The organism is Polyangiaceae bacterium (genome assembly GCA_015075635.1).
Lineage (GTDB): Bacteria > Myxococcota_A > Polyangia > Polyangiales > Polyangiaceae > JADJKB01.
Genome location: JABTUA010000003.1, coordinates 2,388,375 through 2,446,045 on the forward strand (window position 1 = coordinate 2,388,375; position 57,671 = coordinate 2,446,045).

The 57,671-nt window shown below is 70.6% G+C and carries 45 protein-coding genes and 1 pseudogene (2 of these 46 cut by a window edge); 31 read left to right on the forward strand and 15 right to left on the reverse strand.

Features of this window, described 5'->3' with window-relative positions:
• The 3 genes in view from HS104_41375 to HS104_41385 are tightly spaced (at most 6 nt apart) and all read right to left on the reverse strand, a layout consistent with a single transcriptional unit that may run on beyond the window.
• Positions 1 to 1,710, reverse strand: partial view of a translocation/assembly module TamB domain-containing protein gene (locus HS104_41375; GenBank protein ID MBE7486410.1) — the 5' portion only. 2,937 nt of this gene lie to the left of the window's left edge; 1,710 of the gene's 4,647 nt are visible here — the first part of the coding sequence; its start codon is at positions 1,708 to 1,710; the stop codon falls past the left edge of the window.
• A complete protein-coding gene (locus HS104_41380) occupies positions 1,710 to 3,809 on the reverse strand; it encodes a BamA/TamA family outer membrane protein (GenBank protein ID MBE7486411.1) in 2,100 nt (699 codons plus the stop codon). The genes HS104_41375 and HS104_41380 overlap by 1 nt, the downstream gene beginning before the upstream one ends.
• Positions 3,810 to 3,815: 6 nt before the next feature.
• Positions 3,816 to 4,535, reverse strand: a complete 720-nt coding sequence (locus HS104_41385; GenBank protein MBE7486412.1) for a hypothetical protein — start codon at positions 4,533 to 4,535, stop codon at positions 3,816 to 3,818.
• Positions 4,536 to 4,684: 149 nt separating this feature from the next.
• Here HS104_41385 and HS104_41390 point away from each other — a divergent pair, with 149 nt between their 5' ends.
• Positions 4,685 to 5,392, forward strand: coding sequence for a serine/threonine protein phosphatase (locus HS104_41390; protein MBE7486413.1), 708 nt, complete (start codon positions 4,685 to 4,687; stop codon positions 5,390 to 5,392).
• A 222-nt stretch (positions 5,393 to 5,614) separates the two neighbouring features.
• Here HS104_41390 and HS104_41395 read toward each other — a convergent pair whose 3' ends face one another.
• Entirely contained in the window at positions 5,615 to 6,853 is a 1,239-nt protein-coding gene (locus HS104_41395; GenBank protein MBE7486414.1) for a hypothetical protein, read from the reverse strand.
• Between the two features lie 96 nt (positions 6,854 to 6,949).
• Here HS104_41395 and HS104_41400 point away from each other — a divergent pair, with 96 nt between their 5' ends.
• From HS104_41400 to HS104_41420, 5 genes are read left to right on the forward strand one after another with little or no spacing between them, the layout of a single operon-like run.
• On the forward strand, positions 6,950 to 8,002 hold the full coding sequence (locus HS104_41400) for a hypothetical protein (GenBank protein MBE7486415.1): 1,053 nt from the start codon (positions 6,950 to 6,952) through the stop codon (positions 8,000 to 8,002).
• Complete coding sequence (locus HS104_41405) at positions 7,969 to 10,506, forward strand: penicillin acylase family protein (GenBank protein ID MBE7486416.1); 2,538 nt, start codon at positions 7,969 to 7,971, stop codon at positions 10,504 to 10,506. Before HS104_41400 ends, HS104_41405 begins: the two co-directional genes overlap by 34 nt.
• The gene (locus tag HS104_41410; GenBank protein ID MBE7486417.1) at positions 10,503 to 11,231 is read left to right on the forward strand and encodes a 16S rRNA (uracil(1498)-N(3))-methyltransferase; all 729 of its coding nucleotides are present in this window, start codon (positions 10,503 to 10,505) and stop codon (positions 11,229 to 11,231) included. The genes HS104_41405 and HS104_41410 overlap by 4 nt, the downstream gene beginning before the upstream one ends.
• A gap of 13 nt (positions 11,232 to 11,244) precedes the next feature.
• Entirely contained in the window at positions 11,245 to 13,377 is a 2,133-nt protein-coding gene (locus HS104_41415; GenBank protein ID MBE7486418.1) for a hypothetical protein, read from the forward strand.
• Positions 13,374 to 13,787 carry a cobalamin B12-binding domain-containing protein gene (locus HS104_41420; GenBank protein MBE7486419.1) on the forward strand — a complete coding sequence of 138 codons (414 nt, stop codon included), beginning with the start codon at positions 13,374 to 13,376 and terminating at the stop codon, positions 13,785 to 13,787. Before HS104_41415 ends, HS104_41420 begins: the two co-directional genes overlap by 4 nt.
• 40 nt (positions 13,788 to 13,827) lie before the next feature.
• On the opposite strand, the gene HS104_41425 is transcribed toward HS104_41420, so the two are convergent.
• Positions 13,828 to 14,031 carry a hypothetical protein gene (locus HS104_41425; GenBank protein ID MBE7486420.1) on the reverse strand — a complete coding sequence of 68 codons (204 nt, stop codon included), beginning with the start codon at positions 14,029 to 14,031 and terminating at the stop codon, positions 13,828 to 13,830.
• Between the two features lie 336 nt (positions 14,032 to 14,367).
• On the opposite strand from HS104_41425, the gene mraZ reads away from it, so the two are divergent.
• From mraZ to ftsZ, 15 genes and pseudogenes are all read left to right on the forward strand, one after another.
• A complete protein-coding gene (gene mraZ, locus HS104_41430) occupies positions 14,368 to 14,817 on the forward strand; it encodes a division/cell wall cluster transcriptional repressor MraZ (protein ID MBE7486421.1) in 450 nt (149 codons plus the stop codon).
• A complete protein-coding gene (gene rsmH / locus HS104_41435; GenBank protein MBE7486422.1) occupies positions 14,814 to 15,737 on the forward strand; it encodes a 16S rRNA (cytosine(1402)-N(4))-methyltransferase RsmH in 924 nt (307 codons plus the stop codon). The genes mraZ and rsmH overlap by 4 nt, the downstream gene beginning before the upstream one ends.
• Complete coding sequence (locus tag HS104_41440; GenBank protein ID MBE7486423.1) at positions 15,734 to 16,204, forward strand: hypothetical protein; 471 nt, start codon at positions 15,734 to 15,736, stop codon at positions 16,202 to 16,204. The genes rsmH and HS104_41440 overlap by 4 nt, the downstream gene beginning before the upstream one ends.
• Before the next feature lie 41 nt (positions 16,205 to 16,245).
• Positions 16,246 to 18,282, forward strand: a complete 2,037-nt coding sequence (locus HS104_41445) for a PASTA domain-containing protein (GenBank protein ID MBE7486424.1) — start codon at positions 16,246 to 16,248, stop codon at positions 18,280 to 18,282.
• Positions 18,279 to 19,805: a UDP-N-acetylmuramoyl-L-alanyl-D-glutamate--2,6-diaminopimelate ligase gene (locus tag HS104_41450; protein MBE7486425.1), complete on the forward strand. Its 1,527-nt coding sequence runs from the start codon at positions 18,279 to 18,281 to the stop codon at positions 19,803 to 19,805. The genes HS104_41445 and HS104_41450 overlap by 4 nt, the downstream gene beginning before the upstream one ends.
• Positions 19,805 to 21,226: a UDP-N-acetylmuramoyl-tripeptide--D-alanyl-D-alanine ligase gene (locus HS104_41455; GenBank protein ID MBE7486426.1), complete on the forward strand. Its 1,422-nt coding sequence runs from the start codon at positions 19,805 to 19,807 to the stop codon at positions 21,224 to 21,226. Before HS104_41450 ends, HS104_41455 begins: the two co-directional genes overlap by 1 nt.
• The gene (locus HS104_41460) at positions 21,223 to 22,353 is read left to right on the forward strand and encodes a phospho-N-acetylmuramoyl-pentapeptide-transferase (protein ID MBE7486427.1); all 1,131 of its coding nucleotides are present in this window, start codon (positions 21,223 to 21,225) and stop codon (positions 22,351 to 22,353) included. Before HS104_41455 ends, HS104_41460 begins: the two co-directional genes overlap by 4 nt.
• A 26-nt stretch (positions 22,354 to 22,379) precedes the next feature.
• A complete protein-coding gene (murD, locus tag HS104_41465; protein MBE7486428.1) occupies positions 22,380 to 23,678 on the forward strand; it encodes a UDP-N-acetylmuramoyl-L-alanine--D-glutamate ligase in 1,299 nt (432 codons plus the stop codon).
• Positions 23,675 to 24,934, forward strand: a complete 1,260-nt coding sequence (ftsW, locus tag HS104_41470) for a putative lipid II flippase FtsW (GenBank protein MBE7486429.1) — start codon at positions 23,675 to 23,677, stop codon at positions 24,932 to 24,934. Before murD ends, ftsW begins: the two co-directional genes overlap by 4 nt.
• 11 nt (positions 24,935 to 24,945) lie before the next feature.
• Positions 24,946 to 26,096 (forward strand): annotated as a pseudogene (gene murG / locus HS104_41475) (undecaprenyldiphospho-muramoylpentapeptide beta-N-acetylglucosaminyltransferase).
• Positions 26,094 to 26,840 carry a hypothetical protein gene (locus HS104_41480; GenBank protein ID MBE7486430.1) on the forward strand — a complete coding sequence of 249 codons (747 nt, stop codon included), beginning with the start codon at positions 26,094 to 26,096 and terminating at the stop codon, positions 26,838 to 26,840. Before murG ends, HS104_41480 begins: the two are co-directional and overlap by 3 nt.
• Positions 26,833 to 28,230: a UDP-N-acetylmuramate--L-alanine ligase gene (locus HS104_41485; GenBank protein MBE7486431.1), complete on the forward strand. Its 1,398-nt coding sequence runs from the start codon at positions 26,833 to 26,835 to the stop codon at positions 28,228 to 28,230. The genes HS104_41480 and HS104_41485 overlap by 8 nt, the downstream gene beginning before the upstream one ends.
• Positions 28,227 to 29,123: an FtsQ-type POTRA domain-containing protein gene (locus tag HS104_41490; GenBank protein MBE7486432.1), complete on the forward strand. Its 897-nt coding sequence runs from the start codon at positions 28,227 to 28,229 to the stop codon at positions 29,121 to 29,123. Before HS104_41485 ends, HS104_41490 begins: the two co-directional genes overlap by 4 nt.
• A gap of 139 nt (positions 29,124 to 29,262) precedes the next feature.
• A complete protein-coding gene (ftsA, locus tag HS104_41495; protein MBE7486433.1) occupies positions 29,263 to 30,528 on the forward strand; it encodes a cell division protein FtsA in 1,266 nt (421 codons plus the stop codon).
• Between the two features lie 138 nt (positions 30,529 to 30,666).
• Positions 30,667 to 31,971 (forward strand): cell division protein FtsZ, encoded by a 1,305-nt coding sequence (ftsZ, locus tag HS104_41500; GenBank protein MBE7486434.1) that lies wholly within the window; start codon positions 30,667 to 30,669, stop codon positions 31,969 to 31,971.
• Positions 31,972 to 32,040: 69 nt separating this feature from the next.
• On the opposite strand, the gene HS104_41505 is transcribed toward ftsZ, so the two are convergent.
• The 8 genes from HS104_41505 to HS104_41540 form a co-directional block, all read right to left on the reverse strand.
• Complete coding sequence (locus tag HS104_41505; protein MBE7486435.1) at positions 32,041 to 33,999, reverse strand: DUF2079 domain-containing protein; 1,959 nt, start codon at positions 33,997 to 33,999, stop codon at positions 32,041 to 32,043.
• Between the two features lie 43 nt (positions 34,000 to 34,042).
• A complete protein-coding gene (locus tag HS104_41510) occupies positions 34,043 to 34,477 on the reverse strand; it encodes a hypothetical protein (GenBank protein MBE7486436.1) in 435 nt (144 codons plus the stop codon).
• A 2-nt stretch (positions 34,478 to 34,479) separates the two neighbouring features.
• A complete protein-coding gene (locus HS104_41515) occupies positions 34,480 to 36,393 on the reverse strand; it encodes a hypothetical protein (GenBank protein ID MBE7486437.1) in 1,914 nt (637 codons plus the stop codon).
• 194 nt (positions 36,394 to 36,587) lie between these two features.
• The gene (locus HS104_41520; protein MBE7486438.1) at positions 36,588 to 37,349 is read right to left on the reverse strand and encodes a hypothetical protein; all 762 of its coding nucleotides are present in this window, start codon (positions 37,347 to 37,349) and stop codon (positions 36,588 to 36,590) included.
• Positions 37,350 to 37,387: 38 nt separating this feature from the next.
• Positions 37,388 to 37,537 (reverse strand): hypothetical protein, encoded by a 150-nt coding sequence (locus HS104_41525; protein ID MBE7486439.1) that lies wholly within the window; start codon positions 37,535 to 37,537, stop codon positions 37,388 to 37,390.
• 155 nt (positions 37,538 to 37,692) lie between these two features.
• Positions 37,693 to 38,016, reverse strand: coding sequence for a hypothetical protein (locus HS104_41530; GenBank protein ID MBE7486440.1), 324 nt, complete (start codon positions 38,014 to 38,016; stop codon positions 37,693 to 37,695).
• A gap of 77 nt (positions 38,017 to 38,093) precedes the next feature.
• Positions 38,094 to 39,929: a hypothetical protein gene (locus HS104_41535; GenBank protein MBE7486441.1), complete on the reverse strand. Its 1,836-nt coding sequence runs from the start codon at positions 39,927 to 39,929 to the stop codon at positions 38,094 to 38,096.
• A 703-nt stretch (positions 39,930 to 40,632) separates the two neighbouring features.
• The gene (locus tag HS104_41540; GenBank protein MBE7486442.1) at positions 40,633 to 41,658 is read right to left on the reverse strand and encodes an IS110 family transposase; all 1,026 of its coding nucleotides are present in this window, start codon (positions 41,656 to 41,658) and stop codon (positions 40,633 to 40,635) included.
• Between the two features lie 476 nt (positions 41,659 to 42,134).
• Between HS104_41540 and HS104_41545 the strand changes: the two genes are divergently transcribed.
• From HS104_41545 to HS104_41555, 3 genes are all read left to right on the forward strand, one after another.
• Positions 42,135 to 43,421 carry a hypothetical protein gene (locus tag HS104_41545; GenBank protein MBE7486443.1) on the forward strand — a complete coding sequence of 429 codons (1,287 nt, stop codon included), beginning with the start codon at positions 42,135 to 42,137 and terminating at the stop codon, positions 43,419 to 43,421.
• Positions 43,422 to 43,549: 128 nt separating this feature from the next.
• Positions 43,550 to 44,116 (forward strand): Uma2 family endonuclease, encoded by a 567-nt coding sequence (locus HS104_41550; GenBank protein MBE7486444.1) that lies wholly within the window; start codon positions 43,550 to 43,552, stop codon positions 44,114 to 44,116.
• A gap of 8 nt (positions 44,117 to 44,124) precedes the next feature.
• Entirely contained in the window at positions 44,125 to 45,090 is a 966-nt protein-coding gene (locus HS104_41555) for a M23 family metallopeptidase (GenBank protein MBE7486445.1), read from the forward strand.
• Between the two features lies 1 nt (position 45,091).
• Here the strand turns inward: HS104_41555 and HS104_41560 are convergent, their stop codons facing one another.
• Positions 45,092 to 46,201: an SCO family protein gene (locus tag HS104_41560; GenBank protein ID MBE7486446.1), complete on the reverse strand. Its 1,110-nt coding sequence runs from the start codon at positions 46,199 to 46,201 to the stop codon at positions 45,092 to 45,094.
• Between the two features lie 64 nt (positions 46,202 to 46,265).
• Between HS104_41560 and HS104_41565 the strand changes: the two genes are divergently transcribed.
• The 3 genes from HS104_41565 to HS104_41575 all read left to right on the forward strand — a co-directional run bounded on the left by HS104_41565 (position 46,266) and on the right by HS104_41575 (position 50,940).
• On the forward strand, positions 46,266 to 47,909 hold the full coding sequence (locus HS104_41565) for a hypothetical protein (GenBank protein MBE7486447.1): 1,644 nt from the start codon (positions 46,266 to 46,268) through the stop codon (positions 47,907 to 47,909).
• Positions 47,910 to 48,031: 122 nt separating this feature from the next.
• The gene (locus tag HS104_41570) at positions 48,032 to 48,721 is read left to right on the forward strand and encodes a hypothetical protein (protein ID MBE7486448.1); all 690 of its coding nucleotides are present in this window, start codon (positions 48,032 to 48,034) and stop codon (positions 48,719 to 48,721) included.
• Positions 48,718 to 50,940 (forward strand): VCBS repeat domain-containing M23 family metallopeptidase, encoded by a 2,223-nt coding sequence (locus HS104_41575; GenBank protein MBE7486449.1) that lies wholly within the window; start codon positions 48,718 to 48,720, stop codon positions 50,938 to 50,940. Before HS104_41570 ends, HS104_41575 begins: the two co-directional genes overlap by 4 nt.
• Positions 50,941 to 50,946: 6 nt before the next feature.
• Here the strand turns inward: HS104_41575 and HS104_41580 are convergent, their stop codons facing one another.
• Entirely contained in the window at positions 50,947 to 51,375 is a 429-nt protein-coding gene (locus HS104_41580) for an MmcQ/YjbR family DNA-binding protein (protein ID MBE7486450.1), read from the reverse strand.
• Positions 51,376 to 51,442: 67 nt separating this feature from the next.
• Here HS104_41580 and HS104_41585 point away from each other — a divergent pair, with 67 nt between their 5' ends.
• The 4 genes in view from HS104_41585 to HS104_41600 are tightly spaced (at most 11 nt apart) and all read left to right on the forward strand, a layout consistent with a single transcriptional unit that may run on beyond the window.
• Entirely contained in the window at positions 51,443 to 52,636 is a 1,194-nt protein-coding gene (locus HS104_41585; GenBank protein ID MBE7486451.1) for a beta-aspartyl-peptidase, read from the forward strand.
• The gene (locus tag HS104_41590; GenBank protein ID MBE7486452.1) at positions 52,633 to 53,460 is read left to right on the forward strand and encodes a cyanophycinase; all 828 of its coding nucleotides are present in this window, start codon (positions 52,633 to 52,635) and stop codon (positions 53,458 to 53,460) included. The genes HS104_41585 and HS104_41590 overlap by 4 nt, the downstream gene beginning before the upstream one ends.
• Before the next feature lie 7 nt (positions 53,461 to 53,467).
• The gene (gene cphA, locus HS104_41595; protein ID MBE7486453.1) at positions 53,468 to 56,287 is read left to right on the forward strand and encodes a cyanophycin synthetase; all 2,820 of its coding nucleotides are present in this window, start codon (positions 53,468 to 53,470) and stop codon (positions 56,285 to 56,287) included.
• Positions 56,288 to 56,298: 11 nt separating this feature from the next.
• On the forward strand, positions 56,299 to 57,671 hold the 5' portion of the coding sequence (locus tag HS104_41600; protein ID MBE7486454.1) for a hypothetical protein. The gene runs 328 nt beyond the window's last position; the window shows 1,373 of its 1,701 coding nt (coding positions 1-1,373); its start codon is at positions 56,299 to 56,301; its stop codon lies off the right edge, out of view.

The following is a 57,671-nucleotide window of genomic DNA, read 5'->3' on the forward strand; positions in this document are numbered from 1 at the left end:
CGCGTTCACCTCCGGCCCGTACTCGTCGCTGAGCTTGGCGGTCAGCGCCGGGCGCAGGACCGGCCCCTTCGCCGTGGCCGTCACCTTGCCGAAGCTCTGGCCCTGGGCGCTCAGGTTCGAGCCCGTCACCTTGGCGTCGATGGAGAGCTTGTCGAGCTCGGTCAGCTTGCCCTTCGCGCGGCCGCTGACGTGTCCGCGCGCGAGCTTCACCTCCCCGAGCGAGAAGCCCGAGACGTCCGCCGCGAGCGTGGCGTCGAGCTGGTTCTTCTCGATGCGCGCCTTGACCTGAGCTTCGGCGCGGCCCTTGGCGGTCGTCAGCTTCTCGACGCGCGGGGCGCGCTCGATCTGGAAAGAGCGCGCGCGGGCATCGAGGTCCACCGCCCCGTCCGGGTGGACCGTGAACGCGACCTTGAGCGGCATGCCGGTCTCGTGGAGCGTGGCCTTGCCTTCGAAGCCCTTCTCGTTCCAGGTGCCGGTCACGTCCATGGGAGGCACCGCCTGACCGAGGAGCGTGGTCGCGGCGGTGGTGCCGTTGACGTCCACCACGAGCCGGCCGCCCTTGTCGAAGACCGCCAGCGAGGTGTCCACGTCCACGTTGGTCGCGGGCGCTTTGGGCCAGAGCGCGCGCAGATCGACGCCGCGCCCCTGCACGTCCAACGCGACGTTCACCCCGCGATCGAAGCGCACCGGTCCGGTCGCGGTGAGCTTGGCGCCGTCGACCTCGAAGCGCGAGTTGGTCTGGAGCTCCGGCAGATCCCCGTTCACCTCGACGTGGCCGGCCACTGCTTCCTTCAGCGGCCAGTCGGAGAAGAGCGCGCGCACGTCCTCGGGCAGCGCCTTGGGCACGTCCACCGTTGCCTTGACGGTCTTGCCCTTCACGTACACCGAGCTCGAGACCGGCAAATTGCCGAAGTAGCCGTTGAACGAGCTCCACACTGCGCCGGGCGCGCGCACGTGGAGCTCGCCGGTCCCGGTGGCGTCCGTGCCGCCGAGGCCGCGCACCGTCATGCCGTAGCGAAACACGTCGATGGCGGCGCCCTTGGGCGTGGCGAGCACCGAGCCGCGCACGCCACCGAGCGCGACCTCCAGGGTGGGCAACCCGGCGACGGTGCCGCGCCCGTAGACCCGACCGAGCTCGATCTGAGGCAGCCACACGCGGAGCGGCTTGCTCGGCGCGCTCGGCTTGCGCGGCTCCTTGGGCGCGCTGGGCACCGGCGTGAGCGCTCGGACCAGCGTGGGCACGCCCGCCGCGTCCGGGACGATGAAGGCGTCGGCTCGGTCGGCGCGGATGTGGCGGATGATGACCGTGATGCGCTCTTCGGCCGTGACGATGTCTCGAATCAAGGTCACGACGTCCGTGCGCACGCGGATGTCTTGCAGCGTGAGCACCGTGGTGCCCGCCTCGTCCTTGACCGTAGCCTCGCTCAGCGTCGCGCCGCGCAGGCCGAGCTCCTGGATTTCCCCCGTGCGGAGCTCGCCGTGGAACGCGCCGGTGAGCGAGCGCGAGAGCAGGGTCGAGGCCACGCGCCGCGACGCCGGCAGGTTGACGTGCAGCACGGCGCCCGCGACGAGCGCCAGCACGAACACGGCGCTGAGGCCGAGGGTGGCCGAGGCGCGCCCGGCGAAGCGCAGCACCCGCGCCCGGCGCCCGCCCCGAGCGGGACCGGGGTCCGGCTCGGTCGGCGGTGGCCTGAGGGTGCTCTTGACCATCAGAACGCCTCGCCCAGCGCGATGTGGATGGCCATGGGCAGGCCGAACACGGTGCCCGGGTCGCCTTCCCGGCGCTCCAGATCCTCCTCGCCGAGCTGCTGCAACCAGGGCGTGCGGTAGCCCGCGTCGATGCGCAGCGGGCCCACCGGCGTCTGGTAGCGCAGGCCCAGGCCGGGGGAGATGTGCGGGACGTTGAAGCGGATTTCTCCCACTCTGCGTGTGACGTCGCTCGCGTCGATGAAAGTCGCACCGAACAGCGGGCCGATGATGGGAAAGCGCACTTCCATCGAGGCCTCCCACAGCGTGAGGCCTCCCAGGGGGCGGATGCAAGCATCCGGCAGCTGGTCCAGGGCTCCGCCGCAGTTTTCGCCCGTGGGCACCAGGAAGCCGACCGGACCGTGGGGCCCGACGCCGCGATAGGGGTAGCCGCGGTTCGAGTTGGGGCCTCCGCTGTAGAAGGCCCGGAACAGGAGCTTGTGCTGATCGCGGACCACACTCGGGTTGGTCGGATCGGCCTGCGCCTGCGCGCTGGTCAGCGTCTCGCCGTAGTCGCTCGGGAACAAGAAACCGTTCGTCACCCGCGTGGCCAGGGTCACGTGCTTGGAGAGCGGTAAGAAGCCGCGGAACTCGGGCCTGAGGCGAAGATCGCTGACGGTGCCGCCGAAGACGTAGCCCGCCACCTGGAACGAGTTCGACAGGTAGAATCCCTTGCGCGGGTCGATACGATCGTCGCGGAAGTCCAGGATGGCGTAGAGCTCGGGGAACGACACCCGGACCGCGTCGAGCCCATCGGGCCTGCCGCCCTGGTAGGTGAAGGGGAAGTTCGCCTGCCAGTTGTAGGAGGGCGTCACGAACAGGTGGTGGGCGAAGAAGGCGCGCTCCAGGCCCGTGCTGGCCTTGATCTCGTGATAGCCGATCACCCGCTCGCGCTCCGGGTCGGCGTTGTCGGGGATCGGGTAGAGCAGCGGGTAGATGCTGTAGTCGGCGGCCACGAACCCCGTGGTGCGCCCTTCGATGAACGAGGGCTGGCGCAGCTCGGAGTGCAGGCGGTTCTCGGGCAAGACCCGCGTCGGCGTGTCGAAGCGGCCGATGCGCGTCGGAAAGTAGGTCACGCCGGGCCGGGCCTCGACGTTGAAGCGGCGCATGCCGCCGGCGAAGTTCCGGTGCTCCCAGCCGACGCGGAAGTGATTGGACAGACGGAGCACGTCGAAGCGCGCGCCGCCGCCGACGCGCAGCGTGCGCAGCGATGCCTCTCGCAATACCACCGTGATCGGCACCTCGCCGGTCTCGGCGTTCGACTTGTCTTGTCCGACCTCGACGCTGGAGAACACACCCAGGTTCTGCAGGGCGTCCTGGGCGTCCAGGACGTCGCGGCGCGAGTAGCGGGCGCCCTCTTCCAGGCCCAGCACGGCGCGCACCTTCTCCTCCGGGATCGACTCGAGCCCCACGATGCGCACCCGGCCGTAGCGCGCGACCTCCCCCTGCACGATCTCGAAGCTCACGTCCGCGGTGTGAGTCGCGAGGTCCACCTTGGCGTGGTGCTTCACCCGCGCGAAGGCGTATCCGGCGTCCCCCAGCACGTTGGCGATGGCCTTGGCGTTGGCTTCGAAGACGTCCTCGTCGAAGCGATCTCCGGGGTCGAGGGTGATGGCGGCGAGCGCTCTCGCCGCCACGTCGTGTGGCAGGCTGGCCAGGCCGCTCAGGTCGGAGCGGCGCACCTCCACCACGGGGCCCTCGTCCACGGCGATCTCGACCCGGACGTGGCGCTCGTCCACGCGCAGGATGCGCGCCGCACGGACCTTCGCCTCGTAGAACCCCTTGCGGCGGTAGTAGCGCTCGACCCGCTCGAGGTCCCGCGCGAGCACGGTGTCGTCGAACACCTCGTAGTCGTAGAGCAGCCCTTCGAACGAGCGCGGCCAGGGCGGCGGGCGGGTCGCGAGCCGCTCCTCGACGTTGCTCGAGTCGACGGCGCTGCCGCCGACCACGTCGACGCCAGCGACGAGATCGCGTCCGGGCGGCGCGGCCCTCTTGATGCAGCCGACGAGCGCGGTCGAGAGCAAGGCCGCTTTGGCCAGCGCTCCCGCGCGCGACTGACGCATCCGCCGTTACTTCTTCTTTGCGGGGTCTTTCGGCGGATCCTGGCCGGGCAGGTACGCGAGCTCCGCCGCCTTCTCGTGATAGGTGATCTCTTCGTAGGTCAGGATGCCCATGATCGGATCGGCTTCCGTTCCCGTCGTGGCGCGGACGAAGGTGGTCGAGTAGTCGCCCTTCACGGTGACCTTCGCACCCTTCATCGGCAGCGGGTTCGGTAGCTTCACGCCCCAGAAGGTGTCGCTCTTCTCGGCGTCCTCCTTCTTCTCGAACTCCTCCACCGCGTCGTAGACCTGCGCGAAGTTCGAGGCCCACCCCATCACCTTGATGCACTCCTTCTCCGGAGCGTCTTTGGTGTCGCAGAGCCAGAACGCCGGGACCGGCGCGTTGCACCCTTCGGGGTCGGCCTTGCCGCCCTTGTGTACGGCGCAGGCCGGCGCGTCCGGCAGGTTGGTCTTGCCGATGTAGCCGGTGATGCTGAGCTTCTTGCCGGCCACCTCTTTGCGATGAGTGCGGCTGCGCAGGTGGTAGCTGGCCCCCCACACCGTGTAGGCGTCACCCGCCTTGATCGGCTTCTGGGGGACGTTCGGGACGGCCGGCATGGCCGCCTTCGGACCGCTCGACGCTCCGCGCGGCTGGTACTTCTCATCGTCCTTGCCCCCACCGCAGCTCACCACGGAGGCGGAGAGCACGACGGCGGCGAGCGAGGCGGAGATTCGGCGAGCAGACAACATGTGGCCTCCCTGAACGGAATGATTTCGCATGGCTATCACGCGGCTCGGCGCTGCCACAAGGCCAGGGCGCCCTCCGCTCCAACGCGCGCGCCATTACCCCCCATCGGCCGGGATTTGACAACACTTTTCAGGCTCCTAGCCTGCCGAGCGTGGGTCGCACGATCGTCGTGGGGGACGTCCACGGTTGCCGGGCCGAGCTCGAAGAGCTGCTGTCCCGCCTGGCCTTTGGGCGGGAGGACGCCCTCTACCTGGTCGGGGATCTGGTGGCGCGGGGCCCCGATGGGCCCGGGGTTCTGGACCTGGCGGCCGGGCTCGGCGCGGCGGCCGTGCAGGGCAACCACGAGTGGCGCCTGCTCCAGGTGCGGGCCGCCCGGGCCCGAGGCGAGCCGGGGCGGAGGCTCGGGCCCTCCCACGAGCTCCTGATGCGAGTGCTGGAGGACCGACACTGGGCGGTGCTCGAGGCCCTGCCGTACTGGCTGGACCTCCCCGCTCACGAGCTCCGGGTGGTGCACGCCGGCGTGGTGCCCGGCACCCCCATGGAGCGCCAGGATCCTTGGGCCCTCACCCACATGCGCAGCATCGACGACGACGGCGCGCCCAGCGACAAGCGCGCTCGGACGCTCTGGGCCGAGCGCTACGACGAGCTGCCGCACGTCGTGTTCGGGCACAACGCGGTGGACGGCCTGCAGCTCGCCTCGTTTGCCACGGGTCTCGACACCGGCTGCGTCTACGGCAACCAGCTCTCGGCGCTGGTGCTCGGTCCCGGCGAGCGCGTGCCCCCGAAGCGCGAGCGCCGCGACGTCATCGTGTCGGTGCGCGCCCGCAAGGCGTACGTGGAGATGAAGCCGGGGGCCTAGAACGTTCGGTGGGCGACAGAGCGCCTCGATACGAGCCGCTCGGCGGTCAGCCGAGCCCCGGGATCACTCGAGCAGTCTTGCCATGATCAGATCACGTTACGCCACTGAGAGGCGAGTGCGAATGCCGGCCGGGACCGGCGCCGGCCGTTTCGACCGCAAGGAAGAGTCGCGTGGCGTTGGCGGTCGCCAGCGGAGCGCGAATAGCCTAGAGCGGGTCCCGAGCTACAAGACCTCGACGGCCCGGCTCAGGCCGCGCAGCGCGTGGCAAGCGTCGCCGATCAGATCGAGGTAGGTCTGCTCGCGATCCTTGCGGATCGCCTCCAGGCGCTCGTACACGCCGCCCTCGAGCAAGCCACCTGATACGTCCACCAGGTCGGCGGTAGCGAAGCGGATGGTCTGATCGATGCGCTTGCCGCCTTCGGTGTCGGGCCCAGTCAGGCCGAGGGAGCGGGCGAGCGTCAGCGTCTCGATCAGGTGGCCGAAGAACTTCTGCTGCTGCAGACGGATGAGCAGGCCTTGATCGGGGTGGCGGAGGAGCAGGCTCGCGTAAGCCGGGCGCTCGAGCTCGTAGCGGAACAAGAGCACGCCGAGCTGCTTCTTCAGGCGGCGCCTGTCGTCGTCGCTGCCCGCCACGGCGACGGCGCTGGCCACCGCCTGCACCAGGTGCAGGCCGCCGCAGCTATGCCCGTAGATGCCGGTCTTGTCGCGCTTGGCACGGTGCAGCGGGCTGCCCTCGTCGAAGGCTTGGTCTGGCGGGCCCCCGTAGCCCTCGACCACCTTCTGATCGGCCTCGAGACGCGCGAGCGCGGCGGAGATCAGCCCAGCGAGCGCGGGCGGCTCGGTCGCGGCCTTGGGCTCGCGCTTCACGTGCTCGGCCAGCGCCGAGATCTGCCAGGCGACGTGGTGATAGTCGGCGTCGGTCTTGGGCTCGGCCGCCGCCGCGCGCAGATCCGCGACTAGACGCGCGAGCGTGACCCGCTCGCCCGTGGAGGTCTCGAAGCTCTTGTCGAGCGGCACGTTCATCTCCAGCAGCGTCTTCACCAGCAGGAAGCGGTGCGGCTCCACGGGGTCGCTGCCCTTCTTCTCCGGGAAGAGCCAGAGCCTCTTGCCCGAGATCTCCTTCTGCTCCGCGAAGGACACGATCACCTCGCTGGCGGGGCGCCCGTCCGCGGCGGCGAAGTCCGCGCCGAACGCCACCATGCCGTGGGCGAGGGCCCAAGGGCTCTTCGGATCGCCGGCTCCGGCTCGAATCGCGGCGCCGAGGCGCTTCTGGATCGACTCGACCTCGGCGCGCGTGGCCGCGCGCGGTGCCGTGACGCTCGCCGCGCTGGTGGAGCCGGACGGCCGCGGCGGCAAGCCGCCGTCCTTGGGCTTCGGCGCCTCGCGCGTGATCCCGAAGTAGACGCCCGCTGCGGCTGCGGCCGCGAACAGGATCAGGATGTTGCGAGAGCGCTCCGCCAAGGCGCGGGCGAGTATGGTGACTCTGCTGCCCTGCGTCAGGTGTTTTCGCCGTGCAAGGTCCGATGTGGGGTCGTGTCAGCGAAGGCAGGAGGCTCCATGCTGCGCTCGATCGGACTCTCGGCTCTGGTGCTCTTGCTCGGTGGCTGCGGCGGCGGTGACGACGGCGGACCCGAAGGCTCGGCCGGTCAACCCGGCGCCGGCGGAGGCGGCGGCGGCGTCAGCCTGGGCGGCTCTGGCGGCGGCGGCGGCGGGGGCGCAGGCGGCGGCGAAGCGGGCGCGAGCGCCGGCGGCAGCGGCGCGGTGGGCGGCGCTGTCGGGGCAGGCGGGACGAGCAGTGGCTGCGGCAACAACCAGAAGCACGCCACCATCGGCAACCTGATCGTCGCGGACGTGAGCTGGCCTGCGAAGACCGGAATCAGCGCCGGCAGCGGCAAGATCCACATCTGGACGCGAACCGTGCTCGACTTCGGCGACGCAGATCCCGCGAGCGGCGAGATCCCCGCGAGCGGCGAGGTCTCGCCCTGCGGCAGCGCGATCCCGGCGCTCACCAAGACCGCCATCGCCGGCGGTGGTCAGGTGCAGACGGTGATCCCCGACGCGGTCTGGGACAAGGCGGGCATGCCGAAATTCAAGGCCTCCGGCAAGCTCTCGGGCTTCGACGTCGGCGCCACGATCTCGATGGACCCGGTGGTGTCGCTGGTGGGGCTCAGCATGCCCGATCCGAACGCGGCCTGGCCCGCCTCGGCCAAGCAGATCACCGGCGTCGATCACGACGGCGACGGGCAGCCGGGGATCCTGGCGGTGCCGCGCACCGACCCGCCCTTCTCCGCGCCGCCCACCAGCCTGTTCGAGGCCCTGAACCCGAGCGGCAAGCGCGCCCACGAGGTCTACATCGTGACGCGCACGGCGGTGCAGATCAGCGGGACCCGCGACAGCTGCACGAGCGCGTCGGGTCAGGCCGAGGTCAAGCTGTTCGACAACCACGTGGTGGGCTGCAAGCGCAACGACGGCAAGCTGTGCAGCGCCAGCGAGTCGGACTTCATCGATCAGAACCAGCCGAAGTTCAGCGTCTCGAACGCGACCTACACCATGGTTCAGCTCGGGGAGGGAGCGACGTGCGCGGACGTGCGTGGGGCCTTGCCTCTCTGAGCCTGCTCGCGCTCGGCTCGGTGGCTTGCGGCGAGCCCGAGCCGGCACGGGACGACGGCGCGCCCATCGAGATCGTGATCGACGACATGGGCGTGCCGCACATCTACGCGGCGAGCGACGAAGATCTGTTCTTCGGCTACGGCTACCAGCTGGCGAGCGACCGACTGCTCCAGCTCGAGATGTGGCGGCGCTTCGCCCACGGCCGGCGGGCGGAGGTCTTGGGCGCGGACTTCAAGGGCTCCTTCGGCGCCACCGCGCTCCACGACGATCAGCTGGTGCGACTGTTCGACCTGCCGCGCTGGGGCAAGCTCGACGCGGAGCTGATGCGGGCGGAGGCGCCGGAGCGTTGGCAGCTGCTCCAGGGCTGGCGGCGCGGCATCAACCAGCGCATCGCGGAGGTGCGGAGCGGCGCGCTGCCCAGACCCTTCGGCTTCGGCGCGGACGAGCTCGACTTCCTGCCGGAGCCCTGGGACGAGGACGACCCGCTGATCGTGCAGAAGATGATCCAGCTCGGCCTCGACCAGAGCTTGCTCTACGAGATCCTGATCACGCTCTTGGGCGAGATCGCGCCGGCCACGCTCGAGTCGGCGCAGATCTTCCAGCCGGCCCACCCGACCTTCGCGGTGCCGCCGGAAGACCGCCCGAGCATCGTGGCAGCCGGAGCGCCGCCGCAGTCGAAGAGCGCCCCTTCGACCTGGCAGCTCCCGGAGTCCGCCAACCATCCGGCCGCCTGGCGGAGGCTCCTGGCCGCGCCCAGGCCCGGCAGCAACAACTGGGCGGTGGACGGGCGCTTCACGGACAACGGGCGCCCGCTCCTGGCAGGCGATCCGCACCTGGTGTTCACGCTGATGGGCGCGATGTACGCGCTGCACCTGAACAGCGCCGACCGCGGCGGCAGCTTCGACGTCGCCGGCTTCGCCTTCGCCGCGGCCCCCGGGATCTTCGCCGGACAGACCCGAGGCGCGATGTGGGCGCCGACCTCCGCGTTCGGCGACGTGATGGATCTCTGGTCCGTCGAGCTGACGGACGCGGGCGCGCGCATCGGCAGCGCGGTCGTCCCGGTCGTCAGCCGACAAGAGGTGATCCCGATCCGCGGCGGCACGAGCGAGAGCATCGTGGTGCGCGAGGTCCCGGGCCACGGCGTGATCTTCGAGCCGGCCTTCGCGGGCGTGCCGGTGCCGCTGACCGGCGAAGGGCGCGAGGTGCTGCTCGGCTGGACCGGTTTTGCCGCGCGAAGCTCGCTCTACTTCCTGGAGCTCGATCGCGCCCAGAGCGTGGCGGAGCTCGACCAAGCGGTGCAGCGCGCGCCGGAGCTCAGCTACAACTGGGTCGGCGCCGACGCGGACGAGATCGTGTACCGGGTGAGCCTGGAGGTGCCGAAGCGGAACCCCGTCGCAACCGGTCGCGAGCCGTGGCGCGTGATGAACGGCGACGACCCCGAGGCCTTCTGGCCCGGAGGCTCACTGCCGCTCGCGGAGCTGCCGCACGGGCGCGCGGCGGAGCGCGGCTTCATCGCGACGGCCAACAACGATCCCCTCGGGTTCACGGCCGACGGCGATCCGGGGAACGACGCCTGGTACTACGGCGCCTTCTACGATCCGGGCTATCGCGCCAAGCGCATCGAGTCGGAGCTCGAGCGGTTGACGACGCGGGGCGGCGTCACGCTGGAGGAGATGCAGAGCCTGCAGATCGACTCGCGCTGCCTGATGGCCGACACCTTCCTCGCGCTGCTCGAGGAGGCCTGGGCGGCGCGCGACGGCGATCCCGCGTTGGCCGAGCTCGGGGCCCGCCCTGGCATGGAACGGCTGGTGAAGCTGCTCGTCAGTGAGTGGGATCGCCGGATGAGACGCGACTCGGCGGGCGCAGTCGCGTTCCACGCCTTCGCCCACTTCACCACCGGAGAGGCGGTCGAGGACGACATGATCCCGCTGCTCTACGAGCGCGTGCTCGAGGCGGCGCCCTTCTACGTGCTGAAGGTGGCGGCGCTGGCGCTCTCGGGGCAGTACCCCAAGGGCGATGCGCTGCTTCAGCAAGGCCGGCACCGGATCGTGCTCACCGGCCTGGCGCGCACGGCGGAGCTCTTGACCGCGCGCTACGGCGGCGTGGAGCCGAGCCTCTACCGCTGGGGCGACGTACACGTCACCAGCTTCGACAACGCCTTCGGGCTCGGGGTAGCGCTGCCCTCGGTCCCCAGCGACGGCGGCGAGAACACGGTGAACGTCGCGCACAGCGTGTTCCGTCGTGACTTCGTCGTGCCCGAGCAGTGGGTCAGCGACTACGGACCGGTCGAGCGCCTGGTCGGCCGCTTCGACGACTCCGGCACGCCCGAGGTCTGGGTGAATTTCCCGCTCGGCAACGTGGCCGACCGCGCGAGCCCCCATTTCGACGACCTCACCGAGGACTGGGTCGAGGGGCGTTACCGTAAGCTGGCCTTCTCCCGCGCCGAGGTCGAGGCGCGGGCGGAGAGGAGGGTGCTGCTCGGATCTGATATGAAGCTTCGGTGACGCTGCGCGCAGCCGTCGGATCGCTCGTGGCCGGGGAACTCGACCTCGACGCCGCGACCTCGCGCTACCTGGTGCGCGTACACCGGCTGCGAGTCGGCGAAGCGTTCGTTGTCTTCGACGTGGAGTCCGGGCTCGAGGCCGACGCGGAGCTCCTGGTCGCCGAGCCGCGCCGGGCCCGCGCGCGCGTGGGAGAGCCGCGGCCTGCTCGAGTGTCGGCTCCGCTGCCGGTGACGCTGCTCTGGTCCCTCGGCAAGGGAGACAAGCCCGAGACCGTGATCCGAGACGCCACCGCGCTGGGCGTCGCGCGGGTGGTCCTGGTCACGACCGAGCGCACCGTGCCGCGGCTGGGTGAGCGTGGGGAGGGGCGTCGCGAGCGCTGGCAGAGCGTTGCGCGGGAGGCTGCCCGGCAGTCCGGGCGCGGCGACTTGCCAGAGCTCGTCGGCCCGCTCGCCCTGGGCGACGCGCTCGGCCTGCTGCCGGAGGCGCTCGGCGTGGTGCTGGATCCGGAGGCCGAGGCGCCGCTCCGGGCGGTGCTCTCCGACTGGCGACCGAGCGCGTCGCTCCGTGTGCTGGTGGGTCCCGAGGGTGGCCTCGCGCAGCACGAGCTCGCGGCAGCACGGGAGGCGGGCTTCCGCCCGGCCCGCTTCGGCCGCCTCACGCTGCGCACGGAGACGGCGGCGGTGGCGGTGCTCGGCGCGCTGGTCGCGCTCGCGGAAACGCCCTAGGCTGCGGACCGCCATGCGGAGATTCGCGAGCTGGTTTTGCCTGGCCGTTTCGCTCTACGCCGGATCGGCGCTCGGCGCCCTGACGGACTCGGAGAAGGCGCAGATCCAGGGTTTCGTCAGGACCGGCGAGCCGAAGAACGCCGCGCGCATTCGCGCGCTGGTGGCGCGCCCGGACCTGTCCGCCGAAGAGGCAGCGGAGCCGCTGGCGGCGGGGTTCGCCGCGGTGCCATTCGACGAGAAGCGCGAGAAGCTGGCGCGGGAGATCCTGCTCGGCCCGGGCTCGGTCGCGGCGCGGAGCGAGCTCGCGCCCCCCATGGTCACGGCGCTGCTCGCGCGGGCCTCCGCCGCGCTCGGCTCGATGCCGGTGAGCGAGGTCGGCGCCGAGGCGGTCAAGGCGGACAAGCTGGCGGCGGAAGTCGTGCGCGTCCACCGCTTCGTCACCGACGTGATCGCCAACGCCGGCCGGCCGCCCGCGGATGGCCACGACGCGGCGGCCGGGTTCCGCGATGACGCGTTGAAGCGCGCGATCGAGGCGTACCGAGCGCACTTCGAGCGGCACGCGTCGGTGCTGAAGCCTGGGACCCGACTGAGCCCATCGCTGGTGCCGGTGCGCGCGCAGGCGGCGCTCGCCGTCGTCGATCTCTCTCGGGGCCTCTTGCAGCGCCACGAGGTCTCGGCGCTGCTCGGCCTGAGCGGGCAGAAGAAGAGCATGTTCGAGCGCCACGGCACGTTGCTCGAGGACGGCGGCACCGCCAGCGAGGAGCGCCTGGCCCAGGCCACGCGCTTCCTCGACAAGTCGCCTCGCGCGGCCTCGGGCTTGAGCCTGTGGCTCTTGTCCAAGGCGCCGGTGCGCGGGCTCGGCTCGCGGGAGGCTCGGGCGGGCGCGCGGGTCTCGCTGGGCTCTTCCGCGGGCGCGCCCAGCGCGGCGCCGCTCTGGCCCGATGACGTCGAGCCCTCGCGGCCGGATCGCGAGCTCGCCGAGGTCGCGTATTCGGCCGCCTGGATCGTGACGCGCGCGGCGTTCAAGGAGCGCCCCGAGCTCGCCAAGACCGCCGCGCTGATCGCGTCTCGCGCGACGCGGGCTGGTGCCGCCGGCCAGCTCTCCGGCGATCTGGAGTCATCGCTCCTGGCGCCCCCGGGCAGCACGCCGGCGGCCGCGCACGGCGCTTCGGCGGAGCTGTTCGCCGCCCACGCCCTGCGCTTGGTCTTGCTCGACGCCCCCCGCGCCCTCGACCTCGCGCTCGCGCGCGCCATCGCCGGCCGGGACGAGCCGCTGGCCAGTTTCGTGCTGGCGGTCAGTCTGCTCGCCGCCACCGGGGGCAGCGCCGACGAGGTCGCCGTCGGCCGCACCGACACGACCGGCGGCGTGTCGGCCGACCAGCTCACCGGCGTGAAGCTGACCAACGCCGCCGTCTCGTCCTTCGAGCTCGACGGCAAGAAGCTGGAGGTGAGCCTCGGCTCCGACGGTCAGATCGACAAGGTCCTGGTGGACGGCGCCGCGCCCCGTCTCTCGAAGCTGCCGCGGGTGCGTTTGTCGCCGAAGCCCGGCGACGCCTGGCTGGTCGGCTCGCAGCGCTGGGACAAGCTCGGTGGTGCGCCCCGCGGTCTCGCGGTGGACGACGGTCGCTTCGTGCTCGGCGCCGCCGAGCAGAGCGACGGCTTCGATGCGGTCGTGACCGGGGAGACCGAGAAGGACCCGACCATCCACGCGCGCGTGTTGGTGAAGGGTCGGGGCGGCGGCCTCTTGGTGCGCGGGCAGCCCGGGGAGAAGAGCTACGACGGCATCGCCGTGCTCCTCAGCATCGACCCGAAGCCGAAGGCGACGCTGATCCTGGTGGACGGCAAAGCCAAGGCCACGGAGCTCGGCCCGGGGGTGGAGCTCGGCGTCGCCGGACCGGGCGGCTACCTCGTGGTCCTGAGCGCCAAGGGCCAGAGCGTCTCGGCGACGGTCGACGGAAAGAAGCTCGAGGCGAAGCTCGAGCGAGGCGTGGGCAGCGGCCGCAGCGGCCTGATGGTGGTGGGGGCGGGGCAGATCGAGGTCTCCGGCTTCGGGCGCGGCGCGCCCAAGGCGGAGAAGAAGAAGGCAGAGCCGGAGAAGAAGAAGCCTGCCGTGGAAAAGCCCCCGACCCCCAAGAAGAAGCCATGAGCGAGCGACAGAAGGTACGAATCCTGGTGGCCAAGCCCGGCCTGGACGGCCACGACCGGGGTGCCAAGGTGGTGGCCCGGGCGCTGCGCGATGCGGGGTTCGAGGTCGTCTACACCGGGCTGCACCAGACGCCGGAGATGATCGCGAGCGCTGCGGTTCAAGAGGACGTGGACGCCGTCGGGCTCTCGATCATGAGCGGCGCGCACAACACGCTGTTTCCCGCGGTCATCGACGCGCTGAAGCAGCGTGGCGCGACGGACGTCCTGGTCTTCGGCGGCGGCATCGTGCCGGACGAGGACATGGTCAGGCTCGCCGCTGCCGGGGTGAAGAAGGTGTTCAAGCCCGGCACCCCGCTCGGCGAAATCGTCGACTGGGTGGACCAGAACGTGAAGCCGCGGGCCCTCGCCTAAAGGGGGTCCCGGGCCAGCTCGGCCCGCCGCTGGAGCGGGGTCAGGCCCGGAGCTGGTCGACCGTGGCGTTTCGACGCGCTGCGCCGAGAGGCAACGGGGTCCGGATGGCGCTGCTCACCCGGGCGGTGACCGCCGGGTGCTGGGCTCGGCTGCGCTCCGAGACACGCGGCGGGGTCAGGCGGAAGGTGCCGACGAAGATGGCGAGGGCTACGAAGCTCGGGATCAGTGCGAACAGGACGGTCATTCTTTGGGCTCTCGAGCGCCGGTGAGTGCAGCGGACGTGCCGCCGACCTCGAGTGCGCCAACCCTAGGAAACGCCAGGGCATTTGAGCAACCCCTAAGTTGCTTTTTCACCGCAGGCGCGTGGGTGGTTTTCCACAGCCTCGGCAGCTCGTGCCCCGTTCCAAATGCTGAACAGAAGAGCATGTAGGGGAACCGGAGCCAGTTAGGTGCTCGGAATCCTTGGGATTCTTCTTGGCCGACTTGTTGACAGGGGAGGGCGCGCCCTCTAGTTTCGCCCCACGTCAGTGGGAAAAAGTGGGGCGAAGTGTTGGCTTCGCCCGTCGAGTGGCACACACGGATGTTCCGAGGACAGTTCGCACACACGATCGACGCCAAGGGGAGAGTCAGCCTCCCGGCGCGATTCCGTGACGGCCTGGTGGCGCAGGGCGACCCGCGCTTCATCCTGACGCCCGCGCTCTTCGACCCCTGCCTGCACCTCTATCCGATGCGGGCCTGGGAGGAGCTCGAAGAGAAGATCGCCGGGCTCCCGAGCTTCGACCCGAACATCGTGCGCTTCCGCCGGCTGTACCTGTCGGCGGCGCTCGAGTGCGAGCTCGACAAGGCGGGGCGTGTGCTGGTGCCGCCCGCGCTGCGCGAGCGTGTGGGCCTCGCGAAAGACGCGCTCTGGGCTGGCATGGGTCGCACCGTCGAGCTCTGGGCGCAGGAGAGGTGGGACGCCGCACTGGCGCTCAGCGACGACGAACGCGTCGCGTTCGAGCGGGCGGTGATGGAGCAGATCCGGGTATGACGACCGTGGCAACCACTACCGACGAAATGCCGAGCTTCGAGCACGTCACGGTGATGGCGGCGGAGGTCGTGCACGCGCTCGGTCCGGAGCGCGGCGGCGTGTACCTGGACGTCACCGCCGGGGGCGGCGGGCACGCCGCGGCGATCCTCGCTCGGGCGCAGAATGCCCGGGTAATCGCCTTCGATCGCGATCCGCGAGCCGTGCTCGCGGCCGAGCGACGCCTGGCCGAGTTCGGCGAGCGGGCGCTGGTGGTGCACCTGGCCTTCAGCGACGTAGTCGCCTGGCTCGAGTCGGCGAAGATGGGACCGGTAAACGGGCTCGTCGCGGATCTGGGTGTGAGCTCTCAGCAGCTCGCAGATCGCGAACGCGGCATGAGCTTCCGGAGCGAAGGTCCGCTCGACATGCGCATGGACCCGACCTCGGGCGAGACGGCGCGCGAGCTCATCGAACGCGTCTCGCAGGACGAGCTCGCCGACATCGTCTACCAGCTGGGCGAGGAGCGGCGCTCGCGGCGCGTCGCGGCCTGCATCAAGCAGGCGCTCGCTGCCGGTGAGCTCGAGACCACGCTCGACCTCCGGCGTGCCGTCGTGCGCGCGGTGGGACCGAGGCGCATCGGCGGGATCGATCCCGCGACGCGCACCTTCCAAGCGCTGCGCATCGCGGTGAACCGCGAGCTCGACGAGCTCGCGACGCTGCTCGCCGCGTTGCCCGCGATGATCGCGCCGGGCGGCGTCGCGGCGATCATCAGCTTCCATTCGCTCGAGGACCGCCTGGTCAAGCGCGCGTTCCTGGAGCGCACGCTCTGGCAGCGCCTCAGCAACAAGCCGCTGACCGCGGGGGACGCGGAGCGAGAGCAGAATCCCCGGGCTCGAAGCGCCAAGCTGCGCGCCGCCCTGCGACTCGCCGAGGAGGGCTCGTGAAGCGCCGCGGCAGCCCCTTCCTCACGCTCTGGACCCTGGCAGTCCTGGCGGCCACCGCGGCCTTCGTGCTGTACCTGGGTCTGCGCGTCCGCAGCGTCGAGCTGGGCTACGAGCTCGGGCGGGCCCACGCTCGGGTTGCGCGGCTGCGCGAGGTCAAGCGCGTGCACGAGCTGGAGCTCGCCAGCCACAAGACCCCGGAGCGTGTGGACATGGTCGCGCGCTCGCTGCTCGGCATGAGCGAGCCGACCGCTGAGCGCATCCTGCCCGCGGGCAAGCAGCCCGAAGACGAGGCCGACGAGGGCGCGAAGAACGCCGCCCCGACCGACGAGGCGAGCCAGGAGGACACGCGTCCGGCAGCGGCCGCGCCGGGCACGCCGACCGCACCCACCGCACCCACCGCAAGGCCGGCGGGCACTGGAGCGACGCTTCCGCCGCCCGAAGACGGGTGGGAGGGAGACGAGCCGTGAACGCCCCGAGCTCGAGCCGGAACCGCTGGATTCGCGTGCGCATGGGCATGCTGTGCGGGCTCTTGGCGCTCGGGCTCGGCCTGGTCGTCTCGTCGGGCTGGGACCTGATGATCGGCGACGGCCCGGCGTGGCGAGAGCTGGCGGAGAAGCAACGCCAGCGCCGGCTGCACGTCACGCCCAAGCGCGGCACCATCTACGACCGAAACAAGAGCGCGCTGGCCGTCAGCGTGGAGGTCCCGAGCGTCAGCCTCGACGCGGTGGAGCTCTTGCGCAACGTGCCGCCGCAGCAGATCCCGGTGGTCGCGCGCGACGCCGCGAACCGTATCGCTCAGGCGCTCTCGCTCGACCCGGCGCAGCTCGAGCGGAAGATCCTCCAGAAGCGCCGCTTCAGCTGGTTGAAGCGCCAGATCACCGCGGAGGAGGCCGAGCGAGTGCGCGCGCTCGGAAACAAGGAGGCGTCGGGTGGCAAGCCCGTGCGTGGCTTGGTCGTCGAGGGCGAAGGCCGGCGCTATTACCCGCGGCGTGAGCTGGCCGGTCCGCTGCTCGGCTTCGTGGCGCCCGACGGCGAAGGCAAGGACGGCTTCGAGTACGCGATGAACCAGGAGCTGAAGGGCCACGTCGAGCAGCTCCGGGGACTGCGCGATCGCTCGGGCCGGCTGCTCTTCTCCGACGGTGTGCAGGACGAGCAGGCGCTGGCGGGCCACAACGTCGAGTTGTCGCTCGATCAGGGCATCCAGTTCACCGCAGAGCGGGAGCTGGCGGCGGCCGCGCGCACGTTCGAGGCGTCCGGCGGCAGCGTGATCGTGGTCGACCCCTGGACCGGCGAGGTGCTCGCGATGGCGAGCTGGCCTGGGTACAACCCCAACGACTACGGCGACAGCGAGCCGACGCAGCGACGCGATCGGGGCATCACCGATGCGTTCGAGCCGGGCTCGACCATGAAGATGTTCACCATCGCCGCCGGTCTCTCCGCCGGCGTGATCACGGCGGACCAGAAGCTCTTCTGCGAGAAGGGCATGATGCCGGTGGACAACGTCGTGATCCGCGACACCCACCCGGCGGGCTGGCTCACCGTCGCGCAGGTGCTGGCGATATCGTCGAACATCTGCTCGGCGAAGGTCGGCCTCGGGCTGGGCGGCGACAAGCTCTACGAGTCGCTCTTGCGCTTCGGCTTCGGGCAGGAGTCCGGCGTGTCCCTGCCCGGCGAGGCGAGCGGCACGCTGCGCCCGCGGGGACGTCCCTGGGTGCAGGTCGAGACCGCCGCAGCATCGTTCGGTCAGGGCATCAGCGTCACCAACCTTCAGATGGCGATGGCGGCGGCGGCCATCGCCAACGGCGGCGAGCTGATGGAGCCCATCCTGATCAAGCGCGTCACGACGGCGACGGGCGAGGTCGTCCGGGAGGCGACGCCGCGGGTGCGGCGGCGCGTGATTCAGAAGCGGGTCGCGCAGACCGTCACCGAGCTGATGATCGCCGTGACCGAAGGCGAGGGCACGGGTCTGGAGGCGGCCATCGACGGCTACCAGGTGGCGGGCAAGACGGCCACCGCGCAGAAGACGGATCCGGCCACCGGGCGTTACTCCCTCGACAAGTTCATGGCGAGCTTCGTGGGATTCGTGCCGGCAAAGAAGCCCGTGGTCGCCATCGCGGTGCTCGTGGACGAGCCGATGGTCGAGCACGCCGGCGGCGCGGTCGCGGCGCCGATCTTCCGCCGCGTCGCCCAGGCGGCGCTCAAGTACAAGGGCCTGACCGCGCAGGCCAAGGAGCGGGTGGACGTCGCGACGCTGGGAGTGAAGCCCGACCGCGCCAACGTCGCCTACGATCTCCTGCGGGAGGCCCAGGGCAAGAAGCCCTCGGTGCAGGAGGGCGTTGTCGCCGGCGGGCCGGTGCCGGCGGGCAAGGTCCGGGTGCCCGACATGACCGGCTGGCCCGCGCGCGCCGCGGTGCGGCAGGCGCTCGAGCTCGGCATCGAGCCGCGCATCTCCGGCACGGGCCTGTGCGCCAAGCAGGAGCCGCCGCCGGGCGGTGTGGTCGACAAAGGCGCGAGCATCACCCTCGTGTTCGAGCCCGCTTCATGACGCTGACTCACATGGTCGCCGAAACGCCCGCCCCCGGTCTGACGCTCGGTGAGCTCGCGCGCGAGCTCGCTGGCCAGGCCGCGCGCGTCGTCGGGGACGACCGCGTTCGGATCCTGGACGTGCGGCAGGACTCGCGACGCATCGTGCCGGGGGACCTGTTCGCGGCGCGCCCTGGCGGTCGGGCCGACGGAGCGAGCTTCGTCGCGGACGCGGTGGCGCGCGGCGCGCGAGCCGTGATGGTGCAGCGCGGTAGCGCCTTGCCGGACGTCGCGGTGCCGATCGTCGAGGTGGCGGACGTGCGGCGGGCCGTGGCCTTCGCGGCCGAGGCCGTCCACCACCACCCGTCGCGCGCCGTGGGCGTCGTGGGCATCACCGGCACCAACGGCAAGACCACCACCAGCTACCTGACCCAGAGCGCGCTCTCGGCCGCCGGCGCCCGCGCCGGCCGGCTCGGTACCCTGGGCTTCGCCTTCGAGAGCGACGTGATCGACTCGCCGCTGACGACCCCCGAGGCCGACGAGGTGACGCGCTACGTCGCCCGCGTGCGCGATCGCGGCGGCAGTCACCTGGTGATGGAGGCCTCGAGCCACGCGCTGAGCCTGTGCCGCGTCGAGGCGCTCGAGCTCGCGGCGGCCGTCTTCACCAACCTGACGCAGGACCACCTCGACTTCCACGGCAGCATGCAGGCCTACGCCGCCGCCAAGCTCCGGCTCTTCACCGAGCTCTCGCCGAGGGTGTCGGTGGTGAACGTGGACGATCCGTTCGGGGTCAGCGTCGCCGCGAGCGCGAAGGGGCGCGTGCTCCGGGTGAGCAAGCGGATCGGCGCCGCCGACGTGTGCCCCGTGGAAGTCGTGAGCGACGCTCGGGGCATCCGCGGTCGCATCCGTCTGCCCTCCGGCGAGGTCGAGCTCGAGAGCCGACTGGTCGGAACCCACAACCTGGACAACCTGCTCGCCGCGCTCGCCGTGGTCGAGGGTCTCGGGCTCGACGCGGCGCGGGCGGCCCGCGGTCTGGCGGACGCGCCCGCCGTGCCAGGGCGGCTCGAGCGCTGCGACACCCCGGACGACGACGTGCTGGTGCTGGTGGACTACGCGCACACCCCGGACGCGCTCGAACGCGTGCTCGAGACCTGTCGCACGTTGACCCGAGGCGAGCTCATCTGCGTGTTCGGTTGCGGCGGCGACCGCGACCGCGAGAAGCGCCCCAAGATGGGCGACGCCGTCGGTCGTCTGGCCAGTCGCGCCATCGTCACCAACGACAACCCGCGCTCGGAGGAGCCCGGAGCCATCGCGGCTGCCATCGTGCCCGGCCTCGCGCCCCACGGCATCCCCTTCGAAGTAGAGCTGGACCGCGCCCGCGCCATCGAGCGCGCGGTGCTCTCCGCCTCGGCCGGCGACGTGGTGCTGATCGCCGGCAAGGGCCACGAGCCCTACCAGATCGTCGGCAGCGAGCGCCGAGACTTCGACGATCGCGCCGAGGCCCGCCGCGCGCTCGCGCTCCGCCGCGGGGGAGGGCAGGGCTGATGGCCACGCCCATCCCGGAGAACCGCGTCGCGCTGACGCTGGACGAGATCGTGGCGGCGACGGGCGGGACGTTGCGTCCTGGGCTCCACGCCGCCGTGACCGGTGTGACCACCGATTCGCGCGCCGACGTGGCCGGCAAGCTGTTCGTCGCGCTGATTGGCGAGAGCTTCGACGGGCACGCCTACGTAGCAGACGTGGCGCGGCGGGGCGCGCACGCGGTGGTCGTGTGCCGTGACGTGGAGGTTCCCGAGGGCACGGCCGTGATCCGAGTCGAGAACACGCTCTCGGCGCTCGGCGCGCTGGCCTGCTTCCACCGCTCGCGCTGGGGCGGGAAGCTGGTGGCGATCGGCGGCTCCGCGGGCAAGACCACCACCAAGAGCGCAGTTGCCGCCTTCCTGGAGGCAGCGCTGCCAGGCGCGGTCCACTTCGCGCGCGGCAACCTGAACAACCTGGTGGGCGTCCCGATGGTGCTGTTCGGCCTCACCGAGGCGCACCGCGTGTGCGTCGTCGAGCTCGGCACGAACCAGCGCGGAGAGGTGGCGCGGCTCGCGGAGATCACGCACCCGGACGTCGCCGTGCTGACCCTGGTGGCCATCGAGCACTCCGAAGGCATCGGGGACATCGACGCCATCGAAGCCGAGGAAGGCGCGCTCTTCGCCGCCATCGGTCCTGGCGGGACCGCCATCGGTAACGCCGACGACGCGCGGGTGCAGAGGCTCCTCGGCGCCGCGCCGGCAGCGCACAAGCTCAGCTACGGTGGCGCGGAAGCGGCGGCCTACCGCGTGGTGTCCCGTACCCTTCGGGGGCTCGACCGGAGCGTCGTGGAGATCGCGCGGCCGGGCGGCGAGCGGGTCACGCTCGAGACGCAGCTGCTCGGCAGGCCCGGAGCGCTGGCGCTGGCAGCGGCGCTTGCGGTCACCGAGCGCGTGAGCGGCGCCCGAGTTTCGAGCGAGGTGGCCGCTCGGGCGCTCGCTCTGCTCGGCGCCGGTGAGGCGCAGCGCCTGGTCCCCATCGAGCTCGGCGACGGCACGGTGGTCGTGGACGACAGTTACAACGCGAATCCCGCCAGCGTGCTCAGCTCGGCGGAGACCGCCCGCGAGATCGCCCGCGGGCGCGGCGCTCGTCTGCTCCTGGTGGTCGGCGAGATGCGCGAGCTCGGCCCGCTCAGCGTGCGCGAGCACCAAGAGCTCGGGCGTGCGCTCGGACGCTTCGGCGCCGACGCCCTGTTCGCCGTCGGCGGCGACGCGGCGTACGTGGCCGAGCTCGGAGGCGGTAGCTTCGCGGCGGACGCCGAGGCCGCCCTGGGGATGGTGCTCTCGGAGCTGCGCGCCGGGGACGTGGTGCTGGTGAAGGCGTCGCGGGGTGTGCGCGCGGAGCGAGTGGTCGAAGGCCTGGTTCGGGCGAAGGGAAGGGCGGCGTGATCTACGAGCTGCTCTACCCGCTCTCCAGCAAGTACGGCTGGGCCAGCGCGCTCAACGTGCTCCGCTACACGCCCTTCCGCGCCATCATGGCGACCATCACCGCCATGGCGCTGTGCTTCGTGCTGGCGCCCTGGTTCATCCGCACGCTCCAGACCAAGCAGATCGGCCAGGTCATCCGCGACGAAGGGCCGGAGTCGCACAAGCTCAAGGCCGGCACCCCCACCATGGGCGGCGCGCTGATCCTGCTCGCGGTGCTGGTTCCGACGGCGCTGTGGGCGGACGTGAAGAACGTGTTCGTGCTGGCGACCACGGCCGTCACCGCCGGCTACGGCGCCATCGGCTACCTGGACGACCGCCTCAAGCTCGAGGGCAAGAGCTCGAAGGGGCTTCCCGGACGCTACAAGCTGCTCGGTCAGTTCCTGATCGGCGGCGGCGCGGTCGGCTACCTGTTCCTCGGCAGCGGCAAGCTCTCGCCGGAGTGGCTGGCGATCCGCGCGCGCGTGTCGATCCCCTTCCTGGCCTTCGAGAAGCACCCCATCGAGCTGCCGCTGTGGGCGTACTTCGTGTTCGCGCTGCTGGTCGTGGTGGGTACCAGCAACGCGGTGAACCTCACGGACGGGCTCGACGGGCTCGCCATCGGCCCGGTGATGATCAACGCCGGCACCTACGTCGTCTGGGCGTACATCGCCGGCGCCGTGCTGTTCGGTCGCCCGCTGGCCGGCTACTTGAACATCGCCGGCATCCCGGAGATGAGCGAGCTCGCCGTGTTCGGCTCCGCGGTCATCGGCGCGGGCATAGGCTTCCTCTGGTACAACACCTACCCCGCGCAAGTCTTCATGGGGGACGTGGGCTCGCTGTCGCTCGGCGGCGGGCTCGGCATGCTGGCGGTGCTCACCAAGAACGAGCTCTTGAGCGTCCTGCTCGGCGGCATCTTCGTGGTCGAGGCGGTCAGCGTCATCACGCAGGTGGTGAGCTTCAAGCTGTTCAAGAAGCGCATCTTCTTGATGGCGCCCATCCACCATCACTTCGAGAAGAAGGGTTGGCCGGAGCCGCGCATCATCGTGCGCTTCTGGATCATCTCCATCCTGCTGGCGCTGGTGAGCCTGAGCTCGCTGAAGTTGAGGTGACCAAGATGGAGCTCGGTGGCAAGCGCGTGATCGTGGTGGGGCTCGGCAAGAGCGGCCTCTCGGCCGCGCGCCTGTGCCAGCGCCGCGGTGCGCGTGTGCTCGGCACCGACGTCCAGCCGGCGGAGAAGCTGCCCAAGGAGCTCGGCGGCGCCGGGCTCGAGCTCGTGCTCGGCGGTCACGCCGGCGTGGACTTCTCCGCCGCGGATCTGATCGTGGTCTCGCCCGGCGTGCCGCCGCTGCCCGAGCTCGCCCGGGCGGAGCGAGCCGGCGTGCCCGTGATCGGCGAGATGGAGCTCGCGGCGCGCCTCATCGGCGCGCCCATCGTCGCCATCGGCGGCACCAACGGAAAGAGCACGACCACCACCCTGGTGGCGCGCATGCTCGAGGCGACCGGCAAGCGCATCTTCGCCGGGGCGAACCTCGGCGCACCCGCCTGCGACGCGGTGGAGGGTGGCTTCGACGTCGTGGTGTTCGAGGTCTCGAGCTTCCAGCTCGAGCGCGCGCCGAAGTTCTCGCCGAAGGTGAGCGTGCTGCTCAACATCAGCGAAGATCACCTGGACCGCTACTCGAGCTACCAGGAGTACGCGAACGCCAAGGGCAACGCCTTCGCGAACCAAGGCGAGGAGGACAGCGCCGTGGTCCCGGCGGGTGACGCGGCGTGTCTGGCCCAGGCGCGCCGCGGCCGCGGCAAGCTCTCGACCTTCGGCGCCGGCGGGGACTACGAGGTCCGAGGGCGCCAGGTGATCGAGCGCGCGAGCGGCGAGAGCTTCTCGCTGGTCGGCGTGGATTTGCACGGGCGCCACAACCTGGACAACGCCGCCGCCGCCATCGCTGCGGTGCGTGCCCTCGGCGTCGCGCCCGAGGCGATCGCCGCGGGCCTCGGGGCCTTCCACCCGCTCCACCACCGCATGGCGCTGGTGCGCGCCCTCGGAGGGGTGCACTTCTACGACGACTCGAAGGGCACGAACGTGGGCGCCGCGGTGACCGCGCTCGCGGGCCTGGAGGAGCCGAAGGCGGTGTTGATCGCGGGGGGGCGTGACAAGCTCGGGAGCTACGGCCCGCTGGTGGATGCGCTCGAGAAGAAGGGGCGCGCGGTGGTCGTCATCGGTGAGGCGGCCTCGCGCATCGCCGACGCGGTCGGCGCGCGTGTGCCGGTGGCACGCGCGGCCAGCATGGCGGAGGCCGTGCGCGTCGCGCGGAGCTTGGCGGAGCCCGGCGACGCCGTGCTGCTCTCGCCAGCCTGCTCCAGCTACGACATGTTCGTGGACTACGTCGATCGTGGAAACCAGTTCGCGGCGGCCGTGAGCGCCCTGGAGGAAGCATGACGTTCCTGAAGCGGTGGCTCGCGCCGACCGAGCGCATGGGCCCGGTGGATCCGGTGCTCGCGGCGATCGTGGTGGCCCTGATCGGCTTCGGCGTGGTCATGGTCTACAGCGCCAGCGTCATCGAGGCGACGGTGGTGTTCCGCGACGCGCAGTACTTCTTGAAGCGCCAGGCCGTGTACGCCGGGGCTTCGCTGGTGGTGATCTGGGTCCTGTCGCGCATCGACTACCACCGGCTGCGCCCGCTCACGTATCCGATTCTGGGCGGCGTCGCGGCGCTGCTCGTGCTCTCGGTGATCGGCTTCGGGCACACCGGCGGAGGCGCTACGCGCTGGCTGCGCCTCGGCCCAGTCCACGTGCAGCCGTCGGAGGCCGCGAAGCTCGCGCTGGTGCTGTGGCTGGCCTACTCGCTGGAGAAGAAGCGCGAGCAGGTGAAGTCGTTCTCCGTCGGCATGCTGCCGCACCTGCTCATGGCCGGCGCGCTGATGCTGCTCTGCCTGAAGCAGCCTGACTTCGGCGGCGCGGTCGTGCTCCTGTTCTTGACCTTCACGCTCCTGTTCGTGGCCGGCGCGCGCATCGGTTACCTGCTCGGCGTCGCCATCATCGGCGGCCTCGCCGCGGCTTGGCTCGTGCGCTTCACCAGCTACCGCTGGGAGCGCATGCTGGCCTGGTTCAACATGAACGAGCACCGTCAGGATCTGGCCTACCAGCCGTTCCAGGCGGTGATGAGCTTCGGCTCGGGGCAGGGGACGGGGCTCGGGCTGGGCAAGGGGCTACAGGTCCTGTACCTGCCGGAGGCGCACACCGACTTCATCGCGGCCATCATCGGCGAGGAGCTCGGCTTCATCGGCGTCTTGGGTCTGGCCGCGACCTACCTGTTCATCGTGGTGCGCGGCGTGCGCGCGGCGCTCTCGGCCAAGGAAGAGTACGGCTCCTACATCGCCTTCGGGATCTCGATGCTGTTCGGGATCCAGGCGCTGGCCAACCTGGCGGTCGCGATGGCCATCCTGCCTACCAAGGGCCTGACCTTGCCCTTCGTCAGCTACGGCGGCTCCTCGCTCTTGGTGAACGCGGCGGCGATGGGCATCCTGCTCAACGTGACGCGCCCGCGGGAAGGCGCCGCGGAGAACCAACGTGTCGCCGAGGGCGGACCCAAGCCCGAGGCCAGCGCGATGCTGGTGTCCGAGGCCAGTTTCTCCGAAGGCGAGCCGAAGAAGAAGCGCGCCGCTCGCGCCAGGCCGGAGGAGGTGCCGTCGTGAGCCGGCCCAGGTTGCTCCTGGCTGGTGGCGGAACCGGCGGCCACGTGTTCCCGCTGATCGCGGTGGCGGACGCGCTCTCGGAGCTCGCGCCCGAGGTGAGCCTGGTCTTCGTCGGCACTGAGCGCGGCATGGAGGTGAAGCTGGTTCCGGCCCGGGGCTACGCGCTGGAGCTGATGCGCGTGCTGCCGATCCGCGGCGGCGGCCTGAGCGGCGCGGTGCGTGGCGTGTGGCGCGCGATGATGAGCGTTCCGGAGTCGCGGGCGCTCCTTGCCAAGCACGCGCCGCGCGCGGTGGTCAGCATCGGCGGTTACGCCGCGGGGCCGATCTCGCTGGCGGCGCGCCTCTCACGGGTGCCGCTGGCGCTGATCGAGCCGAACAGCGTGATGGGCCTCGCCAACCGCCTGACCGTGCCCCTGGTTCAGCGCGCGTACTTGGCGTTCCCACAGGCAGAGAGGCACTTCGCGCGAGGCACGGCGCTCGCGACGGGAGTGCCGATTCGCGCGGGCTTCGAGCCCAGGCCGTACGCGCGGAGGAGCGGGCCGCTCCAGGTGCTGGTGATCGGTGGCAGCCAGGGGGCGAAGTCCTTGAACGAGACCGTGCCGGCGGCGCTGGCCCAGGTGGCTGCCCCGCTCCGCGTCACGCACCAGTGCGGCGTCGCCCACGCCGACAGCGTGCGCGCGACCTACCAGAGGCTCGGCGGGCGCTTCGCCTGGGAGGTGGTGCCGTTCATCGACGACATGCCGGCGGCGCTCGCCGCGGCGGATCTGGTCATCGGCCGCTCCGGGGCCAGCGCGGTGAGCGAGATTGCCGCCGTCGGGCGCGCGGCTTTGTTCGTGCCCTACCCGTACGCCGCGGGGGATCACCAGCGGCACAACGCCGAGACGCTGGCCGAGGCCGGCGCAGCGGTCTCGGTGGCGGCGAGCGAGGCGACGGCGGAGCGCCTGGCGCGCGAGATCGAGCAGCTGGCGACGGAGCCGGGGCGGCTCGAGCGAATGGCCGCTGCGTCCATGGGTTGGGGCAAGCCGCACGCCGCTCGCGACATCGCGCTGGATCTGCTCGCGCTGGCCGGGCTCTCGCCGGTAGGGGTGTGCGGAGCCAAGGACGACGAGCAGGCGAAGCTGCCCGACAACGGCGCGAGTCGACTCCTGGAGGTGCCGGGATGATCTTCGACAAGCTGTGCGAGATCGATCTCGAGATCGAAATCGACGCCGACAGCGAGTTCGACGTCGAATACGAGCCCATTGCGGAACTCGAGTACGAGTACGAGCACGAGCACGAGCACGAGTACGCGGGAGTGGACGAACTGCTGGAGCAGAAGCTTTCCAGCGCCTCCGAGCTCGCCGGTGGCTTGGGTCCTCGAGCAGCCGCTCGCGGCTGCGAGACCTCCACCACGCCGCCAGTCCTTGGCACGAGCAGATCACGATCCGCCACTGAGGCGTTGACGCCCGAGAATGCCGGCGAGGCCGGCGGAAGCTTCCTCGTGCGAAGCGAGAGTCGCGAGGCGCTGCTGGATGCCGAACGAGAAGAGAACAAGTCCCCCAAGAATCCCGGCGGGGCCGGCGGAAGCTTCCTGGTGCGAAGCCCGAGTCGCGAGGCGCTGCACGTGGACCAGCGGACGGTGTCTCGAGCATCCGAGCTCGCAGGTGACTGGGATTGTCGAGCCGAGGGCAGCGATGGCGAGACCGGAACGACGTCCAAAGTCTTTGCCATGATCAGATCACGATCCGCCACGGAGGCCTGGACGCCCGAGAATCCCGGCGGGGCGGGCGGATCCCTCCTGGTGCGAAGCGATGATCGCCAGACGCTGCCGGTCGCCCGACGCGAAATGAAAAACCCAAGAGCGGCCCGCGATCACGCCCTGCGCAGCACCGGTAGCGACGACCCCGCCGGAGGCCACCATGTTTAGGGGCCGCGTCCGGCACGTGCACTTCATCGGGGTCGGCGGCATCGGTATGTCCGGCCTGGCCGAGATCCTGCGCACGCTCGAGTTCGACGTGTCGGGCTCCGACATGAAGGAGGGCGAGAACACCAATCGCCTGAAACGCCTAGGGGTGCGCATCGACGTCGGGCACCGCGCCGAGAACGTGAAGGGCGCCGACGTGATCGTGTTCTCGAGCGCCATCGGGGCGGAAAACCCCGAGATGCGCGAGGCGGCGGCCCGTGGCATCCCCATCATCGCGCGCGCCGAGATGCTGGCCGAGCTGATGCGACTGAAGTACGGCGTCGCCATCGCCGGCAGCCACGGCAAGACCACCACGACCTCGCTGGTGGCCACCGTGCTGCGCGAGGCGGGCTTCGATCCCACGGTGGTGGTGGGCGGTCGCATGGCGGCCCTCGGCTCGAACGCCCGCCTGGGCGCCGGCGACCTCTTGGTGGCCGAGGCCGACGAGAGCGACGGCTCGTTCCTGCGCCTGACGCCGACCATCGCGGTCATCACCAACATAGACGCCGAGCACCTGGACTTCTACGGCACCCACGAGCGCGTGAAGACCGCCTTCGTCGAGTTCGCGGAGCGTGTGCCGTTCTACGGCCTCAGCGTGCTGTGCCTGGACCACCCGCACGTGCAGGACATCCTGCCGCAGATCCGCCACCGGCACGTGACCTACGGGCTGTCGCCGCAGGCCGACTACGCCGCGCGCAACGTCCGTCACGCCGGCCTGACCACCACCTTCATGGCGTATCGAAAGGGTGAGCCCCTCGGGGAGTTCTCGGTGCGCATGCCCGGAGCGCACAACGTGCTGAACACGCTGGCGACGATCGCCGTGGCGGACGAGCTGGAGGTGCCGCTCGACGTGATCAAGTCCGCGCTGGCCGGATTCCACGGCGTCGCGCGCCGCTTCACCGTCACGCACGAGGTCGGCGGCGTCACGCTGGTGGACGACTACGGGCACCACCCGGCGGAGGTCATGGCGACGCTGGAGGCCGCCCGCAAGGTCTTCGACCAGCGCGTGCTGGTCGCCTTCCAGCCACATCGCTACAGCCGCACTTCGCACCTGTTCGACGAGTTCACGCGCGCCTTCAACGTCGCCGACTCGGTGATCATCGCCGACATCTACGCTGCCGGCGAGAAGCCCATCGCTGGGGTGAGCGCCGAGAGCCTGGTGGAAGCCATTCGCAAGCATGGGCACCACGCCGTGCGCTACGTCGGCGACAAGGCCGCCATCGCCGAGACGCTGGCCGCGGAGGCGCAGCCTGGCGACGCCGTGATCGCGCTCGGGGCAGGGGACATCAACAAGATCTTGCCCGTCATCGCGGACAAGCTCGAGGCGCGCTTCGGAAAGGGGAGCAGCGCATGAGGGCGAAGAAGCACGGCGCGACGCTGTCGGCACCCGACGAGAGCGGCTTCGTGGACGGCGAGAGCCCGAAGCCCGGACCGGTCGCCGCGAGGAACGCCCGCGGGCGGAGCGAGCCGCCGCCCGAGGGGCCGGGCTTCTTCCGTACCGCGTGGTCGTTGGCCAAGCTCCTGGCCGGCGTGGTCATCGTGGTCGGGGCCTCCGGTCTGGTGGCCTGGGGTGCGCACCGCTACGCGCTGAGCTCGCCGCGCTTCGCCATCCGGACCATCGAGGTGAAGGGGCAGAAGCGCAAGACCGACGAGCAGATCGCCCAGGTCGCCGGCGTGAAGCGCGGCGACAACGTCTTCGCCGTGGATACCAACAAGGTCGAGCAGAAGCTGCTCGCCGATCCCTGGATCAAGCAGGTGAAGGTGGCGCGCGCGCTCCCGAGCACGCTCAGCATCGAGCTCGAGGAGCGCGAGGTGGGCGCACTCGCGTCCATCGGCGAGCGCCTGTACCTGGTGACGAAGTCCGGTGAGCCCTTCAAGCCCATCGAGGAGGGCGATCCGTACGACCTGCCGGTGGTGAGCGGGGTGACGGCCGAGGACCTCGGTCGGGATCGCGCGCGGGCCGTGGAGCGCATCGCGCTCGGGCTCGAGATCGTGCGCCACTGGGAGCGCATCCCGATGAGCCGCGTTCACCCGGTGCAGGAGGTGCACCTCGCGGCCGGCGGCGACGTCAGCCTCACGCTCGGCAAGGCCGGCATCACCGTGCACGTGGGCAAGGGCCCGTGGCGCAAGAAGCTCCTGATGGCGGAGCGCGTGATCGGCCAGATGGAGAAGAAGGGCCGGGTCCCCGGCATCGTGTTCGCCGACAACGTCGCCCACCCCGAGCGGGTGGTGGTGAGGATGCGATGAGCGGTCAACTTTCCGGATGTGGGATAGGGCCGGAATCCTTCGTGAAAATTTGGCCCGATGGAAGGCTCTCTGGCAGCGTCGGCCCTGCTCCGAGGCCCCTTGAAAACGCGCCGCCGGAGCCCCGAGGAGCCCCCAACCGATGAGCTACAGCGCCCTGTCCAGCCCCGAGATCGTGGTCGGGCTCGATCTTGGATCGACCAAGGTCAGCGCCGTGGTCGGCGAGGTCGACGCCGACGGCATCACCATCCTCGGCGTCGGCAACGTGCCCTGCAGGGGACTGCGCAAGGGTGTGATCAGCAACATCGAGTGGACGGTGCGCTCGATCCGCGAGGCCATCGACGCCGCGCAGACCATGGCGGGCGTGGAGATCCGCACGGTGTACGCCGGCATCGCCGGCTCCCACATCCGCAGCCACATGTCCGACGGCGTGTGCGCCATCAGCGGTCGCGAGGTCACGCGCTCGGATCTTGAGCGGGTGCTCGAGGGCGCCCGGGCCATTCCGGTGGACGCCGATCGCATGATCCTCCACGCGCTTCCCCGCGAATACGTCGTGGACAACCAGGACGGCATCCGCGATCCCATCGGCATGAGCGGCGTGCGCCTGCAGGTGCGCTGCAACCTGGTGACCGCCGCGACCAGCTGCGTGCAGAACGTGGTCCGCTGCGTCGAGCGCTGCAACCTGCAGGTCGCCGACGTGGTGCTCGAGCCCCTGGCCAGCGCCGACGCGGTGCTGTCCGAGGACGAGAAGGAGATCGGCGTCGCCGTCATCGACATCGGCGGCGGCACCACGGACCTGATCCTGTTCGCCGACGGCGGCGTGGCCCACGTGTCGGTGATCCCGGCCGGCGGCAACAACATCACCAGCGACGTGGCGGCGGGGCTGCGCACGCCGATGGCGGAGGCGGAGCGGCTGAAGCGCAACTACGGCTGCGCCCTGGGTCGCATGGTCAACGACGACGAGGAGATCGAGGTGCCCGGCGTGGGCGGACACGGCCCGCGGCGCGCGGCCCGGCGCCTGCTCAGCGACATCATCGAGCCCCGCGTCGAGGAGATCTTCAGCGAGGCACGCCGGCGCATCGAGGAGACCGGTCTGCTCGAGCAGGTGTCGAGCGGCTGCGTGCTCACGGGCGGAGCGGCGCTCATGGAGGGCATGGTCGAGTGTGCCGAGGAGATCCTCGGCATGCCGGTGCGGCTCGGGTTCCCGGTCGGCGTGCGCGGCATCGTGCAGCTGGTGCAGGGACCCCAATACGCCACCGGCGTCGGGCTGGTGCGCTACGGCGCCTCCCAGCTGGCGGAGGCGTACTCGCGCGGCGGAGCGGTCCCCATCGCGGACAAGGCGCTGCCGATCGAGCAGGCCGACAGGCAGAGAAACGGATTCTGGAGCTGGATCAGGGCGGCGTTCTGAGCGGTATCCGGGAGCAGCAGGCGACAAGAAGTACCAACGGAAGCACAGGCGAAAGCGACGAGCTCCACCAAGGGGAGGCAGGCCCCGGAGCAAGTCGAAAGGGATCGCGGCGAAGGCCGCACCGGGAGGATGAGGAAAATGACGTTCTCGATCGAGTTTGCCGACGAGACCCAGCAGTATCAGGCCCGCATCAAGGTGATCGGGGTCGGAGGCTCGGGAGGCAACGCAGTCAACACGATGATCCACTTCGGCCTCGAAGGCGTGGAGTTCATCAGTGTCAACACCGACGCCCAGGCCCTGGGCTCGAACGCCGCGGCGCAGAAGATCCCCATCGGGGCGAACCTGACCCGCGGGCTCGGCGCCGGCGCCGATCCGGAGCGCGGCCGCAAGGCGGCGCTCGAGGACGTGAACCGCCTGAAGGAGTCCCTGGAAGGCGCCGACATGGTCTTCATCACCGCCGGCATGGGCGGCGGCACCGGCACCGGCGCGGCCCCCATCATCGCGCAGATCGCCCGGGAGCTCGGCGCCCTGACGGTGGGCGTGGTGACCAAGCCCTTCGTGTTCGAGGGTAAGAAGCGCGCGCGTCAGGCCGAGGCCGGCATCGCCGCGCTGAACGACCACGTGGACACGCTGATCACCATCCCGAACGAGAAGCTCATGACCCTGGCCGACGAGGAGATGACCTTCGTGGACGCCTTCCGCAAGGCGGACGAGGTGCTCTTCCAGGCCGTGAAGGGCATCAGCGATCTCATCACGCAGGACGGCATCGTCAACGTGGACTTCGCCGACGTGCGCACGGTGATGAACAACATGGGCCGCGCGCTCATGGGCACCGGCTGCGCCAAGGGCGAGGGCCGAGCGCGCCTGGCCGCGGAGCACGCCATCACGTCGCCGCTGCTCGACAACATCAGCGTCGAAGGCGCCACGGGCGTCCTCATCAACATCGTCGGCGGCCCCGACATGAAGATGAAGGAGATCCAGGACGCCGCGAGCCTGATTCAGGAGCAGGCCCACGAGGACGCCAACATCATCTTCGGCGCGAGCATCGACGAGAGCATGGGCGACGCCATCAAGGTGACGGTCATCGCCACCGGCTTCGACTCCGCCGACGCGGAGATCCCCGTCGAGATCGCGGCTCCCACCCGCGTGGTCGCCTCCGCCCCGAGCCGCCGCGACTCCGTGCGCGACGCGCTGCGCGAGGGCTTCAGCAGCATGCCGCCGTCGCGCGCCGCGCACTCGACCGCGCGCCCGGCCATCAATCCCGATCTGGTTCCCGCGATGAGCACGCGCCGCCCGGCCGCGCTCGCCGCGAGCCTCCAGGCCGGAAGCTCGCCCTTGTCGAGCGCGGGCCCCGAGGTGCGCTCGCGCATCTCCTTCCCGGCATCCCTCGACGCCGATGCGGACTGGGACACTCCGGCGTTCCAGCGTCGCAACGGCGGATGACGCTCCCGTTCTGATCGCCTCCCGTTGGTATGTTGGACCCCCCGTCTCGTGCAGAGGCGGGGGGTTCGTTTATTGGCGCCCAGCGAGGAGCTGGAGGAGCTCCGCGTTACGGTCGAGCGGCGCTCCGCGACGCAGGACCACGAAGTTCGGGCGCTCCGCGTGGAAGCCGAAGCGGCCGCTCTGGAGCTCGTCCGTCACGATGCGGCGCGCCGCCCCGAAGTCGAGGTCGTCGTGGGAGTACAGCAGGTAGTCAGCGCCCTGGTGCTCGTACTTGAGGGTGAACAAGTACTCGCGCTGCGCGAGGTGGGGAGTGTCGTGCTCCGTCGCGGCGACGCTGGCGTCGGGCGGGATGGTCCTGGCGATCTCACGCAGGTTCCTGAGGTTTTCGAGGTGCTGGCGGGTGAGGTCGAAGCGGACTCGCCCGCCGCCGGAGGTGAAATTCTCGCGCTGCAGGGCGCCAAACTGGTGCGTGCAAAGCAGGGTCCCGAACATCAGCGCGCCGAGCGCCGAGTCCCTCGCGATGGGACCACGTCGCTTGCCGAGACGCTCGAGAGCCAAGATCGCCGCGAGGAAGACGTACGGGGTGAAGTGAGTGACGTACTGGAAGCGGATCTCGACGACCGGCATGTAGCCGGTGGAGAGCAGGGTGACGAACGCGCCCGGAAACAACAGGAAGAGGAAGCGCTTGTCGCGCAGGGGCAAGAAGGCGAGCGGCGTGAAAACGTGCAGGACGTAGGGGATCTTCTCGGGGAAGAGGATGGTGGAGAAGACGAAGAGCGGATTGGTCAGCAGGGTCTCGAGCACACCCTTGAACCCGACCTCGCCTGGCGCGACGAGCTTCTCGTAGATGTAGACGAACGAAGCGTCGCCGTACTTGGGCATGATCACGAACTTGACCACCACGAAGTACGCCGCCGAGAGCACGAAGAGCGCCGCCCCGACCCGCGCGCGATGGCCTGCGATGAGCAGCGCCAAGCCCAAGCCGATGCCACCGAGGGGGACGTCCTCGCGGCACATCAACGACATCACGACGAAGACCCAGAACCACGGCCACCGCTCCGTGAAAAAGAAGTAGGCGGCCCAGAGGACGAAGAAGGCGGAGACGGTCAGGAAGTGGAAGTCGCTGAAGGTTGGCGCGTGGAGCGGAGGATAGAGGAGAAAGGCGCCGGCAACCGCTGCCGCCCTCCAGTCGCTCGCAAGGCGCCGCCGCGCGATCAGGTAGAGCGGAATAGCGGCCAGACCAAGAAGGGCCGCCTGCAAGAGCACCAACGTCGAGGCATCCGGGCGGAGCGCGTAGAGCGGAGCCAGCAAGTAGACCGCTGGCTCGGTGTGGATCGAGAGGTAGGAGCCGTCGCGCGGGTGCGTGATCGGGCAGTAAAAGGGGCGGCCTTGAAGCGTGTTCCAGAAGAACGTCGCGTAGTAGCCGAGGTCGAAGCCGGAGGTCTGGCGGCGCAGGTGTTGGAGCCAGGTGTAGTAGCCCATGTAGCCAACGAAGCTCGCGACCAGGAGGGCCACCACCCCGTGAGGCGCCCACGAGCGGAGCCTCACGGCGGTCTGGATGCGCGAGGACCACGCTCGGAGCGCGTCCAGCGCGTCGAGGCGCCGCGCCTCGCGCAGCGTCACGCGCAGCGAGCGCTCGAGCGCCAGCACCAGCACGGCTGCGCTCAGCAAGAACGAGGGGTCGCGGCCGGTCCACGCCTGGACCGAGAGCATGGGTGGCACGGCCCACAAGACGACGCAGACCGCGAGAAGGCGCGCCGCGCTGCCGGCCTGCTCGCTGCGTTCGGCGGCGGCAGCGCGTCCGCCGGTGCGCCACGCGACGGCCACCGTGGCGAACAACACCACGCACGGGACGGTCGCGCCTACGACCAGCCACGAGATGAGGTGATCGCGACCGTGTGGGGAGAGCTCGTTCCTCGCCACGAACGCTGGTAGCCATCGAGCGCCCCGCAGCGCCCGCAGGAAGAAGGCGACGCTGGCGCCCTCGGCCGCGAAGAGCAGGAGCGTGCGCACGAAGCGTACGGCCATCGCGGCGCCTACTCGGCGCCTGGATTCGCGGCCAGCCACCAGGTCAGCTGCCACTGTCGGAGCAAGGCACGTCGAACGCCGTCGCGCCGACGGACCACTTCCCGAGCCCACAACCGAAGTATGTGCGCTCGGCTTTCTCGCAGTCGTGGAGCTTACAGTTCAGGTAGGGGAGTTCGGTCTTGCAGCAAGGGTCCCCATCCTTCGGGAGCGTCGTCGGACACAGGCACTCCCCGGCGTCCGCGTCCTCGTCGACGTCGGGAGGGGCGTCCGCCTGCGTGTCCGGGGCGATGTCGGGGCTGGCGTCCTGGGTCCCGCCAGACCCCGCGGCGCCGCCGTCGCTGTCCGGGTGGGCGTCACTACCGCCCAGACCTCCACCGCCGCCAGTTTCCTGGGAAGAACTCTCCGTGGAGCCGCCGCACGCGGGGCCGAGTGTCGTCGTGAGGACCGCGATGAGCGCGAGCAGGTTGGTCGGCTTCATGCTCAGTAATCCGCCCAGCGCTTGGTGTGATAGAAGGACTTCCAGGGCAGCCACTTCGTGCCGCAGTCGCACGACGCGTTCGTGCACGGGCCGGTCTCCCACGTCGTGTAGTAGACGTTGCCCCGGTCGTCCGTCGCGAAGATGACGGGCACCACCGTCCCCACTGGATCGTCCTGCCAGCGGCTCGCGGTGACCGACACGATGCCGGGCGGCGTGGTGCCCGAACAGTTGACGGCCGGCGCGAAGATCGGCGGCCCGAGCGGCGCGTCGAAGGAGATCCAGGCATACCAGGAGTTTCCCGATGTCGCGGTCTGGCCGCGGATCCAGAGGTGTCCTTGGTTGTCCACAGCGACCACGAACACGCGGTTGTCCGAGAGCCAGCCGGCATCGATGTCCACGATGCTGGCCGGTGCCGCGAAGTCCGTCGGCGTGACGACCGGGAACGGCTCCGCCATCCACTTCACTGCGCCGGTCGTCGTCACCAGGAACGCCATCTGTTGCAGGTCGCCATGGCGCCGGATCGCCGAGATGGAACGGTAGGCGTCGTTCACCCACCCGCTGATCAACAGCTCCCACGAGGCCCAGGGGTCGTACGCGCCCGAGCCCGTGCGCCGGCGGCGCCACGCCCAGCCGCCGGCGACGTCCTCGGCGCCGAAGAAGTAGGGCCGGCCTGCCGAGTCGAGCGCGGCGTCCACGTCGCGGACGACGTGCCCCGACGGCTGACCAAAGCTCACGAACGCCGACCAGGCTCCGTTGGCCTGCACCTCGCGGTGGTAGAGGCCGTTCGTCGTCGTGGTCACGAGCAGCTGCGGGTAGTTGTTGGCGAGCCGGATCGCCGCGATCCTGTTCGCGGACGCCGGCGACCCGAACGTGGACCAGTGGGACCACCCGTCGGTCAGGCTGGCGCTGTTGCGCGAGCGCGTTCGGATCTGGTCCGCGTCCCCATCGACGGCCCAGACCTGCGTTCGGTTGGTGCCCGACGCGTGGCGGGTGATGGCGACGTTCCTGGCGAACTGGGGAGCCTGGGCGAATCGCCTGGCGCCGGGGCTGACGGCCGTGTTGTCCGCGCCGGCGCCGGCGTCCTCGCAGGGCACGTTCTCGGGTGTCGTCACCGAGGTCCCGTGCATCACGCCTCGGATCACGTAGCCGTCTCTGACGTTCCAGGCGACGAGCGGGGAGCCGGACGCGCCTCCGCGCATCGAGCAGTTCGAGACGAGCTCGTCGTTGGTGACTGAGGCAATCGTGCACGTGGGATCGACGAAGCCGTTCTGCCACCACCGGTTCCACCCAGGCATAGGGTTGTCACAGGGGCAGGCCCCGCCTGGGCAGGAGTTGACCTCGTCGGTCGCGTTCGCGGGCGGGCACAGCGCGTCGGGGCTGAGCTTGGTCTTGTCGCGATCATAGCCCGCGCGGGACACGGCCTCCCCCACCGTGGGCGTACCGAAGGACATGGCGAGGGTCGGGAACCCGGCGACCGGCGGGCACCACTGCTGGGTGTGCTGGGCATTCCACTCGCAGTCGAGGCGCATGATCGCCCAGTCCGACGCCTGCATGCCTTGGTTTGACAGCCCGCCCACTTCCGCCAGGTAGCCGGTGACGCTGCGCGCGACGCGGTAGCGCGGCGGATCGACCCGGCTCGGGTGGAAGTTGGGGTAGAAGCGCAGGTTGGGCTGCCACTCCGCGGTGTCGGAGTTGCGTGCGCAGTGCGCTGCGGCCAGGACGTGGTAGCCGTCGATGAGCGTTGCGCTGCACCCGTTGTTGAGGAAGCCGACGGCGCCCCACGGCAAGCTCTGCGTCATCGGCAGCGTCTGCGAGAAATCCGGGCAGTAAACGGCGGGGCTTTCCTCGACCCCGAGCGTCGAATCTGCCTCGTCAGCCCCGTCACCACACGCGGCGAGCGCCGCACCGGACGCCATCAGGAGAGTTCCCAGAACCTGCCTGAATCGCTCACGCCTGAGCGAACGCGGAGGGCGTTCGCGGCGCGGCGATGCGGAATTCAGGCACGATTTGTGCTCTGTCTGTCTGTCTGTCTGTGGAACTACTGAGCTGCTCGTTCATCTTCACCCTCCCGAGCTCGGTAGCGACATGGCACCAGGTTCACCGCTGGTCGTCAAGCATCGCAGCGCGCGAGGTGACGCAACGGCACTTTGGATCCGCGACCGCGCCTCGTGGAAGTGCGGCACCTCGCGCGCAGGCGGCGCACCTTCCCCTGCCGCGCGCAGCGGCCAGCGCGAGCGCCGTGCCGCGCGTTGCTTCGCCGTACTGCGAGGCGCTGGCGGCGAGCACTGGCTTTGCGCAAGGTCGCGCGGCCGGAGACCTCGCGCGACAGCGAGTATCCCGCGACGCACCGCGCTCGAGGACGCGCGGGTTGGTCCAGGAGGGCCACCACCCCGTGAGGCGCCCACGAGCGGAGCCTCGAGCCGGTCTGAATGCGCGAGGACCACGCTCGGAGCGCGACCAGCGCGTCGAGGCGCCGCGCCTCGCGCAGCGAGCGCTCGAGCGCCAGCACCAGCACGGCTGCGCTCAGCAAGAACGAGAGGTCACGGCCGATCCACGCCTGGACCGAGAGCATGGGTGGTACGGCCCACAGGACGACGCAGACCGCGAGAAGGCGCGCCGCGCTGCCGGCCTGCTCGGTGCGTTCGGCGGCGGCAGCGCGTCCGCCGGTGCGCCACGCGACGGCCACCGTGGCGAAAAACACTACGCACGGGACGGTCGCGCCTACGACCAGCCACGAGATGAGGTGATCGCGACCGTGTGGGGAGAGCTCGTTCCTCGCCACGAACGCTGGTAGCCATCGAGCGCCCCGCAGCGCCCGCAGGAAGAAGGCCACGCTGGCGCCCTCGGCCGCGAGGAGCAGGAGCGCGGGCATGACACGTGCAGGCACCGCGGCGCTCGCAGCGATCGACTTCACACGCTGCCTCGATTGAGTCGCCTCGTGGTGACGAGCCCGAGCGAAAGCTGTGCCCAGTATGCCGACAGCCCGAGCCGCAGGCCGGGCATCAGCAGGAGGGTCCAGAGCGGGTTCGTGAAGCCCTGCACCCACGCGACGCGCAGCACGGCGATCGAGTACACGAGCAGGCCGGCCGCGATGGCGAGCCACGGGCTGGGCGCTTCGACGGCGGCACCTCGAAGGCCGTGCCGCCTGCTCCTCCGGCGAGGGTGCCCGAACGAAGCGCGAGAAGCGACCAAGTGGGTCCGGTCGCCTTCGTTCGCTACTTGCCGGCGTCCGGGCACTGGTAGTCGAAACCGTTCAGCTGGGTCGTCCAGCTGTCATCGACGCAAGTTGCAATCCAGAACTCGCCGGCGGGGCACACCAGGTACTTGCATGGGACGGACCCGGAGGGCGCGCAGCAGGGTGCTCCGTCCGCGGGGAGATCCGGCGGACAGTCGCACGACGCCGCCTCCTCGGCCGGTGAGTCCTCCGCGCCCGCATCGCTCTCCGGCGGAAGGTCGAGCGTGACGTCCGGGGGAGCGGCCCCGTCGCCACCCGTGGCCGAATCGCCTTGCGCTCCCGAGTCGCCGGGAGCGTCCGACATCGTGCTGCCGCCACAGGCACTGGCCAGCGCGGACGCAGTCGCGAGCGAATGGAGTAGCTGTCGAACGCGCATGCTCCTCAAAAGTCGGCCCAGCGGCCCGAGTGATAGAAGGACTTCCACGGGTGCCACTGGGTCCCGCAATCACATGATGGGGTCTTGCAGGGGCCGGCCTCCCAGGTCGTGTAGTAGACGTTGCCCTTGTCGTCCGTGACGAGCACCACCGGGATCACCGTGCTCTGAGGATCGTCCTGCCAGCGACTGATGGTGACCGAGACGATCCGCGGCGGCAGCGGGTTGGCGCAGTTCTGGTCCGGAGTGTACGCCTTCGGGCTGTAGTTGAGCCAACCGAACCAGGAATTGCCGCTGGTCGAGGTCTGCCCTCGCCACCAGAGCCCGCCGTTTGCATCAACGGCGATGACGAAGACTCGGTTGTCCGAGAGCCAGCCCGCGTCGATGTCCACCATGGTCGCGGGGGCAGCGAAGTCCGAGGGAGTCGAGACCGGAAACGGCTCGGCCATCCACTTGACCGTCCCAGTAGAGGTGACCAGAAACGCCTGTTGGACCAGATCGCCGGCCCGGCGAATGGCGCTGACCTTGGTGTACGCATCGGGCACCCAGCCAGAGATCAAGAGCTGCCAATCGAGCCAGCGGCTGTAGGCTGCCGTTCCGCTCCGGCGCCTCCGCCACGCCCAGCCTCCCGCGACGTTGTCCACGGCGTACAGATGTGCCACCCCAGATCCGTCGTAGGCCGCGTCGATGTCTCTCACGACATGGCCCGACGGCACCACGAAGCTCGCCCAGGAAGTCCAGTTGCCCGCGAGGTCGACGTAACGAAAGGACATGGCGCCGCTCGTGTTCGTGACCATGACTTGCGGCTTCCCGTTGGTGAGGTACATGGCCGCGATGCGGTCCACGTTCGCCACCGCGCCGAAGTCGGACCACGCCTGCCAGCCAGCGGTCAGGCTCGCGGACTTCCGCGACCGTGTGCGGACGCGGCCCGAGTCACTGTCGGTCGCCCAGACCTGGGTTCGATTGGAGCCGCTCTCGTGCCGAGTGAGCGCCACGTTCGCCGCGAAGCGCGGGACGTTGGCGAAGCGGTTCACGCTGGGCGCGATCCCGTCGTAACCGCCCGGCGGGTTGCACGCGCCGACCGTGATGCCCATGCCGTGTTCGACCCCCAGGAGCACGGGCGTGCCGAGGTCCGCGAGCAGCGGGGAGCCGGACGCCCCGCCCGTAGTCGAGCAACTGGTGCGGACGAGGTCGTCTGTGCTCCCGTTGTCGTTGGTCGAGTCGACGACGCAGCTCGGATCGACCAGGCCGTAGTTCCACCAACGGTGGTTGTCGGTGGCCGGATCGAAATCGCAAGGGCAGGAGCCGCCTCCTGCGCACCCGGCGACGAGCTCGTCGCCATACGGCGGACAGCGAACGTCCGGCCCGAGCGCAAAGGGATCGCGATCGTACCCGCCACGATAGACCGACCACCCTTGGTAGGCAGTCATGGGGAGGGCTGGAATGCTCGGGAAGTCCACGACAGGTGGACACCACTGCTGCGTGAATGTGTCGTTCCACGCGCAGTCGAGCCTCATGATCGACCAGTCGGACGCCAGAAAACCCGCTTCGGGATCTCCAGCACCCCAGCCGGTCGCTGCCAAAGTGCCGACCACCGCACGCGAGATCGAGTACCTCGGCGGGTTGGTGCGCGTCGGATCGAAGTTCGGGTAGAAATTCAATCCGGTCTGCCACACCGCGTTGTCCCAGTGCGCGCAGTGAGCGGCTGCGGCGATGTGGTGCGGGTCGATCAGCACCGCCGTGCACCCGTTGTTGAGGTACCCGACCGCGCCCCACGGCAACGTGGTCGTCGCCGAGAACATCTGGTAGAAATCGGGGCAGTACACCGTGGCTTGCTCGGTCACGCCCGGCGCGTCGGGTGCCGCCTGACCGCAGGCTGAAAGCGCCGCGGAAGCGCCGCCTACGACGAGCAGCAGTGCGGCGCCACGAACAACGCCGCGCGCGCCGGACGCATCATGCAGGCACGCTTGTTGCAGCTTGCTTGCTTGGTACTTGCTTCATCTTGCCCTCCCGTTCGCTGCTGAGGAGAGAAGAGCAGCGGACGCCCGCGCGGTCAAGCAGAGACCGCACGCCGCACGCTGTGTGCCGTCGCGGGTCAGTGACGCGTTGGAGCGCGGCGGTGACGCAGTGGAGGGAGGCAACGGCGATGGAGCTCAGCGTGGTGGAGTGCAAGCCTGGGCCGGCGCCGGCCCAGGCAGCACGTTTGCGGCGCCTCGCGCGCAGGCGGTACACCTTCCCCTGCCGACTATGAGGTGGCACTACAGTCAAAGAATAAATTCGTCCATCGCGGCATTCTGGTTGGTCTGGGTCTCCAATCCGAGGGTGGGCAAGGCGCGGGGCAACGGGCTGCTTCAATCGACTATCCGCGCTTCGAGGCGCACAGGTGGAAATCCGTCGACGGGGTGCAATCGCGCGCACAGGGTCGGAGCCAGCAGAAGCTGGACGCCCGGAGCGGCAGGGACGCACTCACCGTCGCTGGACAGCCGTTGCTCGGCTTGCTTTGCCCGGTCTCTGGGACCGGAACAGTGTGGCTCGCGCTGTGCGGCGCTAGGTGGAGCGCGGCTGACGCGAATGGTTTGGCTGGTACGTCGAGCCGTCGCGCCAGATGGCGAACAGCACGCCCGCCAGCTTGCGCGCTACGGCGACCGTCGCGATGAACTTGCCACGCCGCTGCTCGATCTGTGCGGCCCAGCGGCTGATGGGATCGAGCGGACGCAGCCGGCGGAAGTTCCAAGCGGCCTGTACCAAGGCGCGGCGTACCGGTGCCGGGCCGGCCTTGGTGATGCCCGTGCGTTGTTGCCTTTCGGAACTGGACTTCTCGCCGGGGGTCAGTCCGAGGAAGGCCTGAACGGAGTGCGCACTCGGGAAGCGCGCGCGGTCGTCGAGCGCCGCTACGAAGCGCAGGCTGGTGACCGGTCCCACGCCCGGTACCGACATCAGCCGCACGCACACCGGATCCTCCGCCGACAGCGCCGTAAGCTCCTGGTCGGCCGGAGCGATCTGGGCATTGAGCGAGTCGATCACCTGCAGCATGCGCTCGATGTACTCCGGCATCCCGTCGCACGTCTTCAGCGCGGCGGCGCGAAAGCGTTTCGGGAAGGCCTCGGCGCCACCGGAGGGAATCGTGAGCAGCTGCGTCCGTGCCCAACCGCGGACGCAATTGATCAGCGAGGTCCGCTGAGCAAGCAACTCTTCGCGGACCGTGCACATGCTGCGGCGCTGACGCGCCAGGTCGGTGGGGATGTGCACGGACGGCAGATCGATCCTGCACGACACCTCGCTCAGCACTTGCGCATCGCGCCGGTCGGTCTTGATGCGACGTGCGCCGACGCCCAGGCTCTTGACCAGCGTGGTGGGCACTACGCGGACCTCGTGCCCGTGGCTCAGCGCCAGGTCGGCTACACGGAACGCCTCGGAGCAGGTCTCGACAATCACGCGACTCGCCGCCTGGCGCTCGAGAAAGCGCCCCAGCGCTTTGGTCTCGAGCTTCTGCTCCTGCACGACCTTGCCGTCCGCCTCGCGGACGCAGATCTGGGATTTCATCTTGCCGAGATCGATCGCAATATGCTGCATGGCTGTCTCCTGACGCTGCGCTCGCAAGCGCGTTTTGGGTTTGAGGCCCGAGTATCGGTGACCTCGTCGCGCAGGAGGCAGCCACTTCCTGCTTTCGCGGCTCGCCCGCGAGCTCGAACACGCCGGCTATTACGGCGGACGTCACGACCATCGCGAACGCCGCAACGACGACCCTTGGAGCCGAGACAATGGCGCGGACTCCATGAGCTGCCAGGTCGCGAGCCACCTCATCACATCTCGCGCAGCGGCCAGCGCGAGCGCCGTGCCGCGCGTTGCTACGCTGTACCGCGAGGCTTTGGGGAAGGTCGCGCGGCCGGAGCCCTCGCGCGACGGCGAGCCGTCTCGTGCAGAGGCGGGGGGTTCGGTTTTTCACGGCTGCGCGCCGATGGCGGTGAGGTGGCCGCCCCGGTCAATCCATTGGCCGCCCGGGCCAGGGAGGATGCGCGCTCGCTGCCGTACGCCGAGCAGGAGGTCAGATGAAGCGCTCGATGGTGTTCGGAGTCGGCATTCTCCTCGGGGTCTCGGGCTGCGGGGGGAGCGACGGCGGTGGTGGCGGCAACGCCGCCGGGGCCGCGGGTGCGGCGAGCGGCGGGACGTCCGGCGTCGGCGCGACGGGTGGCACAGGCGGCGCAGGTGGAGCTGCCGGAGCCGCCGGAGCGGGTGGCGCGGGCGGGATCGCCGGCGCAGCGGGCTCGGGTGGAGCAGGCGGCTCTTCGGGGTCCGGCGCGGGTGGTTGCGTCGAGGTCGCGGCAGGAGCCATGCACAGCTGCGCGCTCCGCGCGGACGGCAGCGTCGCGTGCTGGGGAGCCAACACCAAGGGACAGCTTGGTACCGGCGTGCTTCAACCGGCGCCGACTCCGGTCCCCTCGGCGGCCGGTCACGTGATGAAGCAGCTCAGCGCGGGCTACGCGCACACCTGCGGGCTCGACGGTGCGGGCGACGCCTGGTGCTGGGGCGACAAGGGCCAGCTCGGTGCAGCGGAGAACGCCGCGTCACCGAAGCCGTTGAAGGTGTCGGGGCTGGCGGGCGCGACCGAGGTCGCGGCTCGCATCTTCCACTCGTGCGCGTTGAAGGCGGACGGCACGGTCGCTTGCTGGGGCTCCAACACCTACGGCGGCCTGGGCGACGGGACGAAGACCAGCGCGCCGGTGCCGGTGGCGGCGAAGAACGTCAGCACAGCGGCGGCGGTGACCGCGGGCCTCGACTTCAGCTGCGCGCTCGGCGGCGACGGGAAGGTCCGCTGCTGGGGCTACAACTCCTACGGTTGCCTCGGCGATGGCGGTACCGTCGGCAGCCAGCTCACGCCGGTGGAAGCCAAGCTCCCGAGCGCGGCCGCGGAGATCTCCGGCGGGGGCGGGCACGCCTGCGCGGTGCTGAAGACGGGTGCGCTCTGGTGCTGGGGCTGGAACGCGTACGGACAGGTCGGCACGAAGACCCCCGAGATTCCGGCGCAGGTGATGGCGGGCGGCGTGGCGCACGTGTCGGCGGGCGGGGCTCACACCTGCGCGCTCGAGACTGATGGCTCGCTCTGGTGTTGGGGACGCAACGCCGACGGCCAGGTCGGGAACGGCGCGAAGGAGGATGTGCCCGCGCCGACGCAGGTCATGACCGGCGTCGCCCAGGTCTCGGCCGGCAACTGGCACACGTGCGCGCTGAAGACCGACGGCACGGTGTGGTGCTGGGGCGACGGTACCGACGGGCAAGTCGGATCCGGTCTCGCCGCAGCGCACTTGAACCCGGTGCAGATCGCGGCGTGCGAGTGAGCTGAAGCGCAGGGCGGGGGAGGGCGCTGGCGCCGGCGCCGTGGCCCCGATGCTCACCGGGGTGGCGACCGGCACGACCGGAGCGCCGGAGCAGCGTGGCACTCACGTGTGCTACGCTCGCGCGGAGGATGTCGCTGCCCGTCCCGTTCCACAGCTACTCCTACGCGGACTACCTCGCGCTGGAAGATCACAGCCCGGTGCGGCACGAGTTCGTTTCAGGGGAGATCTACGCGATGGCCGGCGGAACGCCGGAGCACGCGGCACTGGCCGCGGCGGTGCTCCGCCACCTCGGGAACCAGCTGCCGGCGGGGTGCCGCGCGTACACGTCGGATCTGCGCGTCCGCGTCGCGGGCAGCGACGTCACGACGTATCCGGACGGCACGGTCGTTTGCGGCAAGACCAGTCGTGCTGCAGACGATCCCACGGCCGTGACGAACCCCGTCGTGTTGATCGAGGTCACGAGCCCGTCCACCGAGGCCTACGACCGCGGCGCCAAGCTCGGCTTCTACAAGAACCTGCCCAGCGTGCGCGAGGTGTTGATTCTCTCGCACCAGGGTCCACACGCGGCCCTCCACCGCCGCGGGCAGGACGGAGCCTGGAGCGTCCACGAAGCCGGGCAGGGTGAAACCATCGAGGTCGAGTCCGTGGGTGCCTCGCTCGCGATCGACGAGGTTTATCGGGACTTCGCGGAGTGAGGGTCGCCATGCCGGAGCGCATCGGGCTCGTGGAAGCGCTGGGTCTCAGGCCCTGGGGCAAGACCCTGCGCGAGGCCGCGCTCGCGCTGGGCGGGGACGCGAGCACGCCGAAGACGCGCTTCGATCTCAGCTCGCTCGGCAACCTGCACCCGCGCCTCGGCGCCGCGCTGTGGCTCGGGAAGAAGCCGATGGGGCGGCGCGTCCCGATCACCAACCTGTACAACTACCGCCAGCCTCCGCCCGAGCTCGGCTGGTCGGTGCGGGTGAGCGACGTGCGCGACTTCCGCGGCGGGGACAACACCTACGACAGCCACAACGGCACTGACTTCGCCATCCCGCCCGGCACCAGCGTGGTCGCGGCGGCGCCGGGGACCGTGCTCCGGGTCTCGAGCGAGTTCCACCGCGGCGGACGCAAGATCCTGCTCGACCATGGCCAAGGCCTCGTCACCTCTTACAACCACCTGAGTCGGCCCTTGGTCACGCCCGGCCAGCGCGTGAAGCGCGGCGAGCCCATCGCGCTGTCGGGCTACAGCGGCCTCGACGCGCTCGTCGGCTTTCCGTGGGCTCCGCCCCACGTGCACTTCAACGTCTGGCTCGACGGAGTGTACGTCGATCCCTTCACGCCAATCGAGCGCGACGAGCCGTCGCTCTGGCGGCGGCACAACGACCCCGTGCCCGCGCCAGCGAGCGAGCTCGACGACGACGCCATCCCGCCGAGCGACTGGGACGAAGGCGCCATGACGCTCGCCGTCGGCGCGTGCCAGCACGCGGGCACGCGGGCGGAGATCGAGCGAGCGGCGACGGCCACGGAGCGCGCCGGCGCGCTCTTGATGCACCTCGCGTATTTTCCGACTCGCTTCCAGCGGGACCGCCTCGGCGAGGGCTTCTCGCTGTTCCGCGTGCCCCACGCCCGCGAGCCCCGCCTCGACCTTCCGTTCTCCCACCGCGACTACGACGGCGTGGCCTTCTTGTGACTCAGTGGGCGTAGGCGCCGGGGCTCTCGCCGAAGCGCTTGCGACACTGTTCGGAGCAGAAGTAGATCGTCTCGCCCCCGTCCAGCTCGAGCTTCAGAGCGTCGGCGGTCACCCGCACCTTCATGCGGCATACCGGATCGATCGCGACCACGGCGTCCAGCGCCGGCGCCGAAGGAGGAGGCAGCGCGACCAGGTACTTCACCAGCCGGTCGAGCTCTTCGCCCGACAGGTCGCCGGCGTAGGACGGCATCATCAGCGGGTAGCCGATCACGCGCTTGGCCGCCGGCGAGACGATGGACTCCCTCAAGTAGGCCTCGTCGGCGCTGACGAACAGCCGCGTGTCGAGCTCACGGCGCTGACCGGAGAGACCGCCCAGCGGCGGCGCCAGCTCCGGACGCTCGTGGCAATTGGCGCAGGACAGCTCGTGGTACAGCACCTCTGCGCTGCGCGCTCCGGCAGGCGGCGGTGGTGGCGTGCTGCCCAAGAGCGCGCGCACGCTCCGCGCCAGGGCCTTGAAGTCTTCGGCGTCGTCGGAGTCGAAGATGCCGCGCACCATGCCGCGCTGATCCACCAGCGCGAACACGCTGCTGTGGAACACGGCGTCGAGGCCGCCGTCGGTGCGCACGGCGGTGATGTGAAAGCCGCGGGCCAGCTCCGTCAGCCCACCCGGCGTGGTCTCGAGGAGCAGCCAGCGAGACTCCCCGGGGTTCCACTGCCTGGCGTACTCGGCGAGCACCTCCACCGTGTCGTGCTCCGGATCCACGGAGAAGCTGACGAAGCGCACGGGCACGCCGGACAGGTCGCGCTGCAACCGGACCATCTTGGCGGTGAGCATGGGACACACGGTGCGGCACGTGGTGAAGACGAAGTTGGCGACGTACGGCTCGCCAGCGAGGGTGGCCTTCGTCACCGCGCGGCCGTGCTGATCGCGGAAGGCAAAATCGGGCGACGGGAACAGCTCTGCCGGTGACTCCGGCTTCTGCCGATGGGCGTACTCCTCGGCCGGGATCGGCGCGCGTGCTCGCGCGAGGAAATACAGCGCCACGGCCACGCCGAGCGTCAAGAGCGCTGCGCCGACGAGGGCCTGCTTCGTAGCGCGCCTGGCGTTCACGGCGCCGAGCCTACCAACGTTCTTCAGCGCAGCGGGAAAGCAGTGATAGACTGCGACCGAGCCCATGTCGCCTTCCCGATCGCTCCGCGCTCGCACATGGCATCTGGCGGCATCGCTGCTGCTGGTGGTCGCGTGCGGCGCAAAGGACGAAGGGTTCGGCGACTTCGATCTGGATGACGCGGGCATCGGCGGGATCGCTGGCTTCGGCGGTGGTGGTTTCGGTGGCGGCGGCTTCGGTGGCGGTGGCTTCGGCGGCTTCGGTGGCGGCGGCTTCGGTGGCGGTGGCTTCGGCGGCTTCGGTGGCGGCGGTTTCGGTGGCGGCGGCTTCGGCGGCTTCGGTGGCGGCGGCTTCGGTGGCGGCGGCTTCGGTGGCGGCGGCTTCGGTGGTGGCGGCTTCGGTGGCGGTGGCTTCGGCGGCTTCGGCGGCTTCGGCGGCGGCGGCTTCGGCGGCGGTGGGTTCGGCGGCGGCGGGTTCGGCGGCGGCGGCTTCGGCGGCGGCGGGTTCGGCGGCGGTGGGTTCGGCGGCGGCGGGTTCGGCGGCGGCGGGTTCGGTGGCGGCGGGTTCGGTGGCGGCGGCTTCGGCGGCACAGGTGGGTTTGGTGGATTTGGTGGGGGCGGCGTAGGCGGTGTTGGAGGCGTTGGCGGCACGGGTGGCACTGGCGGCACGGGCGGTGTCGGCGGTGTTGGCGGTGTCGGCGGTGTCGGAGGCACGGGCGGTGTCGGCGGCGCTGGCGGCACCGGCGGCACGGGCGGTGTTGGCGGCACCGGCGGCACGGGCGGTGTTGGCGGCACCGGCGGCACGGGCGGTGTTGGCGGCACCGGCGGCGTTGGCGGCACGGGCGGCAGTTGCCAAGGGGTTTGCGCGCCCGCGGCGCCGGCTGGCTGGCAGGGCCCGCTCGCGCTCTGGAATGGCCCTGGCGCGGCGCCGCCGCCGGGTTGCGACGCGGACTACCCGAACCTGGTGCTCGACGGCATGCAGGGCCTCTCGGCTGGCTCGGCGACTTGCGGGGCCTGCGGCTGCAGCTCGCCCATCGGCATGGTGTGCGCGCTCGCGACCGTGCAGTTCTTCCAGGTCCCCGGCTGCGCGGGTACGGCCGGGCAGCTGACCATCGCCGCCAACGTCTGCCAGTCGTTCATCATCCTGGGCTACGACCCACCGAGCGCGAAGCTCCTATCCGCTCCGCCCGATGGAGGCGCGTGCAACCCGCTGCCGACTCAGAACGTCGTCCCGCCGCTCGTCTGGAACGAGCGCGCCCGGGCCTGCGGCGGCGCTCAGCTCGGCGGCGGTTGTGGCGCCGGCGTGTGCGCTCCCGTGCCCGAGGCGCCGTACGGTGCGCTGTGCGTCGCCAAAGCAGGCGACGACGCGTGCCCGGCCGGCTACCCGCAGAAGCTCTCGTATTACCAGGGCGCGAACGACACCCGCGGCTGCACGCCGTGCAACTGCGGCTCCCCGCAGGGTGCGGCCTGTCCCGGCAGCGTCGAGCTCTGGACCAACTCGCAGTGCAGCGCGGATCCGGTCAGCATCACCCAAGTGGGCGCGTGCGCGTCGCTGCCGCCGGATCCGACCCCGCCCCCGCCGCCGTACCAGACCTCGCGCAGCATGTTCTACGACGGGCAGCCGCCCTTCGGCGGGTCGTGTTCCGCATCGGGCGGGCTGGTGTCGGGGAGCGCGACACCGACGTCGCCGGTCACGATCTGCTGCATGTGACGCAACCCCGCTGCGCCAACGCTGGCTTGGCGGGGCCAAGCTGCGGTTGGCGCGCCGAGCGCGAAATGAGCCGACTTCCGCGGTGAAATGCCCGGCTCGGCTCTTGCACGGAGAAGTCCACGATGGGCCTCCGTGTCGAGAGCGCGCTCGCGCTGGGGTGCTGGCTGTTCGTCGCTTGTCAGGCGCCCGACGCCGGGGAGCCGGAGCTCGTGGAGCTCAGCTCGGCGCAGGCCGAGACCGATCAGCAACCGGCGGGCAGCCTGTGGCTGGGCTCGACGGAGCTCCGCGACGTGGTCGCGACGGCGCGCGGGCCGGCGGCCACGTTCGCCGTGACCGCCGGCGGCGCGCTGGTTCGGCTGGCGGGCGGCCGCAGCACGACCTTGCTGGTTGGCGCGCTGGGGCGACCAGCGGCGTTGCCGGATGGCGGCGTGGTCGTCGCCCGACGCTCGGACGAGCCCGGCGAGACGGATTTGTGGCTGGTGTCGGCGGCGGGCTCTGCTCGCGCTCTCGCGTCCGCGCCGGGACCAGACGATCTGCCGATCGCGATCCCGGACGGGCGCGTGGCGTTCGTCTCGGCGCGCACCAGCGTGGCTTCGCTCTGGGTCGTCGATCCCGGGAGCGACGCGCCCCCGCGGCAGCTCACCAACCGCGGTCTCGCCGCGGGCGGCGCGCGAGTGGGCTTCGTGCCGCCGCCCGTGGAGGTGATCGAGGCGACCCATGACCACCTGGTCTACGACGCCGGCGGCGGCGCGCGCTGGCGCGTTGCCCTCGCAGACGGCGCGGCGTCGCCTTCGCCGGAAGGCGCGCGATGAAGCGCGCGCTGGCGTTCGGCCTCGTGCTCGCGGGGGTGCTCGCGGTGACCCCTGCGCTCGGGCAGCAATATCGCTTCCCGCTCTTGAAGCCCGGCTCGGGCACGCAGCCCTACATCACGGCGTACCGCGACCACGCCGCCAGCGGGCTGAAGGACTGGAACTGCGGCACCAAGACCTACGACGGGCACAAGGGCACCGACATCGGCATCGGCGGCTTCGCGGTGATGGACGCCGGGAGCCGGCAGGTGGTCGCGGCGGCCGACGGCACCGTCGCCGCCGCGATCGACGGGTGCTTCGATCGCTGCACGAGCGGCGCCTGCGGCTGCGGCGGCGGCTTCGGCAACTACGTGAAGATCACCCACGCCGACGGCAAGTCCACCTACTACGGACACCTGATGAACGGCTCGGTCGCGGTCTCGGCGGGCCAGAGCGTGAAGTGCGGGCAGGTGCTGGGCAAGGTCGGCTCCAGCGGCAACTCCACGGGCCCGCACCTGCACTTCGAGCCGCGCTACTCGAACAACGTCTCCGACGAGCCGTTCTCCGGTCCGTGCGGCGGCTCGACCTCGTTCTGGGTCTCACAGGGCGCGTACCTGGGCCTGCCGGCGGAGCAGTGTCAGTGCGAGCCCAAGCCCGAGGTGTGCAACGGCGGCGACGACGACTGCGACGGCGCGGTCGACGAAGGTGACGTGTGCGTGCTCACCGAGCTGGTGCTGCCGCAAGCCGGGATGCTCGACGGCACCACCTCCAGCGATCTGGACGGGGACGGCGACGCGGACGTCTGCGCGCGCGCCGCGGCCGGCATCGTCTGCGAGAAGGCGGGAGCGAGCGGCTTCTCGGAGGCGCTCGTCGGGCCGGAGCTCTCCGACGCCAATGGCTGGGGCGAGCCCCGGTTCTACGGCACCCTCCGCATGGGCGACGTGGACGGCGACGGCAAGGCCGACGTCTGCGCGCGGTCGAGCGCGGGCGTGCACTGCTGGAAGAGCGATGGCAGCGGGTTCCCGACCCAGATCGAGGGGCCGGCATGGAGCGACGCGAACGGCTGGGGCGAGCCGCGCTTCTGGAGCACGCTCCGGCTCGCGGACGTGGACGGCGACGGCAAGGCCGACGTGTGCGCGCGACACAGCGCGCGCTTCGGCTGTCATCTCTCGAACGGCAGCGGCTTCGGACCGGAGCTCGCCGGGCCCGAGCTCAGCGACGCCAGCGGCTGGGGCGACGCCAAGTACTTCGGGACCATCCGCATGGCGGACGTGAACGGCGACGGCAAGACGGACGTCTGCGCCCGTAGCTCGGCGCGTTTCCACTGCTGGCTCTCCGACGGCGCCGGCTTTCCCACGGAAATCCCGGGCCCCGAGCTCAGCGACGCTCAGGGCTGGGGTGACGCGAAGTACTGGGCGACCTTGCGCATGGGCGACGTGAACGGCGACGGCAAGGCCGACGTGTGCGCTCGCGGCGCCGCCGGCGTCCAGTGCTGGCTCTCGGACGGCGCTGGCTTCCCCACGGCGGTCGCCGGTCCCGAGCTGAGCGACGCCCAGGGTTGGGGCGAGGCGAGGTACTGGAGCACGCTCCGCCTCACCGATTGGGACGGCGATCGGCGCGCGGATCTGTGCGCGCGAGCAGCAGCTGGGTTTCTTTGCTGGCCCTCGAACGGCGCGGGCTTCGACGCAGCGGTCAGCGGACCCGACATGGCAGATGCGGGCGGCTGGCACGAGCAGCGCTACTTCGGCAGCTTTCGCGTCGCCGACGTGACCGGGGACGGCAAGGCCGAGATCTGCGGCCGCGGAGCCGCGGGGGTTGTGTGCTGGCCCTTCGACGGCACGGCGTTCGGCGCCACGATCGACGGGCCCGCCTGGAGCAGCGCCTCGGGCTGGGACGCGCCGAAGTACTACGTGACGCTTCAGGCCGCCGGCGGCTGCGCGCCGCACCCCGAGTCGTGCAACGGCAAAGACGACGACTGCGACGGCGAGATCGACGAAGGCGGCGTGTGCTCGAGCCAGGGCTCCGGCGGCAGCGTCGGTTCGGGCGGCTCGGGTTGGCAAGACGGTGGGGTGATCGGCGGCGCGCAGGGGATCGCACCCGAAGAGACGCCGCGCGAGGCAGTGGACGGCGGCTGCGCGTGCCGCAGCGTTCCCCGAGCGGGCAGCGCTCCCGGCGGGTTGTTCCTGCTGCTGGGCCTCGCGCTCGTCCGAGCGCGGCATTGCCGGCGCGGACGCGGCGCGTGACCCAGCTCAGCGCCTCTTCTTCGGCGCGACCTTCCGCTTTCTCGGCGGGCTGGCCCTCTCGACCCTCGCGGCAGAGCTCGGCGGCTCGTCGAGCAGACGCGCCAGGCGCTTGGGCGCGACGATGCGATAGCTCTCCACGATGAGCTGCTCGACTTCGGCCCAGTTGGGCCTTGGACCGAGGCGCAGGTCGATGCCGCCGTATTTGCCAGTGTACTTCGCGACCGAGAAGCGCGGATCCGAGGCGACCAGCGTGGCTTGCAGCGCCGGCGTGGTGCGCAGGCCGATGCACATCACTCCCGTCCGATCGCGGCTCCAGCCCACGAAGATCTTGCCTGCGACCTTGCAGTGAATGCTGCCCCACGGCCAGGCCTCCTCCGCTTCGGGCAGCTTCTTGACGATGGCGAGCAAGCGGTCGTGAATTGCGTCTGCGGCCATGCCCTACCATAGCTGGCCGCGGGCGAAACATCTCGCCGAGACGGCAGCGGTGATCTAGGAAGGCGCCGTGTCATCGCCGCCGCTCACGCTGCTCCGGAACGCCCAGCTGTTCGCGCCCGAGCCGCGTGGCCTCTGCCAGGTCCTGGTCGGCGGCGGGAGCATCCTGGCCATCGAACCCGAGCTCGCCGAGCTCGGCCCGAGCCTGTGCCAGGTCGTCGACCTCGGCGGAGCGCGGCTGATCCCCGGTCTGATCGACGCACACGTGCACATCACCGGAGGCGGCGGCGAGTCGGGTCCGTCGTCGCGCGTCCCGGAGGTCGGGCCGAGCGAGCTCAGCAGCGGGGGTGTGACGAGCACGGTCGGTGTCCTCGGCACGGACGGCACGACCCGCTCCGTCGCGGGGCTGGTGGCCTCGACGCTCGCGCTGCGCGAGCAGGGGCTCTCGGCCTGGTGCTGGACCGGGAGCTACCAGATCCCTCCCATCACGCTGACCGGCAGCGTGCGCTCCGACATCGTCTTCGTCGATCCCATCATCGGCGCCGGCGAGATCGCGCTCAGCGATCACCGCTCCTCGCAGCCGACGCTGGACGAGCTCGCGCGCCTCGCGGCGGACTGTCACGTGGCCGGCCTGATGAGCGGCAAGGCCGGCGTCCTACACCTGCACCTCGGAGACGGGCCGCGTGGGCTCGAGCTCGTCCGCCAGTTGCTCGACGTGACGGAGCTCCCCCCGCGCGTGTTTCATCCAACCCACGTGAATCGGCAGCGGCGCTTGTTCGCCGAGGCGCTCGAGCTCGCGCGGCGCGGCTGCACGGTGGACGTCACCGCGTTTCCCGTCGCCGAGGGGGAAGACGCGCTCGGGGCGGCCGACGCCATCTCGGAGTACCTGGGCTCCGGTGCCCCGCCCGAACGCCTGACCGCGAGCTCCGACGGGGGCGGCTGCCTGCCGACGTTCGACGCCGCCGGTCGGGTGCTGGCCATGGACGTCGGGTCGCCCCGCGCGCTCGCCGACACCCTCGCCGAGCTGCTCGCGCGCGGCCACGCCCTCGAGCAGGTGTTGCCGGTCTTCACGCGCAACGTCGCCGACGCCCTCCGCCTCTCCGGGAAAGGACGGATAGCGGTGGGCGCGGACGCCGACCTCGTCGTGCTTGACGAAAGCCATCGCATCAGTCAGGTGATGGCCCGCGGGCGCTTCCTGGTCCGCTCCGGCGAGCCCATCGCTCTCGGGACCTTCGAGCGACCGACAGCGAGTAGAGCGAGATGAGCCCAGCGAAGATCGAGCGTGGCAATCAGCGGGGCTTCATCGTTCCCATCGGCGGTGCCGAGGACAAGGAAGGGGCAGCCAACATCCTGCGACGATTCATCGATGTCTCTGGCGGCGAGGGCTCGCGCATCGTGATCATCCCCACTGCCTCGAAGCTCGAGGACACGGGGCGCCGCTACGAGAAGCTGTTCCGAAAGCTGGGTGCGGACGAGGCGAAGGCGCTGCCTCTCGCTTCGCGCGACGACGCCGCGAAGCGCGAGTGGCTCGAGTACATCGAGGCTGCGGACGGCATCTTCGTGACGGGGGGAAACCAGCTCCGGCTCACCACCATCCTGGGTGGGACGCCGGTCGCGCAGGCCATCCGCCGGGCGAACGCCCGAGGCGTCGCGGTCGGAGGCACCAGCGCCGGCGCCGCCATCCTCAGCGAGCACATGATCGCCTTCGGCGCCGAGGGGCACTCGCCCCACGCCGGCGCGGTGGCGCTCGTCCCCGGCTTTGGCCTGACGAATCGCATCATGATCGACCAGCACTTTCGCCAGCGCGATCGGCTGGGCCGCCTGCTGACGGCGCTCGCCTACAACCCCTTCGCCGTGGGGATTGGCCTCGACGAGGACACCGCCGCATTCATCGACCACGAGCGCAAGCTCACGGTCGTGGGCACCGGCGCGCTCACCATCATCGATGCCTCGGAGCTCGGGCATTCGTCGATCGCCGAGGCGAAGCAGGGCCATCCCGTGTGTATGACCAACGTTCGGCTGCACGTGTTGATCGAAGGGGGCATCTTCGATCTCGAAACCCGGCGCGCGACGCCGTCCGGTGAGTGAGGACCAGATGGAACTTCTCGAGCGCCGCGTCTACCGCGGACCCAGCCTGTACGCGCACTTCCCCGTCGTTCGCCTGACGGTGGACCTCGGAGTCCTCGAAGCGTGGCCGAGCGCCAAGATCCCCGGCTTCAACCAGGGGCTGCTCGCCGCGATCCCGACGCTCGCGGCCCACACCTGCTCCTTCGGCACCGAGGGTGGGTTCGTCCGGCGGCTCTCGGAGGACGGTGGGACCTGGCTCGGTCACGTGCTCGAGCACGTCGCGATCGAGCTTCAGCAGCTCACGGGCGCGAACGTCGTGTTCGGCAAGACGCGGAGCGAGGGAGCGCCCGGGCGCTACCACGTCGTCTACGAGTACGAGGAGGAGCGCGTCGCCGAGGCAGCCGGGGAGCTCGCGGTGAAGTTGCTCCACCACCTGCTCCCGCCCGAGCTCAGGCCCACGAGCGACGACGAGGAGGCGCCCTTCGATTTCGAGAAGGAGCTCGTCGAGCTGATCGCCTTCGCGCAGCGGCGCCAGCTCGGCCCGTCCACCGGCGCGCTGGTGCGTGCCGCCGAGGCGCGCGACATCCCTTGGATGCGCCTCAACGACTACAGCCTGGTCCAGTTCGGACACGGCAAGTACCAGAAGCGGATCCAGGCCACCGTCACCAGCGAGACCCGCCACATCGCGGTCTCCATCGCCTCGGACAAGGAGGAGACGAACCGCATCCTGGGCGATCTCGGCTTGCCGGTCCCGCGCCAGGATCTGGTGCGCAGCGCGGACGGGGCCGTGCGCGCAGCCGCCCGGCTCGGCTATCCGGTCGTGGTGAAGCCCCTCGACGCGAACCACGGGCGCGGCGTGTCCCTGGACCTCCGGAGCGAGGCCGAGGTGCGCGTCGCCTTCGAGAAGGCGCGGGAGCACGCGCGCAGCGTCGTGGTCGAGTCCTTCCTCTCCGGGTTCGATCACCGCATGCTGGTAGTGGGTGGCGAGCTCATCGCGGTTGCGAAGCGCGTGCCCGGTCACGTCGTCGGCGACGGCGAGCACAGCATCGCGGAGCTCGTGGACATCGTGAACGCCGATCCGCGGCGCGGCATAGGTCACGAGAAGGTCCTCACCCGCATCGAGCTCGACGAGCAGGCCGAACGGCTGATGCAGGCCAGAGGCTTCACGCGGAGCACCGTGCTCCCCGCCGGCGAGATCTGCTTCTTGCGCGGGACGGGCAACCTCTCGACCGGCGGCACCGCGATCGATCTCACCGACGTCGTACACCCCGACAACCGTGAGATGGCCGTCCGCGCCGCGAAGGCCATCGGTCTCGACGTCTGCGGCGTGGACTTCATCACTCCCGACGTCAGCGAGAGCTACCGCGAGGTCGGCGGGGGGATCTGCGAGGTCAACGCGGCGCCGGGGTTTCGCATGCACGTCGCGCCCACCGAGGGCAAACCGCGGGACGTGGCGGGGCCCGTCATGGACATGCTGTTCCCGCCCGGGGCGCCCGCCAGGATCCCCATCGCGGCCGTCACGGGCACGAACGGCAAGACGACGACGGCGAGGATGCTCGCGCACATCCAGAAGATGAACGGGCACACGGTCGGGCTGGCGACCACCGACGGCGTCTACATCGACGGCGAGCGCACGGTCGCGGGCGACATGACCGGTCCCCGCTCCGCGCAGATGGTGCTCAGGGATCCCTCGGTCGACCTCGCGGTGCTCGAGACGGCGCGCGGCGGTCTGCTCCGCGCCGGCATGGGCTATCGCAGCTGCAACGTCGGCGCGGTCTTGAACGTCACCGCCGATCACCTCGACTCCAAGGGCGTGACGACGCTCGAGCAGCTGGCCGAGGTGAAGCGCATCGTCGTGGAGGTCACGCGCGACTGTGCGGTGCTCAACGCCGACGACCGGCTGTGCCTGCGCATGGCCGACCACACCAACGCCGCGCGCATCGCCTACGTGACGATGAACCCGCGGCACGAGCTGGTGCGCCAGCACCTGCGTGCCGGAGGCCTCGCGGCCGTGCTCGAAGAGGGCATCAACGGCCACATGATCACCATCTTCGACAAGGGAGCGCACCTGCCCCTGCTCTGGACGCACCTCATCCCGGCCACCTTCGAGGGCAAGGCGCTGCACAACGTCCAGAACGCGATGTTCGCTGCGGTGATGGCCTACGCGATGGGCGTGAAGATCGAGAACATCCGCCAGGGGCTGCGCACGTTCGACACCTCGTACTTCCAGGTGCCAGGGCGCATGAACGTGTTCAACGACCTGCCTTTCAAGGTGATCCTCGACTACGCGCACAACCCCGCGGCGGTGCAGGTGATGGCGGATCTCGCGCTGAAGCTCGAGTGCAGCGGCCGCCGGATCTGCGTGCTCTCGGCCCCCGGCGACCGTCGCGACGAGGACATCCGGGCCATGGCACGGATCGCGGGCAAGGCCTTCGATCGGCTGATCCTGCGCCGGGACGACGATCTTCGGGGCCGGGGATCCGACGAGGTCCCGCTGATGCTGCAGGACGAGCTCCTTCAGAGCGGTTTTCCCAAGGAGAACATCGAGCTGATCCCCGACGAGCAGGCCGCGATCGACGCCGCGCTCCGGGGCAGCAAGCGCGGCGACCTCTTGGTCGTGTTCGCGGACATGATCTCTCGCAGCTGGAAGCAGGTCATCTACTTCAAGCCCGAGTCGGCTGGGGGATCGAGCCCGCCCTCCGCCCCCGGGGCGGGGACGGAGCCGAGCGGCGGCTCTGCGCTCGAGAGCAGCGGGCTCGGCGTCGAGTCGAACCGCGACCTGCTCGAGGGTGCGCAGGTGATCCAGGACGACCGCGGCGTGCGCCTGGCGCGCGAGCGCGAGGACTGACGGGCGTCGGCATGCGGCTCCTCGACGCCCGCCGGCTGACCGGGCCGAACCACCTGTCGCGAACGCCGCTCGTGATCGTGGAGCTCGCGCTGGAGGCCTCGGAGACGCTCGACGCGGTGAGGGGAGCCTACGCGAGGGAGCTCGCTCGCATGCGGGTGGCGCTCGGCTTTCCGGCAGACGTCTCACTCCTGTCGCGCGCGTCTCGGGGCGGAGCCGTCATCGGCTACGAAGCGCCCATCGACGTGATGCTCGCGTGCGCCGAGATGAGCGAGTGGGCGGCGCTCTCCGCGGCCGAGCTCTTGGCGGAGCGCGACGCGCTCTCGCTCGAGCCGAAGCGGAGCGAGATCCGCGAGATCCTCCGGCGGGACGCCTGCCCCCGCCTCCTGGCTCTGGCGGCGGAGTCGGCGCGCCGAGCGCTGCCGCTGCTCTGGGACGACGAGCATGTGAGCGTCGGCACCGGATCGCGCTCTCGGTGCTGGCCTCGCTCGGCGTTGCCGGACGTGGCCGACGTGCCCTGGGAGTCCCTGGGGGCGATTCCGGTGGCGCTCGTGACGGGGACCAACGGCAAGACGACGTCCACGCGCCTGCTCGCGCGCATCGCGCGGGAGGCTGGCCTTCGCGTGGGCAGCGCGTCGAGCGACGAGATCGCGGTCGGCGCCGAGGTGCTGGACCGCGGCGATTGGACCGGGCCCGCCGCCGCGCGGAACGTGCTCCGCCGCACGGACGTGGATCTCGCCGTGCTCGAGACGGCACGCGGAGGCCTGCTCCGGAGGGGTCTCGCGGTCGAGAGCTGCGCGGCGGCGCTGATCACCAACGTGGGCGACGATCACATCGGGAGCTACGGCATCGACGACCTGGCGGGCATGACGCGCGTGAAGGCGGTGGTGGCGGAGGCCGTGGAGAGCACCGGAACGGTGGTGCTGAACGCTCACGACGACAAGCTCGTCGCGCTCGCCCCGCGCCTGCGCGCCCGGGTCGTCTTCTTCGCGGATCTCGATCGCGACGACCCCGCCGCGCGCGTCGTGATCGCGGGGGCGCGCGCGCGCGGTGAGCGCCCGGTCGTCGCCGAAGGCGGGAAGATCCTGGACGGCGAGGAGGCCGTCGTCGATGTCGCCGCCGTGCCCATCACGTTCGGCGGCGCGGCGGCCTACAACGTGGAGAACGCCGTCGCGTGCGTGGCTTTGGCCCGGGCGCTCGGGATCGGGCACGACGCCATCGTTCGCGGGCTCACTGCCTTCCAGCCCTCCGACAACCCGCGGCGCGGCGAGCTCGTGGAGCGAGGGGGCGTCCGGGTGCTGCTGGACTTCGGGCACAACGCGGACGGGATCCGCGGGGTGATGCAGCTGGTGTCCGCGCTGCGCGAGGGTCACCCGGGCCGCTTGAG

Coding starts and splice junctions, on each gene's coding strand:
- HS104_41380 (MBE7486411.1), bottom strand. CDS start 3,809: ATGCGTCAGTCGCGCGCGGGAGCGCTGGCCAAAGCGGCCTTGCTCTCG.
- HS104_41385 (MBE7486412.1), bottom strand. CDS start 4,535: ATGTTGTCTGCTCGCCGAATCTCCGCCTCGCTCGCCGCCGTCGTGCTC.
- HS104_41400 (MBE7486415.1), top strand. CDS start 6,950: ATGCTGCGCTCGATCGGACTCTCGGCTCTGGTGCTCTTGCTCGGTGGC.
- HS104_41415 (MBE7486418.1), top strand. CDS start 11,245: ATGCGGAGATTCGCGAGCTGGTTTTGCCTGGCCGTTTCGCTCTACGCC.
- HS104_41420 (MBE7486419.1), top strand. CDS start 13,374: ATGAGCGAGCGACAGAAGGTACGAATCCTGGTGGCCAAGCCCGGCCTG.
- HS104_41425 (MBE7486420.1), bottom strand. CDS start 14,031: ATGACCGTCCTGTTCGCACTGATCCCGAGCTTCGTAGCCCTCGCCATC.
- mraZ (MBE7486421.1), top strand. CDS start 14,368: ATGTTCCGAGGACAGTTCGCACACACGATCGACGCCAAGGGGAGAGTC.
- rsmH (MBE7486422.1), top strand. CDS start 14,814: ATGACGACCGTGGCAACCACTACCGACGAAATGCCGAGCTTCGAGCAC.
- HS104_41445 (MBE7486424.1), top strand. CDS start 16,246: ATGGGCATGCTGTGCGGGCTCTTGGCGCTCGGGCTCGGCCTGGTCGTC.
- HS104_41450 (MBE7486425.1), top strand. CDS start 18,279: ATGACGCTGACTCACATGGTCGCCGAAACGCCCGCCCCCGGTCTGACG.
- HS104_41455 (MBE7486426.1), top strand. CDS start 19,805: ATGGCCACGCCCATCCCGGAGAACCGCGTCGCGCTGACGCTGGACGAG.
- ftsW (MBE7486429.1), top strand. CDS start 23,675: ATGACGTTCCTGAAGCGGTGGCTCGCGCCGACCGAGCGCATGGGCCCG.
- HS104_41480 (MBE7486430.1), top strand. CDS start 26,094: ATGATCTTCGACAAGCTGTGCGAGATCGATCTCGAGATCGAAATCGAC.
- HS104_41485 (MBE7486431.1), top strand. CDS start 26,833: ATGTTTAGGGGCCGCGTCCGGCACGTGCACTTCATCGGGGTCGGCGGC.
- HS104_41490 (MBE7486432.1), top strand. CDS start 28,227: ATGAGGGCGAAGAAGCACGGCGCGACGCTGTCGGCACCCGACGAGAGC.
- ftsA (MBE7486433.1), top strand. CDS start 29,263: ATGAGCTACAGCGCCCTGTCCAGCCCCGAGATCGTGGTCGGGCTCGAT.
- ftsZ (MBE7486434.1), top strand. CDS start 30,667: ATGACGTTCTCGATCGAGTTTGCCGACGAGACCCAGCAGTATCAGGCC.
- HS104_41505 (MBE7486435.1), bottom strand. CDS start 33,999: ATGGCCGTACGCTTCGTGCGCACGCTCCTGCTCTTCGCGGCCGAGGGC.
- HS104_41510 (MBE7486436.1), bottom strand. CDS start 34,477: ATGAAGCCGACCAACCTGCTCGCGCTCATCGCGGTCCTCACGACGACA.
- HS104_41515 (MBE7486437.1), bottom strand. CDS start 36,393: ATGGCGTCCGGTGCGGCGCTCGCCGCGTGTGGTGACGGGGCTGACGAG.
- HS104_41520 (MBE7486438.1), bottom strand. CDS start 37,349: ATGCCCGCGCTCCTGCTCCTCGCGGCCGAGGGCGCCAGCGTGGCCTTC.
- HS104_41530 (MBE7486440.1), bottom strand. CDS start 38,016: ATGTCGGACGCTCCCGGCGACTCGGGAGCGCAAGGCGATTCGGCCACG.
- HS104_41540 (MBE7486442.1), bottom strand. CDS start 41,658: ATGCAGCATATTGCGATCGATCTCGGCAAGATGAAATCCCAGATCTGC.
- HS104_41545 (MBE7486443.1), top strand. CDS start 42,135: ATGAAGCGCTCGATGGTGTTCGGAGTCGGCATTCTCCTCGGGGTCTCG.
- HS104_41550 (MBE7486444.1), top strand. CDS start 43,550: ATGTCGCTGCCCGTCCCGTTCCACAGCTACTCCTACGCGGACTACCTC.
- HS104_41555 (MBE7486445.1), top strand. CDS start 44,125: ATGCCGGAGCGCATCGGGCTCGTGGAAGCGCTGGGTCTCAGGCCCTGG.
- HS104_41565 (MBE7486447.1), top strand. CDS start 46,266: ATGTCGCCTTCCCGATCGCTCCGCGCTCGCACATGGCATCTGGCGGCA.
- HS104_41570 (MBE7486448.1), top strand. CDS start 48,032: ATGGGCCTCCGTGTCGAGAGCGCGCTCGCGCTGGGGTGCTGGCTGTTC.
- HS104_41575 (MBE7486449.1), top strand. CDS start 48,718: ATGAAGCGCGCGCTGGCGTTCGGCCTCGTGCTCGCGGGGGTGCTCGCG.
- HS104_41580 (MBE7486450.1), bottom strand. CDS start 51,375: ATGGCCGCAGACGCAATTCACGACCGCTTGCTCGCCATCGTCAAGAAG.
- HS104_41590 (MBE7486452.1), top strand. CDS start 52,633: ATGAGCCCAGCGAAGATCGAGCGTGGCAATCAGCGGGGCTTCATCGTT.
- cphA (MBE7486453.1), top strand. CDS start 53,468: ATGGAACTTCTCGAGCGCCGCGTCTACCGCGGACCCAGCCTGTACGCG.